55 protein-coding genes (2 of these 55 cut by a window edge) are annotated in these 55,791 nt (G+C 72.8%); 30 read left to right on the top strand and 25 right to left on the bottom strand.

The annotated features are described in order from the left end of the window. From J4557_RS05775 to J4557_RS05730, 10 genes are all read left to right on the top strand, one after another. Positions 1-1,991, top strand: the 3' portion of a protein-coding gene (locus J4557_RS05775; protein ID WP_208265348.1) for a [protein-PII] uridylyltransferase. 406 nt of this gene lie to the left of the window's left edge; only the last 1,991 of its 2,397 coding nucleotides appear in the window; its start codon lies off the left edge, out of view; it ends in the stop codon at positions 1,989-1,991. 147 nt (positions 1,992-2,138) lie between these two features. Next, on the top strand, positions 2,139-3,728 hold the full coding sequence (ffh, locus tag J4557_RS05770; protein ID WP_208265346.1) for a signal recognition particle protein: 1,590 nt from the start codon (positions 2,139-2,141) through the stop codon (positions 3,726-3,728). Positions 3,729-4,403: 675 nt separating this feature from the next. Continuing rightward, complete coding sequence (gene rpsP, locus J4557_RS05765) at positions 4,404-4,853, top strand: 30S ribosomal protein S16 (RefSeq protein ID WP_190859737.1); 450 nt, start codon at positions 4,404-4,406, stop codon at positions 4,851-4,853. Position 4,854: 1 nt separating this feature from the next. Continuing rightward, the gene (locus tag J4557_RS05760) at positions 4,855-5,097 is read left to right on the top strand and encodes an RNA-binding protein (RefSeq protein WP_021598307.1); all 243 of its coding nucleotides are present in this window, start codon (positions 4,855-4,857) and stop codon (positions 5,095-5,097) included. A 134-nt stretch (positions 5,098-5,231) separates the two neighbouring features. After that, a complete protein-coding gene (gene rimM / locus J4557_RS05755) occupies positions 5,232-5,744 on the top strand; it encodes a ribosome maturation factor RimM (protein WP_208265344.1) in 513 nt (170 codons plus the stop codon). Then, positions 5,741-6,523: a tRNA (guanosine(37)-N1)-methyltransferase TrmD gene (gene trmD, locus J4557_RS05750; RefSeq protein ID WP_208265342.1), complete on the top strand. Its 783-nt coding sequence runs from the start codon at positions 5,741-5,743 to the stop codon at positions 6,521-6,523. The genes rimM and trmD overlap by 4 nt, the downstream gene beginning before the upstream one ends. 114 nt (positions 6,524-6,637) lie before the next feature. Continuing rightward, the gene (gene rplS / locus J4557_RS05745) at positions 6,638-6,988 is read left to right on the top strand and encodes a 50S ribosomal protein L19 (protein WP_151591224.1); all 351 of its coding nucleotides are present in this window, start codon (positions 6,638-6,640) and stop codon (positions 6,986-6,988) included. Positions 6,989-7,156: 168 nt separating this feature from the next. Next, positions 7,157-8,089, top strand: a complete 933-nt coding sequence (lepB, locus tag J4557_RS05740; RefSeq protein ID WP_307799446.1) for a signal peptidase I — start codon at positions 7,157-7,159, stop codon at positions 8,087-8,089. Between the two features lie 225 nt (positions 8,090-8,314). Continuing rightward, complete coding sequence (locus tag J4557_RS05735) at positions 8,315-9,043, top strand: ribonuclease HII (RefSeq protein ID WP_208265338.1); 729 nt, start codon at positions 8,315-8,317, stop codon at positions 9,041-9,043. Continuing rightward, the gene (locus J4557_RS05730) at positions 9,040-9,354 is read left to right on the top strand and encodes a DUF2469 domain-containing protein (RefSeq protein ID WP_151539670.1); all 315 of its coding nucleotides are present in this window, start codon (positions 9,040-9,042) and stop codon (positions 9,352-9,354) included. Before J4557_RS05735 ends, J4557_RS05730 begins: the two co-directional genes overlap by 4 nt. Positions 9,355-9,640: 286 nt before the next feature. Here the strand turns inward: J4557_RS05730 and dprA are convergent, their stop codons facing one another. The 3 genes from dprA to J4557_RS05715 are packed head-to-tail and all read right to left on the bottom strand — an operon-like array spanning position 9,641 to position 12,699. Beyond that, entirely contained in the window at positions 9,641-10,795 is a 1,155-nt protein-coding gene (dprA, locus tag J4557_RS05725; protein WP_243775318.1) for a DNA-processing protein DprA, read from the bottom strand. Next, complete coding sequence (locus J4557_RS05720) at positions 10,792-12,345, bottom strand: YifB family Mg chelatase-like AAA ATPase (protein ID WP_208265336.1); 1,554 nt, start codon at positions 12,343-12,345, stop codon at positions 10,792-10,794. The genes dprA and J4557_RS05720 overlap by 4 nt, the downstream gene beginning before the upstream one ends. Further along, positions 12,346-12,699, bottom strand: coding sequence for a YraN family protein (locus tag J4557_RS05715; RefSeq protein WP_243775317.1), 354 nt, complete (start codon positions 12,697-12,699; stop codon positions 12,346-12,348). It lies immediately after the preceding gene. A gap of 154 nt (positions 12,700-12,853) precedes the next feature. Here J4557_RS05715 and J4557_RS05710 point away from each other — a divergent pair, with 154 nt between their 5' ends. Then, positions 12,854-13,759, top strand: a complete 906-nt coding sequence (locus J4557_RS05710) for a tyrosine recombinase XerC (RefSeq protein ID WP_307799443.1) — start codon at positions 12,854-12,856, stop codon at positions 13,757-13,759. A gap of 40 nt (positions 13,760-13,799) precedes the next feature. Here J4557_RS05710 and J4557_RS05705 read toward each other — a convergent pair whose 3' ends face one another. Beyond that, positions 13,800-14,546, bottom strand: coding sequence for a murein hydrolase activator EnvC family protein (locus J4557_RS05705; RefSeq protein WP_208265330.1), 747 nt, complete (start codon positions 14,544-14,546; stop codon positions 13,800-13,802). 398 nt (positions 14,547-14,944) lie between these two features. On the opposite strand from J4557_RS05705, the gene rpsB reads away from it, so the two are divergent. From rpsB to J4557_RS05680, 5 genes are all read left to right on the top strand, one after another. Then, entirely contained in the window at positions 14,945-15,955 is a 1,011-nt protein-coding gene (gene rpsB, locus J4557_RS05700) for a 30S ribosomal protein S2 (protein ID WP_208265328.1), read from the top strand. An 83-nt stretch (positions 15,956-16,038) separates the two neighbouring features. Next, entirely contained in the window at positions 16,039-16,875 is an 837-nt protein-coding gene (gene tsf / locus J4557_RS05695; RefSeq protein ID WP_208265327.1) for a translation elongation factor Ts, read from the top strand. Between the two features lie 134 nt (positions 16,876-17,009). Then, entirely contained in the window at positions 17,010-17,711 is a 702-nt protein-coding gene (gene pyrH, locus J4557_RS05690) for a UMP kinase (protein ID WP_307799442.1), read from the top strand. A 51-nt stretch (positions 17,712-17,762) separates the two neighbouring features. After that, positions 17,763-18,320, top strand: coding sequence for a ribosome recycling factor (frr, locus tag J4557_RS05685; protein ID WP_208265325.1), 558 nt, complete (start codon positions 17,763-17,765; stop codon positions 18,318-18,320). Between the two features lie 254 nt (positions 18,321-18,574). Next, positions 18,575-19,360, top strand: a complete 786-nt coding sequence (locus J4557_RS05680) for a phosphatidate cytidylyltransferase (protein WP_208265324.1) — start codon at positions 18,575-18,577, stop codon at positions 19,358-19,360. 58 nt (positions 19,361-19,418) lie between these two features. Here the strand turns inward: J4557_RS05680 and J4557_RS05675 are convergent, their stop codons facing one another. Continuing rightward, positions 19,419-20,564, bottom strand: a complete 1,146-nt coding sequence (locus J4557_RS05675; protein ID WP_208265322.1) for a suppressor of fused domain protein — start codon at positions 20,562-20,564, stop codon at positions 19,419-19,421. Between the two features lie 135 nt (positions 20,565-20,699). Here J4557_RS05675 and rlmN point away from each other — a divergent pair, with 135 nt between their 5' ends. The 3 genes from rlmN (at position 20,700) to J4557_RS05660 (ending at position 23,321) form a co-directional block, all read left to right on the top strand. Then, entirely contained in the window at positions 20,700-21,848 is a 1,149-nt protein-coding gene (gene rlmN, locus J4557_RS05670) for a dual-specificity RNA methyltransferase RlmN (protein WP_208265320.1), read from the top strand. Positions 21,849-21,916: 68 nt separating this feature from the next. Next, positions 21,917-22,417: a DivIVA domain-containing protein gene (locus J4557_RS05665; RefSeq protein WP_208265319.1), complete on the top strand. Its 501-nt coding sequence runs from the start codon at positions 21,917-21,919 to the stop codon at positions 22,415-22,417. A gap of 79 nt (positions 22,418-22,496) precedes the next feature. Next, the gene (locus J4557_RS05660) at positions 22,497-23,321 is read left to right on the top strand and encodes a DUF1963 domain-containing protein (protein ID WP_208265317.1); all 825 of its coding nucleotides are present in this window, start codon (positions 22,497-22,499) and stop codon (positions 23,319-23,321) included. Positions 23,322-23,375: 54 nt separating this feature from the next. Here the strand turns inward: J4557_RS05660 and J4557_RS05655 are convergent, their stop codons facing one another. Then, positions 23,376-24,065 (bottom strand): hypothetical protein, encoded by a 690-nt coding sequence (locus J4557_RS05655; protein ID WP_208265315.1) that lies wholly within the window; start codon positions 24,063-24,065, stop codon positions 23,376-23,378. 151 nt (positions 24,066-24,216) lie between these two features. Further along, on the bottom strand, positions 24,217-24,942 hold the full coding sequence (locus tag J4557_RS05650) for an ATP-binding cassette domain-containing protein (RefSeq protein WP_208265313.1): 726 nt from the start codon (positions 24,940-24,942) through the stop codon (positions 24,217-24,219). An 86-nt stretch (positions 24,943-25,028) separates the two neighbouring features. Here J4557_RS05650 and J4557_RS05645 point away from each other — a divergent pair, with 86 nt between their 5' ends. Then, positions 25,029-25,469, top strand: coding sequence for an HIT family protein (locus J4557_RS05645; RefSeq protein WP_307799440.1), 441 nt, complete (start codon positions 25,029-25,031; stop codon positions 25,467-25,469). A 1,275-nt stretch (positions 25,470-26,744) separates the two neighbouring features. On the opposite strand, the gene J4557_RS05640 is transcribed toward J4557_RS05645, so the two are convergent. Both J4557_RS05640 and J4557_RS05635 read right to left on the bottom strand, forming a co-directional pair. Next, positions 26,745-27,011 (bottom strand): type II toxin-antitoxin system TacA family antitoxin, encoded by a 267-nt coding sequence (locus tag J4557_RS05640; protein WP_208265309.1) that lies wholly within the window; start codon positions 27,009-27,011, stop codon positions 26,745-26,747. 115 nt (positions 27,012-27,126) lie between these two features. Further along, positions 27,127-27,618 carry an Lrp/AsnC family transcriptional regulator gene (locus tag J4557_RS05635; RefSeq protein ID WP_208265307.1) on the bottom strand — a complete coding sequence of 164 codons (492 nt, stop codon included), beginning with the start codon at positions 27,616-27,618 and terminating at the stop codon, positions 27,127-27,129. A 164-nt stretch (positions 27,619-27,782) separates the two neighbouring features. Here J4557_RS05635 and J4557_RS05630 point away from each other — a divergent pair, with 164 nt between their 5' ends. The 6 genes from J4557_RS05630 to J4557_RS05605 all read left to right on the top strand — a co-directional run bounded on the left by J4557_RS05630 (position 27,783) and on the right by J4557_RS05605 (position 34,895). Then, on the top strand, positions 27,783-29,216 hold the full coding sequence (locus J4557_RS05630) for a gamma-aminobutyraldehyde dehydrogenase (protein ID WP_208265305.1): 1,434 nt from the start codon (positions 27,783-27,785) through the stop codon (positions 29,214-29,216). A gap of 116 nt (positions 29,217-29,332) precedes the next feature. Next, complete coding sequence (locus J4557_RS05625; protein ID WP_208265303.1) at positions 29,333-30,484, top strand: ABC transporter ATP-binding protein; 1,152 nt, start codon at positions 29,333-29,335, stop codon at positions 30,482-30,484. Then, positions 30,481-31,725, top strand: a complete 1,245-nt coding sequence (locus J4557_RS05620; protein WP_307799438.1) for a polyamine ABC transporter substrate-binding protein — start codon at positions 30,481-30,483, stop codon at positions 31,723-31,725. The genes J4557_RS05625 and J4557_RS05620 overlap by 4 nt, the downstream gene beginning before the upstream one ends. Continuing rightward, positions 31,725-32,594, top strand: coding sequence for an ABC transporter permease (locus J4557_RS05615; RefSeq protein ID WP_208265301.1), 870 nt, complete (start codon positions 31,725-31,727; stop codon positions 32,592-32,594). Before J4557_RS05620 ends, J4557_RS05615 begins: the two co-directional genes overlap by 1 nt. Continuing rightward, positions 32,591-33,418, top strand: a complete 828-nt coding sequence (locus J4557_RS05610; RefSeq protein ID WP_208265299.1) for an ABC transporter permease — start codon at positions 32,591-32,593, stop codon at positions 33,416-33,418. Before J4557_RS05615 ends, J4557_RS05610 begins: the two co-directional genes overlap by 4 nt. Positions 33,419-33,491: 73 nt before the next feature. Continuing rightward, positions 33,492-34,895: an NAD(P)/FAD-dependent oxidoreductase gene (locus tag J4557_RS05605; protein ID WP_208265488.1), complete on the top strand. Its 1,404-nt coding sequence runs from the start codon at positions 33,492-33,494 to the stop codon at positions 34,893-34,895. Positions 34,896-34,918: 23 nt separating this feature from the next. On the opposite strand, the gene J4557_RS05600 is transcribed toward J4557_RS05605, so the two are convergent. After that, on the bottom strand, positions 34,919-35,440 hold the full coding sequence (locus tag J4557_RS05600) for a PH domain-containing protein (RefSeq protein WP_307799435.1): 522 nt from the start codon (positions 35,438-35,440) through the stop codon (positions 34,919-34,921). Between the two features lie 145 nt (positions 35,441-35,585). On the opposite strand from J4557_RS05600, the gene J4557_RS05595 reads away from it, so the two are divergent. Then, on the top strand, positions 35,586-36,290 hold the full coding sequence (locus J4557_RS05595) for a hypothetical protein (RefSeq protein WP_208265296.1): 705 nt from the start codon (positions 35,586-35,588) through the stop codon (positions 36,288-36,290). Here J4557_RS05595 and J4557_RS05590 read toward each other — a convergent pair. The 8 genes from J4557_RS05590 to J4557_RS05555 form a co-directional block, all read right to left on the bottom strand. After that, positions 36,251-37,459, bottom strand: coding sequence for a hypothetical protein (locus tag J4557_RS05590; protein ID WP_208265294.1), 1,209 nt, complete (start codon positions 37,457-37,459; stop codon positions 36,251-36,253). The genes J4557_RS05595 and J4557_RS05590 overlap by 40 nt on opposite strands. Positions 37,460-37,625: 166 nt before the next feature. Continuing rightward, positions 37,626-38,510, bottom strand: a complete 885-nt coding sequence (locus J4557_RS05585; protein WP_243775316.1) for a glutamate ABC transporter substrate-binding protein — start codon at positions 38,508-38,510, stop codon at positions 37,626-37,628. A gap of 11 nt (positions 38,511-38,521) precedes the next feature. Then, on the bottom strand, positions 38,522-40,066 hold the full coding sequence (locus J4557_RS05580) for a GlnX family signal transduction membrane protein (RefSeq protein ID WP_243775315.1): 1,545 nt from the start codon (positions 40,064-40,066) through the stop codon (positions 38,522-38,524). Beyond that, positions 40,063-40,791 (bottom strand): FHA domain-containing protein, encoded by a 729-nt coding sequence (locus tag J4557_RS05575; protein ID WP_208265292.1) that lies wholly within the window; start codon positions 40,789-40,791, stop codon positions 40,063-40,065. Before J4557_RS05575 ends, J4557_RS05580 begins: the two co-directional genes overlap by 4 nt. A gap of 2 nt (positions 40,792-40,793) precedes the next feature. Beyond that, a complete protein-coding gene (locus tag J4557_RS05570) occupies positions 40,794-42,149 on the bottom strand; it encodes a vWA domain-containing protein (protein ID WP_208265290.1) in 1,356 nt (451 codons plus the stop codon). Further along, the gene (locus J4557_RS05565) at positions 42,146-43,465 is read right to left on the bottom strand and encodes a protein phosphatase 2C domain-containing protein (protein ID WP_208265288.1); all 1,320 of its coding nucleotides are present in this window, start codon (positions 43,463-43,465) and stop codon (positions 42,146-42,148) included. Before J4557_RS05565 ends, J4557_RS05570 begins: the two co-directional genes overlap by 4 nt. Beyond that, on the bottom strand, positions 43,462-45,483 hold the full coding sequence (locus tag J4557_RS05560; protein WP_425544033.1) for a serine/threonine-protein kinase: 2,022 nt from the start codon (positions 45,481-45,483) through the stop codon (positions 43,462-43,464). The genes J4557_RS05565 and J4557_RS05560 overlap by 4 nt, the downstream gene beginning before the upstream one ends. Positions 45,484-45,938: 455 nt before the next feature. Beyond that, positions 45,939-47,189: a hypothetical protein gene (locus J4557_RS05555; RefSeq protein ID WP_208265287.1), complete on the bottom strand. Its 1,251-nt coding sequence runs from the start codon at positions 47,187-47,189 to the stop codon at positions 45,939-45,941. Positions 47,190-47,387: 198 nt separating this feature from the next. Here J4557_RS05555 and J4557_RS05550 point away from each other — a divergent pair, with 198 nt between their 5' ends. Further along, complete coding sequence (locus tag J4557_RS05550; RefSeq protein WP_190859819.1) at positions 47,388-47,903, top strand: helix-turn-helix transcriptional regulator; 516 nt, start codon at positions 47,388-47,390, stop codon at positions 47,901-47,903. A 336-nt stretch (positions 47,904-48,239) separates the two neighbouring features. On the opposite strand, the gene J4557_RS05545 is transcribed toward J4557_RS05550, so the two are convergent. The 6 genes from J4557_RS05545 to J4557_RS05520 all read right to left on the bottom strand — a co-directional run bounded on the left by J4557_RS05545 (position 48,240) and on the right by J4557_RS05520 (position 53,253). Further along, a complete protein-coding gene (locus J4557_RS05545; protein WP_208265285.1) occupies positions 48,240-48,983 on the bottom strand; it encodes a copper homeostasis protein CutC in 744 nt (247 codons plus the stop codon). After that, a complete protein-coding gene (locus tag J4557_RS05540) occupies positions 48,980-49,924 on the bottom strand; it encodes an asparaginase (protein WP_208265283.1) in 945 nt (314 codons plus the stop codon). The genes J4557_RS05545 and J4557_RS05540 overlap by 4 nt, the downstream gene beginning before the upstream one ends. Positions 49,925-49,935: 11 nt before the next feature. Beyond that, positions 49,936-50,820, bottom strand: a complete 885-nt coding sequence (locus J4557_RS05535; RefSeq protein ID WP_208265281.1) for an amino acid ABC transporter permease — start codon at positions 50,818-50,820, stop codon at positions 49,936-49,938. Further along, positions 50,817-51,461, bottom strand: coding sequence for an amino acid ABC transporter permease (locus J4557_RS05530; protein ID WP_208265280.1), 645 nt, complete (start codon positions 51,459-51,461; stop codon positions 50,817-50,819). Before J4557_RS05530 ends, J4557_RS05535 begins: the two co-directional genes overlap by 4 nt. A gap of 54 nt (positions 51,462-51,515) precedes the next feature. After that, positions 51,516-52,451, bottom strand: a complete 936-nt coding sequence (locus J4557_RS05525; protein ID WP_208265278.1) for a glutamate ABC transporter substrate-binding protein — start codon at positions 52,449-52,451, stop codon at positions 51,516-51,518. Between the two features lie 73 nt (positions 52,452-52,524). Continuing rightward, positions 52,525-53,253 carry an amino acid ABC transporter ATP-binding protein gene (locus J4557_RS05520; RefSeq protein ID WP_208265276.1) on the bottom strand — a complete coding sequence of 243 codons (729 nt, stop codon included), beginning with the start codon at positions 53,251-53,253 and terminating at the stop codon, positions 52,525-52,527. Between the two features lie 194 nt (positions 53,254-53,447). Between J4557_RS05520 and J4557_RS05515 the strand changes: the two genes are divergently transcribed. Beyond that, positions 53,448-54,623 carry an ROK family protein gene (locus tag J4557_RS05515; protein ID WP_208265274.1) on the top strand — a complete coding sequence of 392 codons (1,176 nt, stop codon included), beginning with the start codon at positions 53,448-53,450 and terminating at the stop codon, positions 54,621-54,623. Between the two features lie 65 nt (positions 54,624-54,688). Then, positions 54,689-55,105: an NUDIX hydrolase gene (locus tag J4557_RS05510; protein ID WP_208265272.1), complete on the top strand. Its 417-nt coding sequence runs from the start codon at positions 54,689-54,691 to the stop codon at positions 55,103-55,105. A 127-nt stretch (positions 55,106-55,232) separates the two neighbouring features. Here the strand turns inward: J4557_RS05510 and J4557_RS05505 are convergent, their stop codons facing one another. Next, positions 55,233-55,791: the 3' portion of a M1 family metallopeptidase gene (locus tag J4557_RS05505; protein WP_208265270.1), read on the bottom strand. Its footprint extends 920 nt past the window's final position; the window shows 559 of its 1,479 coding nt (coding positions 921-1,479); its start codon lies beyond the right edge, outside the window; its stop codon occupies positions 55,233-55,235.

The raw sequence follows: 55,791 nt of genomic DNA, 5'->3' as shown, positions 1-55,791 counted from the left end.
TCCGCACCGTCGCGGAGGCCAGGACCGTCGCGCGCGCCGACCTGAAGGCGGCGCTCGGGCTGCTGTCGGCCCGCCGCGTCGCCGGCGACCACACCCTCGTGGACGAGCTGCGCGCCGCCGTCCTCGCCGACTGGCGCGCCGACGCCCGCGTCCGGCTCCCGGAGCTGGCCGCGCTGTGCCGGGAGCGCTGGGAGAAGCAGGGCGAACTGGCGTTCCTCCTCGAACCCGACCTCAAGGAGGCCCACGGCGGCCTGCGCGACGTCCACGTCATGCGCGCCGTCGCCGCGTCGTGGATCGCCTCCGCGCCCGACGGGCGGGTCATGGCCGCGCACGACCTGCTCCTCGACATCCGGCACGCCCTGCACGAGTCCACCGGACGCTCCACCGACCGGCTCGTCCTCCAGGAGCAGGAGGCCGTCGCCCGCGCCGTCGGCCTGCCGGACGCCAACATCCTGCTCAGCGCGATCGCCGAGGCCGGCCGCACGGTCACCTACGCGGCCGACCACCTGTGGCGCCGCGTCGCGCGCGCCACGGGGCCGCGCCGCGCCCCCGTCGAGCGCCGGCCCGTGGGGGACGGCGCCGTCGAGCACGACGGCGAGGTCGTCCTGGCCCGCACCGCCGACCTGAGCGACCCCGCGCTGGTGCTGCGCGTCGCGTCCGCCGCCGCCCAGGCGGGCCTCCCGCTCGCCCCCGCGACCGTCGCGCGCCTCGCCGCCGACGCCGCCCTCCCGGACGCCCCGTGGCCCCCGGAGGCCCGCGGCGCGCTGGTCTCGCTGCTCGGCGCCGGCCCCGCCGCCATCGGCGTCTGGGAGGCCCTCGACCAGGCCGGCCTGATCGTCCGGCTGCTGCCCGACTGGGAGCGCGTCCGCAACCGGCCGCAGCGCAACCCCGTGCACCGCTTCACCGTCGACCGGCACCTCGTCGAGACCGCCGCCGGCGCCGCCGCCCTCACCCGCGAGGTCGCCCGGCCCGACCTGCTGCTGGTCGGCGCGCTGCTGCACGACATCGGCAAGGGCTGGCCCGGCGACCACTCCACGAGCGGCGCCGTCGTCGCGCACGACCTCGGCGCGGCGCTCGGCTTCCCCGACGGCGACGTCCGGGTCCTGGAGACGGTCGTCCGGCACCACCTCCTGCTGCCCGAGACCGCCACCCGCCGCGACCTCGACGACCCCGTCACCATCGGCACCGTCACCGCCGCCGTCTCCGCCGTCCCCGGCCGCGAGCGCGAGATCCTCGAACTCCTCGCCGCCCTCGCCGTCGCCGACGGCGCCGCCACCGGCCCCGCCGCGTGGGGAGCCTGGAAGGCCCGGCTCGTCGCCGAGCTCGCCCGCCGCGCCGCCGCCGCTTTGTCCGGCGGCACCCCGCCGCCCCCGCCCGTCCTCGGACCCGACCGCCTCGCCCTCGCCCGCCACGACGGCGCCGCCGTCCGCGTCACCGGCTCCCGCATCACCGTCGCCGCCCCCGACCGCCCCGGACTGCTCTGGCGCGCCGCCGGCGTCCTCGCCCTGCACCGCCTCGCCGTCCGCACCGCGCACACCGTCTCGTCCCCGGCCACCGACACCGGAACCGCCGTCCTCGACTTCACCGCCGTCCCCGAGTACGGCGCCCCGCCCGACCCTGCCGCGCTCGAAGCCGACCTGCGCCGCATGCTCGCCGACCGGCTCGACGTCGCCGACCGGCTCGACCGCCGCGCCCGCTCCGTCCGGATCCGGCCTGGCGCCGCCGTCCCGCCCCCGCGCGTCATGATCGTGGACGACGCGTCCGACACCGCCACCGTCGTCGAGGTCCGCGCGCACGACCGGCCCGGCCTGCTGTGGCGGATCGGCCAGGCCCTCGGCGCCTGCGGCCTGCACATCCGCGCCGCCCAGGTCGACACGCTGGGCGCCGAGGCCGTCGACGTCTTCTACGTCGTGGACGGGAACGGCGCCCCGATCACCGACCCGGCCGCGCTCGCGGCGGTCCGCTCCCAGGTCCTGTCCGCCCTCGCCTGAGGCGGGCTTCGCCGCCGCCTGAAGCGGGCTTCGCCGCCGCATCTCCCACTGCCCGCCGTTCCGTCTGCGGCGACCGGGCGGGGACCGGCCGGTGACCCTATACGCTGATAGGCGATCCCAGAAGCTTTCCAAGGACGGTCCAGACACGTGTTCGAGACGCTCTCCGACCGGTTGACGTCGGTCTTCTCGTCGCTGCGCAGCAAGGGCCGGCTCTCCGAGGCCGACATCAACGCGACGGCCCGCGAGATCCGCATCGCGCTGCTCGAGGCAGACGTCGCGCTGCCCGTGGTCAAGGACTTCATCGCGCAGGTCAAGGAGCGGGCCAGCGGCGCGGAGGTCTCGCAGGCGCTGAACCCGGCGCAGCAGGTCGTCAAGATCGTCAACGAGGAGCTCATCAACATCCTCGGCGGCGAGACCCGCCGGATCCGGTTCGCCAAGACGCCGCCGACCGTGATCATGCTCGCCGGCCTCCAGGGCGCGGGCAAGACCACCCTCGCCGGCAAGCTCGCCCGGTGGCTGAAGGCCGAGGGCCACACCCCGATGCTCGTCGCCGCCGACCTGCAGCGCCCGAACGCCGTCCAGCAGCTCCAGGTCGTCGGCGAGCGCGCCGGCGTGGCGGTCTTCGCGCCCGAGCCGGGCAGCGGCGTCGGCGACCCCGTCGACGTCGCGCGCCGCTCCATCGACCAGGCCCGCCACGCCCAGCACGACATCGTCGTCATCGACACCGCCGGCCGCCTCGGCATCGACGCCGAGATGATGCAGCAGGCCATCGACATCCGCGACGCCGTCAAGCCCGACGACGTGCTGTTCGTCGTCGACGCCATGGTCGGCCAGGACGCCGTCAACACCGCCCAGGCGTTCATGGACGGCGTCGGCTTCGACGGGGTCGTGCTCACCAAGCTCGACGGCGACGCCCGCGGCGGCGCCGCGCTGTCGGTCCGGCACATCACCGGCCGCCCGATCATGTTCGCCTCGACGGGCGAGAAGCTGGAGGACTTCAGCGTCTTCCACCCGGACCGGATGGCCGGCCGGATCCTCGACATGGGCGACATCCTCACCCTGATCGAGCAGGCCGAGCAGGCGTTCGACGCCGAGCAGGCCGAGCGGATGAGCACCAAGTTCGCCTCGGGCGAGGACTTCACCCTCGAGGACTTCCTCGAGCAGATGATGATGATCCGCAAGCTCGGCCCCATCGGCAACCTGCTCGGGATGATGCCCGGCATGGGGCAGGTCCGGGACCAGATCAGCCAGATCGACGACAAGGACCTGGACCGGATCGCCGCGATCATCCGCTCCATGACCCCGCAGGAGCGCGCCCAGCCGAAGATCATCAACGGCTCCCGGCGGGCCCGCATCGCCAAGGGCTCCGGCGTCGGCGTCGGCGAGGTCAACAGCCTCGTCACCCGCTTCTTCGACGCCCAGAAGATGATGCGGCAGATGGCCGGCGGCATGGGCCTGCCCGGCATGCCCGGAGGCCGCCGCAAGGCTGCCAAGGCCGCGAAGGCCGCCAAGAACAAGAAGGGCAAGCAGCGCAGCGGCGACCCGCGCAAGCGCGCCGGCGGCAACCGCCCTCAGGAGCAGCAGCCAGCGGCCGACGGCATGCCGAAGGGGCTGCCGCCCGGCCTCGGCGGCCCCGGCGCCCCCGGCGGCGGCCTGCCCCCGGGCCTCGGTGGCCAGTTGCCCCCCGGTTTCCAGATGCCGGACCTCGGCAAGCTCCAGAACCGCAAGAACAAGTGACCGCTCCCGGCGCACCGCCCTGACGGCGGTGCGCCGGCCAGCGAGCGCCCTCCCGCAAACCCCACGCGGCACAAGCCTCCGGCAACAGGCACCCCCGCGCCGCGGGTCCCGGGCCCGTCCAGCAGAAGGCCCCGCCCCGCCCCGCAGGCGAGAGAACTGTCCGGCGGGAACCCCCGCGCCGCGGGTCGCGGGTCCGTCCGGCGGAAGGCACAGCCTCGCCCTGCGGGCGACATGTCCGGCGGGGGCACCACCCCCCGCGCTGCTGGTCGCCGGCGCGTGGGGCGGAGGGCATCGCTTCGCGCCGCGGGCGTCACAACTGTCCGGCGGGAGCCCACCCCCGCGCTGCGGGTCGCGGGTCCGTCTAGTGGGAAGCACCGCCTTGCGCCGTGGGCGTTCTCCTGCGGACGTCCTCGGGCGGGCAACGCGACCGTCCGGTGGGGAGCGCCGCCTGCCTGGTGGGGCCTTCGAGGCGGCGCCGCACGGCAGGGCAACACGGCGTCCGTCGATTGCGCGTTCACGGCGACGATCTGGCAGAATGACAGGCTGGAAACCCGGACCCGCGAGGCGCCCTCTCTCGTCCTGCGCGGCCGGAGTCCATCGGGCGGCGGTGAGCCGGTGTTCCCCACCTGGCACGGGCCGCCCACCCTGTAATGAAGTCTGGAGTACACCACACCCGTGGCAGTCAAGATCAAGCTCAAGCGTCTGGGGAAGATCCGGAACCCGCAGTACCGGATCGTCGTCGCCGACGCCCGCACCAAGCGTGACGGGCGGGCCATCGAGGAGATCGGGCTCTACCAGCCCAAGCAGGAGCCGTCGCTCATCCAGATCGACTCCGAGCGCGCGCAGTACTGGCTCGGCGTCGGCGCGCAGCCGACCGAGCCCGTGCTCAACCTGCTGAAGATCACCGGCGACTGGCAGAAGTTCAAGGGCGAGCCCGGCGCCGAGGGCACCCTCAAGGTCGCCGAGCCCAAGGCCGACCGGAAGGCCGCCTTCGAGGCCGCCGTCAAGGAGTCGATGGGCGACGACGCCGCCGAGGCCACCGCCGCCCGCGGCAAGAAGAAGGCCGAGCCGAAGAAGTCCGAGGCGAAGGCCACCGAGACCGACGAAGCCAAGAGCGAGGGCTGACGTGCTCGAAGAAGCGCTCGAGCACCTGGTCCGCGGGATCGTGGAGAACCCGGACGACGTCCGGGTCCGCGCCCGCCGGATCAGGGGCGGCCGGGTCCTGGAGGTGCGCGTGCACCCCGAGGACCTCGGCAAGGTCATCGGCCGCAGCGGTCGTACCGCCAAGGCCCTGCGCACCGTCATCAGCGCCCTGTCCGGGGGCCGGTACGTGCGCGTGGACCTGCTCGACGTCAACGAGGTCCGCTGAGTGAGCCCCTGGCATCGCGCATGCCGGGGCACGCTCGCCCCGGCGGTGGCCGCCTCGGCCGCCGCCGGAAGCGGTTCGCCGGCGGGCCTCTCGCCCGCCGGCCCTCGCGGCCTCGCCCTCCGGGGGCGGGGCCGATGAGCGACCCGCTGGTCGTCGGGCGCATCGGCCGCCCGCACGGCATCCGCGGCGAGGTCACCGTCGACGTCCGCACCGACGACCCGGAAGGCCGGTTCGCCGCCGGCACCCGGATCGAGACCGATCCCGCGTCCATCGGCCCCCTCACCGTGGAACGGGCCCGGTGGCACTCGGGACGCCTGCTCCTGCGCTTCGCCGGAATCGACGACCGCGACGCCGCGGAGACCCTCCGCGGCACCTGGCTGGTCGTCGACTCCGGTGACATCCCCCCCTCCGCCGACCCCGACGAGTACCACGACCAGGAACTGATCGGGCTTGCCGTCGTCACCACCGGCGGCGCCGACGTCGGCGAGGTCGCCGGCGTCCTGCACCACGGCCAGGACCTGCTGGTCGTGCGCGGCCCCGACGGCGAGACCCTCGTCCCCTTCGTGGCCGCGCTCGTCCCCGAGGTCGACGTCGCCGGCGGCCGGCTCGTGATCGACCCGCCCCCCGGCCTGCTCGACGGATCATGAAACTCGACATCGTCACGATCTTCCCGGAGTACTTCGCGCCCCTGGAGATCTCCCTGCTCGGCAAGGCCCGCCGCACCGGGCTGCTCGACGTGCACGTGCACGACCTGCGCGGCTGGACCCACGACCGCCACCGCACCGTGGACGACACCCCCTACGGCGGCGGCCCCGGCATGGTCATGAAGCCCGAACCGTGGGGCGAGGCCCTCGACGCCCTCGCGCCGCCCGGCGCCGCCCCCCGCATGATCATCCCGACGCCCAGCGGCCGCCCGTTCACCCAGGCGCTCGCCGCCGAATACGCCGCCGAACCGTGGCTGCTGTTCGCCTGCGGCCGCTACGAGGGCATCGACTCCCGCGTCGCCGAGGAGGCCCGCACCCGGATGCCGGTGGACGAGGTCAGCCTCGGCGACTTCGTCCTCGCCGGCGGCGAGGTCGCCGTCCTGGTCATGGTCGAGGCGGTCGGACGCCTCCTGCCCGGCGTCCTCGGCAACGCCGACTCCGTCGCCGACGACTCCTTCGCCCCCGGCGCGATGGAGTCGCTGCTCGAAGGCCCCGTCTACACCAAGCCGCCGGTCTGGCGGGACCGCCCCGTCCCCGACGTCCTGCTGTCCGGCCACCACGGCGCGATCGCCCGCTGGCGCCGCGACGAGGCGCTGCGCCGCACCGCCCGGCACCGCCCCGAGCTGCTGCCCCGGCTCGCCGCCGGCGCCCTCGACGAGCATGATCGCCGGGTGCTGCGGGAGGCCGGTTTTCCGGTTGACGCCGAAGATATGGCAGACTAAAGCGTCCGTGCGCTCGTACGCGCGGTACGAAGACCACTCTCCGCGGCACGACGCCCCCACCGATGTCCCATGGGGCCTCTCGACGCCCGCGTTCGACCAAGAGGAACCGCTGCGATGCACACCCTGATCCAGGAGATCGAGAAGGCCGCCATGCGCGCCGACGTCCCGGACTTCCGTCCGGGCGACACGCTGAAGGTGCACGTGCGCGTCACCGAAGGCAACCGGAGCCGTATCCAGGTCTTCCAGGGCGTGGTGATCCGGCGGCAGGGCGGCGGCGCCCGCGAGACCTTCACCGTGCGGAAGGTCAGCTACAGCGTCGGCGTCGAGCGGACGTTCCCGCTCAACAGCCCCTCGATCGACAAGATCGAGATCGTGACCCGCGGTGACGTCCGCCGCGCCAAGCTGTACTACCTGCGCAACCTGCGCGGCAAGGCGGCGCGCATCAAGGAGAAGCGCGACTTCTGAGCCCGCTGATCGCCGACGCCCCGGGAACCCGCTGCGGTCTCCGGGGCGTTGCCCGTTTCGGGTGGATACGCGGTTGAGGTGCACGGCGACACGCCCAGCCGACCGGTGCTCGGGGCGGGTCGCCGCTAGGCTTTGTCCCTGATGACTGACGAGGACGATCGGAGAGACGTGCGTTCCGAAGCCGAGGGCGCGGTGCCCGATGAAGAGGAGACCGTGACCTCCGCCGAGGAGAAGACGGCCGACGCCTCCGACGGCCCCGCCGACGACGGGAAGGGCGGGAACGACGAGAAGGACTCCGCCGACGACGACGGCGAGAAGAAAAAGAAGAAGCCGGGCTCGTTCTGGAAGGAACTGCCCGTCCTGATCGTCGTCGCGGTCGTCCTGGCCCTCGTCATCAAGGCCTTCGCCGTCCAGGCGTTCTACATCCCGTCCGGCTCCATGGAGAACACCCTCCAGATCGGCGACCGGGTCCTCGTCAACAAGATCGTCTACCACACCCGCGACATCCACCGCGGCGACGTCGTCGTCTTCAACGGCCTCGACTCCTGGGACCCCGAGACCCACATCTCGAAGCCGACCAACCCGTTCTCGAAGGCGCTGCGCGCCGTCGGCACCGCCTTCGGCGTGGCGCCCAACGAGAAGGACTACATCAAGCGCGTCATCGGCGTCCCCGGCGACCACGTCCACTGCTGCGACGCCCAGGGCCGCGTCACCGTCAACGGCGTCCCCCTGAACGAGAAGTCCTACCTCTACACCGACCCGGTGACCCACGAGCAGAACAAGCCGTCCAACGAGCCGTTCGACGCCTACGTGAAGCCGGGTCAGCTCTGGGTCATGGGCGACCACCGGGAGCTCTCGTACGACTCCCGCTCCCACCGCGGCGACCCGGGCGGCGGCACCATCCCCACCGACCGCGTCATCGGCCGTGCCTTCGTGATCGTCTGGCCGCTGAACCGCATCGACACCCTGCCGATCCCCGACACCTTCAAGCAGGCCGGCTTCAAGACCGCCTCCATGGCGGCCCCCGCCACGCCCATGGCGCTGGGAGTCCTCGGCACCCTTCCGATCGCCTACCTGCGCCGCAGACGCCGACGCCCGTAGCCGCCGGCACGCGCCCCGACACGACGCTCGGCTGCACGGCGGCGACCTGCGGGGGCGTGCTCGCCTTGCCGGAAGCCGCGCTGGTGGCCCGTCCTGCGCCCCTTCGATCTCGGCGCGCCCGCAACCGCCTTGTGGCCGGTCACGGGAGCGGGGTGATCGGGGACATGCCCGGAACAGTGGCATTCGGTGAGCGGCGGGGTCTTCGGGCGACGTACGCTGCGGAGCATGAAGGGTCGTCCACTTCGCTTCACGCCGCGCCGTGACGCGGGGATGCACGCCTACGAGCGCGCCCTGGAGCACGCCGGGTTCAGTCCCGTGGCGGGCGTCGACGAGGCGGGCCGCGGGGCCTGCGCCGGCCCGCTGGTCGTCGGCGCCGTGATCCTCCAGGGCGGCCGGGGCCGGCGGATCGAGGGCCTCACCGATTCCAAGCTGCTGACGGCGGCGCGCCGCGAGGAACTGTACGCCGAGATCACCGCGCGGGCGCGCGCGTGGAGCGCGATCATCGTGCCCTGCCACGACATCGACAGGATCGGCCTGCACCGCTGCAACGTCACCGGCATGCGGCGGGCACTGGCGGCCCTGGACACCCGTCCCGCCTACGTCCTCAGCGACGGGTTCCCGGTGCCGGGCCTGGAGGCCCCGGGCCTGGCGATGATCAAGGGCGACCAGGTCGCCGCGTGCGTGGCCGCCGCCTCCATCGTCGCGAAGGTCACCCGAGACCGCATCATGGTGGATCTCCATGAGCGCTACCCCGAGTACGGCTTCGACGTTCACAAGGGATACGTGACGCGCGCGCACGGCGCGGCGCTGGCCGAGCACGGGCCCTGTCCGGAGCATCGGTTCTCCTACGTCAATGTCGGGCGTGCCTTGCGTAACAATGGGGAGATGGCCTTGGGGGAGGAGACCGAAGGGGAGGTCCCCGGCGAGGGCCGTACGGAAGGGGCACGGGCGTGAGCGCCGAGGATCTCGAGAAGTACGAGACCGAGATGGAGCTGCAGCTCTATCGCGAGTACCGCGACGTCGTCGGGCTTTTCACCTACGTCGTCGAGACCGAGCGGAGGTTCTACCTCACCAACTCGGTCGACCTGCAGGTGCGCGGCGCCGACAACGGCGAGACCTATTTCGAGGTCACGATGCAGGACGCCTGGGTCTGGGACATGTACCGCCCCGCACGTTTCGTCAAGAACGTGCGTGTCGTCACCTTCAAGGACGTCAACGTCGAGGAACTCGCGAAGAGCGACTTCGAACTTCCCTCCGATCAGTGACCCGCGCGCCCCACCCGCACGCCCCTGCTCCTCCGCGCATCCGCAGACCTCTCGGTGCGCAGGCGGCTCCAGGGGCGCCTCGATGGCCTTGGAAGGTAGGGCTCGGGCGCTGGGGGGCTTGTTCTGCTGTGAGGTTCGATTCCGTGCCGCCAGGGCCACCATCGACCCGCACGGGGCTCGGGGTGCTGTGCGGCTCGGGGTGCTCGGGGCTTGAGGTGCTGGGGGCTTGAGGCGCTGGGGGGTTCGGGACCAGGGGGCATGTCGTCTCCTTGGCGGAACGTGTGCGTCAGCGGGGGGATCTGGCGGACTTGGTGAGGCGCCAGCCGCTCGGAGCCCGCTCTATGAAGCCGGACGCCGCCAGCAGGCCGAGCTTGGCATTGATGGCGGCCAGGGGCATGCCCGCCTTCGCGGCCAGGGCCGCCGGGCCGGTCGCGCCCCGCGCCGGAAAGGCCTCCAGAACGGCGCGGGTGACCGGTTCCAGGCGGTCGCGGGGGAGCACGGGCGTCTGCGGAGGCGGCGCCAGGTCGACGCCCAGCCGCCCTACGGCCTCGATGATCTCCTCGGTGCGGCTCACGAGGACGGTGTCCTCCTGGCGGAGGAGCTGATGGCAGCCGACCGATGAGCGGGACGTGACCGGTCCCGGCATGGCCATCAGCACGCGCCCGAGCTTGCGGGCCCACGCCGCGGTGTTGAGGGCGCCGCTGCGGGCCTCCGCCTCGACGATCACCGAACCCCGGGAGAGTGCGGCGATCACCCGGTTGCGGACGAGGAAGCGCAGCCGGTGCGGATGGGTGCCGGGCGGCGACTCGCTCACCAGCAGGGATCGGCGTGCCATCTCCGCGAACAGGCCCTCGTTTGAGGCCGGGTAGGGCACGTCCACGCCGTTGGCCAGGACCGCGACCGTGCGGCCGTCGGCGGCCAGGGAGCCGCGGTGGGCGGCGGCGTCGATGCCGAGTGCTCCGCCGGAGACCACCGTCCAGCCGTCGTCGGCGAGTTCGGACGCGAAGTCGGAGGCCATCCGCTGCCCGTACGGGGACGAGGCGCGTGAGCCGACCATGGCGACCGATCTCAGGCAGGCGTGGCGCAGGTCCTCGGGGCCGCGGAGCCAGAGCGCGTAGGGCCGTTCACCGCCGAGGTCGTCGAGGGTGGTGGGCCATTCCGGCTCTCCGGGGCAGACCAGGCGGCCGCCGAACTGCGCGCAGACGGCCAGGTCGCGGTCGGGTTCGGCGGCGGCCAGGCGGATGCGCCAGTGCTCCAGCCGCTGGATCTCCTTCGGCGCGGTGGGGAAGTCGGCGGGGACGGCCCCGGAACGGATCACGTCGAGCGCCCCTTCGGCGCCGCAGCGGCCGACGATGCGGTTGAGGAACGCGTCGCCGGGTTCGGCGACGGCGGTGAGCGCGGCGCGGGCCGCCCGCTCCGGTGTCATGGCGATCGAGGTCATGACCGCCCCGCGTGCCAGAGCGCCAGGGCGCCGCCGATGTCGTCCGCGTCGGGCTCGTCGTGACCGGCGAGGTCGGCGATCGTCCACGCGACGCGCAGGACACGGTCGAGGCCGCGCGCGCTGAGCGTTCCGCGCTGCAGCGCCTCGTCCACCATCCGCATGGCCTCCGGGGCGGGCGTGAAGCGGCGCCGCAGCTCCGGCCCGGGGATCTCCGAGTTCGTCCGCCACGGGGTTCCGGTCAGGCGTTTCAGCGTCCGCTCCCTGGCGAGCATGACCCGGTCCGCCACCACCTTGCTCGCTTCGGCGAACTCCAGGTCGTAGCGGAGTTCGGCCCTGGTGGCGGGAGCCAGCTCCAGTTTGAGGTCGATGCGGTCGAGGAGCGGCCCAGTGACGCGGGTGCTGTACTTGCGGCGCACTCCGGGGGCGCAGGAGCAGTCGACCTGCTTGGCGGCGGCGCAGGGGCACGGGTTGGCCGCGAGGACGAGGGTGAAGCGGGCGGGGAACCGGGAGGTGCCCTCGGCCCGGCTGATGCGCACCTCGCCCTCTTCGAGGGGCTGGCGGAGGGCGTCGAGGGTCCCCGCCATGAATTCGGGCGCCTCGTCCAGGAACAGGATGCCCCTGTGGGCGAGCGAGACGGCGCCCGGTTGCAGCACGCGGCCCGATCCGCCGCCGACCATGGACGCCCGGCTGGCCGTGTGGTGCGGCGCGTGGAACGGGGGCTGGGTGATCAGGGGCTGCCCGGGAGGGAGCGTCCCCGCGACGGAGTGGATCGCGGTGACCTCCAGCGCGGAGTCGGGCTCCAGCGGCGGCATCAGCGTCGGCAGCCGTTGCGCCAGCATGGTCTTCCCGCAGCCCGGCGGCCCGGTGAAGTACAGGTGGTGCCCGCCGGCGGCGCTGATCTCCAGCGCCCGCCGCGCCTCCGCCTGGCCGCGGACGTCGGCCAGGTCGAGATCGGCCGGAACGTCGAGCCGCCGGATCGCCGACCCGTCGACCGCAACCGACGCGTCGTCGGGCTCCGCCTCCTCGATGGGCGGCGGTTCGTCCCGCAGGATGCAGAGCAGGCCGCGCAGCGTCGCCGCGGAGACCACCTCCACGCCCGGGACGAGCTCGGCCTCGGCGGCGTTCGCCCGCGGGACCACGACGGTGCGGCACCCGTAGTTGGCGGCGGCCAGGACCGCGGGCAGCACGCCGTGGATGGGCCGGAGCCGGCCGTCCAGGCCGAGTTCGCCGATCATCACCAGTCCGGCGCAGGACCGCGCCGGTACGACCTCCGCGGCGGCGAGCAGGGCCACGGCTATGGCGAGGTCGAAGATCGACCCCTTCTTGGGCATGCTCGCCGGGAACAGGGAGACGGTGACGTGCCGGTTGGGCCAGTCCTCGCCGGAGTTGAAGATCGCCGCGCGGACGCGGTCGCGGGCCTCGCTGAGCGCGGTGTCGGGCAGCCCGACCAGGTGCAGGCCGGGAACCCCGCTGGTGAGGGCGGCCTCGACGTCCACGACGAAGCCGTCCACCCCCACCAGGGACACCGAGCGGGTCTTGGCGAGCGTCATTCAGCACACCTCCTTCAGATGATCGATCGAGAAGCCGTCGCCCTTGACGACCAGGCCGAGCACGTCCACCCGGACCTGCGCGCCGCCGACGCCGTGCGCGGCGGCCCACCGCCAGGCCAGCCGCCGCAACCGGGAGGACTTGGCGGCCGTGATGGCCTCGAGCGGGTCGCCGTACAGGCCTGAGCGGCGGGTCTTCACCTCGCAGACGACGTGGGCGCGGCCGTCGTGCGCCACGATGTCGAGCTCGCCTTCCGGGCAGCGCCAGTTGCGGTCCAGCACCGTCCAGCCGAGCCCGGTCAGGTAGGCGGCCGCCGCGTCCTCGCCGCGCCGGCCCAGTTCGATGTGGGCGGTCAAGTGCCTCACCTCCGGCCTCCGACGCTGCCGGAGGCCGGCTCCGCACAGCATTAGAACCGGGTTCTGTGGATAACCGCGGTGACATTCGCGGCGATCCGGTGGAAAGCGGCGGTGGGTGCTTGCTCGGGGCCGCCCGGTGCCGCAGCGTGGCCTCGTGGATCTGAACGAGGCCGTGGACGAGTTCGGGCGGCACCTGCACGCGGAGCGCGGCGTCTCACCGCACACGCTGCGCGCCTACCTCGGCGACCTGGCGGACCTGTGCGCGTACGCGTCGGACGTCGGGGTGACGGACCCGGCGGGCCTGGACGTGTCGCTGCTGCGCGCCTGGCTCGCCCGCCAGCACGCCCTCGGGCGGGCGCGCGCCACGCTCGCCCGCCGGACGGCGGCGGTCCGGGCCTTCACCCACCACCTCCACCGGCGCGGGCTGCTGGAGAGCGATCCCGGCCTGCTGCTGGGCACGCCGAAGAAGCGCCGCGACCTCCCCGGTGTGCTCACCCAGGACGATGCGGCACGCCTTCTCGACACGCTGGACGCCGAAGGGCCGATGGGGTTGCGGGATCTGGCCGTGCTGGAGGTCCTCTACGGGACGGGTGTGCGCGTCAGTGAACTCTGCGGCCTCGACGTCGACGACCTGGACACCGGCCGCCGGACCATACGCGTTCTGGGCAAGGGGAACCGCGAGCGCACCGTCCCGGTGGGGGAACCGGCCGTCCGGGCCGTCGATGACTGGCTCAGGGCCGGACGCCCGGCCGTGGCGACCGAGGACAGCGGCCCGGCCCTCTTCCTCGGCGCTCGCGGAGGGCGCCTCCACCCCACCAGCGCCCGCCGCATCGTCCATTCACGGATCTCCGATGCCGGCACGATGCCCGACCTCAGCCCCCACGGACTCCGCCACACCGCTGCCACCCACCTGCTGGAGGGCGGCGCCGACCTCCGCAGCGTCCAGGAGATCCTCGGCCACGCGTCCCTGCAGACCACCCAGCTCTACACCCACGTCTCGGCCGAGCGGCTCAAGCAGGTCCACCGCCAAGCCCACCCACGCGCCGCCCGAGAGGACTAGGCGGCGCCTCCGCGGCTCTCTCCGGCTGTTCGGTGGGCTCCTAGGTGCGTTCCTGGCGGCGTTGAGGGACGCGGCGCAGGCGCCGCTCGTGGGCGAGGTCGATGACCCCGGGCGGCGGACGGCGGGAGCGGACGCGTGCGCGGGTGCGGCGCCAGGCGAAGGACAGCGAGTAGGCGAGGACCAGTCCCGTGACGGCCCCGCCGGTGGCCGTCGTCGCGTCGCGGAGCGTCATGCCCGGAGGGGTGGGCTGTTCGGACGGGGGATGCCGCTCGTGTTCCTTCGCCGGTGCCCTCCGTGGCGATGCCGCCTGCGGCGGTGCGGCCTGCGGCCACTGGGGGAGCAGCCGTACCTCCCGCCTGATCAGGCTCAGCGGGTCCAGGTAAACGCGACCCTTGCGCAGGCCCCAGTGCAGGCATGGCGTCGGACAGTGGAGAGGGGCGTCCTCCAGGACGCCGAGGCGGGCTCCCAGGGCCACCTGCAGCCCGGCCTTGACACTGGGCCGGACAGGCAGGTAGGTCGTGCGCAGCGGCCCGTGGTCGACGGCGACGACGCCCCGTCCCGCCAGGTGCCCGGCGTAGGAGACTCGTCCGGCTCCGGCGGCGTACACGGGCTCGCCGGGCCGTGCCGAAAGGTCGACCCCGCGGTGGCCAGGGCCCCACGGGACGGCGGGCGGGGAGAAAGCGCGCAGGACCCGTGGAGCGGGCGGCCCTAAGGGCCATCGCCAGGCGTTCACCCCCGGAGAGCACGCGGTGATCACGCAGGTGAGAAGCAGTGTGAGCAAGGTCATGCCTCGGAGCCTGCCGCCCCGCGAGCCCGGTCGTCGAGGAGGTGCGCCAACTGTGGATAACCGCCCGGTCCGTTGATTCACGGGGGCGTCCGGGCCCTGATAATCTGTATGTGTGCCCGGAAGGACACCGGCCAGGGCCAGGCCGTCGCCGATCCGCCGTCAGGCGGGGAGGTGGGAAGCCGCTCCCGTGAGCGGAGAGGTCACGGATCCGGGGAACGTTTCCGGATCACAGCCGCCAAGGGGCGTCCCGGCGGCTGATTTCACGCGTCCGCATGCCACCGAAGACATGGTGGGGCGCCGCCCCTCGGTCCGTCGCCACGGCGACGGTGGGGCGACGCCCGGGCGCAGGGCGACAACCAAATGCGGCCCGGAAGGGCCAGAGAAGGAGAACACGGGCAATGGCACCCGTCGTCACCATGCGGCAGCTCCTGGAGAGCGGCGTCCACTTCGGCCACCAGACCCGCCGGTGGAACCCGAAGATGAAGCGCTTCATCCTCACCGAGCGCAACGGCATCTACATCATCGACCTGCAGCAGTCGCTGTCCTACATCGACCGCGCCTTCGAGTTCGTCAAGGCCACGGTCGCGCACGGCGGCACGATCCTGTTCGTCGGCACCAAGAAGCAGGCTCAGGAGTCCATCGCCGAGCAGGCCACCCGCGTCGGCATGCCCTACGTCAACCAGCGCTGGCTGGGCGGCATGCTGACCAACTTCTCCACCGTCCACAAGCGGCTCACCCGGCTCAAGGAGCTGGAGGAGATCAACTACGACGACGTGGCCGGCTCCGGCATGACCAAGAAGGAGCTGCTCGGCCTGCGCCGCGAGAAGGACAAGCTGGAGCGCACCCTCGGCGGTATCCGCGACATGGCGAAGGTTCCGAGCGCCATCTGGATCGTGGACACCAAGAAGGAGCACATCGCGGTCAACGAGGCCAAGAAGCTCGGCATCCCGGTCGTGGCCATCCTCGACACCAACTGCGACCCCGACGAGGTCGACTACCCGGTCCCGGGCAACGACGACGCCATCCGCAGCGTCAGCCTGCTGACCCGCGTCGTCGCCGACTCGGTGGCCGACGGCCTCCTCGCGCGCGCGGGCGCCGCGTCCGGCGCCGACGAGAAGCCGGCCGAGGGCGCCGCCTCCGGTGCCGCCGAGCCGCTGGCCGAGTGGGAGCGCGACCTGCTGGAGAACAAGCAGGCCGAGGGTGAGGCCGCCGCCGCTCCGGCGGAGGCGGAGACCGCCGAGGCGCCGGCCGACGCCGCGCCGGCCGACGCCGCGCCGGCCGAGGCTGCGCCCGCCGACGCCGCGCCCGCCGACGCTGCGCCGGCCGAGGCCGCGCCGGCCGACGAGGCCGCGGCCGAGGCGCCCGCCGAGACTCCGGCGGAGGCCCCCGCCGAGGGCCAGCAGGCTTGATCCCCCGGTCCCGGCGGCGTCGTGACGACGCCGCCGGGACCGTCGCGGGTCCACGACCAACGACGAGAGAAGCGAAGAGAGCGATGGCCAACTTCACCGCCGCTGACGTCAAGCGGCTCCGCGACCTGACCGGCTCCGGCATGATGGCCGTAAAGAACGCCCTGACCGAGGCGGACGGCGACTTCGAGAAGGCCACGGAGCTGCTGCGCCTCAAGGGCGCCAAGGACGTCGGCAAGCGCGCCGAGCGCACCGCGGCCAACGGCCTGGTCGCCGAGCACTTCAACGGCTCGGGCGACGGCGCGCTGCTGGAGCTCAACTGCGAGACCGACTTCGTCGCCAAGAACGAGCAGTTCATCGAGCTGGCGAACCGGCTGGTCGAGTTCGCGGCGGGCAGCGGCGCGGCGGACGCGGCGTCCCTGCTCGGTGCCGAGATCGAGGCCGGCAAGACCGTCCAGGCCCTGATCGAGGAGAACAGCGCCAAGATCGGCGAGAAGCTGGAGCTGCGCCGCTTCGCCCACTTCCAGGGCGCCTACGTGGCCAGCTACCTGCACAAGTCCGACCCGTCCCTGCCGCCGACCACCGGCGTGCTGGTCGAGCTGGACAAGGAGAACGCCGAGGTCGCCAAGGACGTCGCGCAGCAGATCGCGGCGATGTCGCCCAAGTACCTCGACCGCGCCGAGATCCCCGCCGACGTGATCGAGAAGGAGCGGGCGCTCGCCGAGCAGCTCACCCGCGACGAGGGCAAGCCCGAGCAGGCCATCCCGAAGATCGTCGAGGGCCGAGTGAACGCCTACTTCCGCGACTTCGTGCTGCTCGAGCAGGCGTTCGTGAAGGACGGCAAGAAGACCATCGCGAAGGTCCTGGACGAGGCCGGCGTGAAGGTCGTGCGCTTCGCCCGGTTCAAGGTCGGGCAGGCGTAAGGGCACTCTGGAGACAGGGACCCGAGATTCAGCGACGCAACGAGGAGGCCGCCGACGTGCCGGAGAAGACGACCACCAGTGCGACGGCGGCCCCGTCGTCCGGGCAGCACGCGCCGCGCGCGGGCTGGAAGCGGGTGCTGCTGAAGCTCTCGGGCGAGGCGTTCGCAGGGCGCGATCCTCTGGGCATCGACCCGGAGGTCGTGCAGCACGTGGCGGAGGCCATCTCCGAGGCCGTGAAGGACGGCGTGCAGGTCGCGGTCGTGTGCGGCGGCGGCAACATGTTCCGCGGCGCGGTCATGGCCGAGCGCGGCATGGACCGCGGCCGCGCCGACTACATGGGGATGATCGGTACGGTCATCAACTGCCTGGCGCTGCAGGACTTCCTCGAGAAGCTCGGCCTCGACACCCGCGTGCAGACGGCCATCACCATGAGCCAGGTGGCCGAGCCGTACATCCCGCGGCGTGCCATCCGGCACCTGGAGAAGGGGCGGGTCGTCATCTTCGGTGCGGGGCTCGGGCAGCCGTTCTTCTCCACCGACACGACCGCCGCCCAGCGCGCGCTGGAGATCGGTGCCGAGGCGGTTCTGAAGGCCACTCAGGTCGACGGCGTCTACGACGCCGATCCTCGCAAGAGTCCAGAGGCGGTCAAGTTCGACCGTTTGGATTACGGTGAGGTTCTACAGCGGGGTCTGAAGGTCATGGACGCCACGGCCATCAGCCTCTGCATGGACAACGCGCTTCCCATCGTGGTCTTCGACCTCATGGGGCAGGGCAACATCGTCCGGGCCGTCCGGGGTGAGAAGATCGGCACGCTGGTCAGCCCGGCACAGGGCTGACCGCGGCCCGGAACGCGGTGCCAGGGCCGACCAGATGACATGGGAGTCACAGTGATCGACGAGACCCTCCTCGAAGCCGAGGAGAAGATGGAGAAGGCGGTCGCGGTCGCCAAGGAGGACTTCCAGGCCATCCGCACCGGCCGGGTCACCCCCGCCATGTTCAACAAGATCACCGCGGAGTACTACGGCACCCCGACGCCGGTCAACCAGCTGGCGTCGTTCACGCTGCCGGAGCCGCGGATGGTCATCGTGCAGGTGTTCGACAAGTCGTCCATGCAGGCGGTGGAGAGGGCGATCCGCGACAGTGACCTCGGCGTGAACCCCACCAACGACGGCAACGTCATCCGGGTGGTCTTCCCCGAGCTGTCGGAGGAGCGCCGCAAGGACTTCATCAAGGTCGCCGGCACCAAGGCCGAGGACAGCAAGATCTCCATCCGCAACATCCGGCGGCGCGCCAAGGACACCCTCGACAAGCTCGCCAAGGACGGTGAGGTCGGCGAGGACGAGGTGCGGCGTGCGGAGAAGGAGCTCGACGACACCACGCACAAGTACGTGGCGCAGATCGACGAGCTGCTCGAGCACAAGAAGGCCGAACTGCTCGAAGTCTGATGGGACTCGACGACGCCGGGGAGCCCACGGGCTCCCCGGATGAGCCGGAGGTCGACATGCCCGGCCCACCCCCGGGAGAAGCTCTGGACTCGCCCTCCGGCGAGGCGCCGGACGCCCCCGCAGGCCCCGCCGCCGAGGACGCGGCGCCCTCCGGTGCGACGTCCGTGACGGGCGCGCGCGCTGAATCCGGAGGGGATCCGCCACCGGACCCGCCCGGTGGCGGGCGCCAGAGCAAGACCGGCAGGAACCTGCCGATGGCCATCGGGGTGGGCGTCGCCCTCGGGGCACTGGTACTGCTGTCGCTCTACACGGTGAAGCCCATCTTCCTTGCCGTGATGGTGGTCTTCCTCTTCCTCGGTATGAGGGAGCTGACGGACGCCCTCAAGTCGCGCGGCATCCGGGTGCCGTTCATCCCGGTGGCGACGGGCATGGTGGCCACTCCGGTGGTCTCCTATGTGTGGGGGTCCACCGCGGTGGTCGCAGCGGTGTCCCTCACCGTGCTCAGCATGATGCTGATCCGGATGATGGAGGGCTCGGACGGCTACGTCCGGGACGTCACCGCCGGCTCGTTCGTCGCGGGATACCTGGTGCTGATGGGCGGGATCGTCGCGCTCCTGATGCGGCCCGGCGACGGCGACGACCGCACCGTCATCTTCATCGCGACGACGGTGGCCAGCGACATCGGCGGCTACTTCGCCGGAACGTTCCTCGGCAAGCACAAGCTCGCCCCCACGATCAGTCCGAAGAAGACGTGGGAGGGTGTCACCGGCTCCGCGATCACCTGCATGATCGTCGGCGGTTGGCTGGTGTGGTGGCTGTTGGACGGCGGGCAGCCCTGGCAGGGCGCGCTGGTCGGCCTCGCCGCCGTGGTGACCGCGACCGGCGGCGACCTCATCGAGTCGATGATCAAGCGGGATCTCGGCATCAAGGACATGGGCACGATGCTGCCGGGCCATGGCGGGGTGATGGACCGCCTCGACTCGCTGGTCGCGACGGCCCCCGTGGTGTGGCTGCTGCTGGAGCTGTTCATCCCCAGCTAGACCTCTCCGCGCCCCTGGGGGCGGCCGTTCTCCGGCTGAGAGGTTGGGCGTCTCCGGCCTAGGAGACGACCCAGGAGCGTCCCTGCTGCGCCAGGCGCCGGATGAGCGCGTCCGAGCCCTCGCTCTTGGCGTACCGGTGCTCCTCACCCGAGATGGGGACGAGCCACAGCCACCGGACGGGGTCGCCTTGCAAGGTCAGCCCGGTGAGGGCGGGCGCCTCCGGACCGGCCAGCCGCGAGGGGTCCTCCAGGAGGAGCACGCCTTCCCACGCGCTGTCGCCGCTTCCGAGGGGGAACGTGCGGGGCTCGTGGTACCACTTGACCACGTCCCCAGGGGCGAACCAGGTCACCGATCGCCACGGGTACTGGGCGAGCCACGGGAAGATGCTTCCCGCGCGCTGGCTGGGGAGCGTGCTCGCCACAGCGAGTTCTATGCGGGCGTACGGGGCGACGTCGTCCTCGTACAGCTCCACGGTGGGCATCCGCTGGCGGCTCATCCCGACCGTGCTGAGCACGGTGAAACCGCGGTCGCCCCGTGCGGGCCGCTCCGTCACGCCCACGGTGGGGGATGGGCTGACCTTGCCTCCCGCGAGTTGCCGTCCCACGTCGTGCCAGTAGTGGCCGCCTGGACCGAGCCGCTGCAGCAGGTGGCCTAGGACCGACTGCTGGAACTCCGCCCACGAGCCGTCGGCGCGGCACATCTTCCAGTGCTCGCGCGCGCGCTCGATACGGGGGCCGAACTCCGCGATCTCCTCTTCCATGGGGAAGGCGAACGGGCTCTGCTCCGTCGCGTCCCGCGCGTAGCCGGGGATGCCGCGGCCCATGTCCGACCATCCCGGGATCACGAACAGAGGGTCGCCCGCCTCCAGTACGGCGACACCGTCGCCCTCCTCGAACCACACCACTTCGAGGGCGGAGACGTCGATGGCCTCGCGTCCCTGCGGATGAGCGACATGGGATTCGGGGAGCAGCGGTGCGCCGCCCGCGTCGAGCCGCGGCCGGTCCAGCGACGACGGGGCCTTGCGGTGGTTGGCGACCCAGACGGCGCCGATCACCGAGTCCCGCGCGTCCCGCAGGTAGGCCGAGGTGACCTCGCCGTCGGACTCGACGACGAGCCTCCGGCTGCCGTACGGGCTGGCCTCGGCGTGGACGATCGTGGCGGAGGGGGTCCTGGGCGAAGCGGTGCCCCTGCGCAAAACCGACATGATCAGACCTTAGTCGCACAGAAGGTCGTGTGCAGCGATGTCGTGCCGGTCGCCGCAGGTCCTCGTCCGCGCGCAGGAAAAGCGCGCCCGCGCGCGGACGAGGCATCGGCAGGTGTTTGCGACACTGGAAGGACCATGTCTGCCACCACCGAGCCCGCCACCGCGGGCGCCGCGCCCAAGAAGACCCCGGCGAAGCTCGTCTTCGCCGCGCCGCGGCGCGGCAAGCCGCCGCGGCACCTGGCCGACCTCACGCAGGCCGAGCGCCGCGAGGCGGTCGCGGAGCTGGGCGAGAAGCCGTTCCGGGCCGACCAGCTGTCGCGGCACTACTTCGCCCGGCTCGTCGACGACCCGGCGAAGATGACCGACCTGCCGGCCGCCGTGCGCGACCGGCTGGTGTCCGAGCTGCTGCCCTCGCTGCTGACTCCGGTCCGCGAACTGGACTGCGACGGCGGCAGGACGCTGAAGACGGTCTGGAAGGCGTTCGACGGCGTCCTGTTCGAGTCGGTCCTGATGCGGTACCCCGACCGGGCCACGATGTGCGTCTCGTCCCAGGCGGGCTGCGGCATGAACTGCCCGTTCTGCGCCACGGGGCAGGCCGGGCTGACGCGTAACCTCTCCACGGCCGAGATAGTGGAGCAGGTCGCGGCGGGCGCGCGCGCGATGGCGCGTGGGCGCGTCCCGGGCGGCCCGGGCCGCGTCTCCAACATCGTCTTCATGGGCATGGGGGAGCCGCTCGCGAACTACAAGGCCGTCATCGGCGCGGTCCGCCGCATCACCGATCCGGCACCGGCCGGTCTGGGCATCTCCCAGCGTTCCGTCACCGTGTCCACTGTGGGCCTCGTACCGGCGATCGAGAAGCTGGCCGCCGAGGACATGTCCGTGCGGCTCGCGGTGTCCCTGCACGCCCCCGACGACGAGCTGCGCGACGACCTCGTCCCGATCAACAACCGGTGGAAGGTCGCCGAGGTCCTGGACGCCGCGTGGGCCTACGTCGAGCGCAGCGGGCGCCGCGTCTCGATCGAGTACGCCCTCATCAAGGACGTCAACGACCAGGCTTGGCGGGCCGATCTTCTCGGCAGGCTCTTGCGCGGCCACCTCGTACACGTCAATCTGATCCCGTTGAATCCGACGCCGGGGTCCAAGTGGACCGCCTCGCGGCCGGAGGACGAGCGCGAGTTCGTCCGCCGCCTGGAGGCCCACGGGGTTCCGGTCACGGTGCGCGACACTCGGGGCAGGGAGATCGACGGGGCCTGCGGACAGCTGGCCGCGGCGACCAAGGACTGAGCGCGTCGGCGGCGCCCCCCCGGGCCCCGCGGGCGCGGGGACGAGGGCTGAGGAGCACGGTGGCGCTGATGAGCACGCGGCTGCCGGTGGCGTTGCGAGGCTACGACCGGACACAGGTGGACGGCCTTCTCGAACGGATCTCAGGCGCGCTGAACGGCGGGCCGCCGATGTCCGCCGACGAGGTGCGCACGGCGCGCTTCGACGTCGTCCTGCGCGGATACGACCGCCGCGCGGTGGACGACCTGGTGCGCGAGTGCATCAGGGAGCTGGAGACGAAGGCGCCGATCGCCGAGCGTCCCGGCCGGCCCCGGGCGAACCCCGCATGGCTGATCAACTGGATCCAGAACGCCCGGTTCGCCGGCTCGGGCGTGCGCCCCGGCTACGACGTCCGGGACGTCGACGCGTTCCTCGACCGCGTCATCTCCGGGCTGCGCGGCGCGGCCCCGCCGGTGTCGGCGCGCGACGTCCGCGAGAGCGCCTTCCGCGTCGTCCGCCTGGGCCCCGGCTACGACGAGCAGGAGGTCGACCGCTTCCTCACCCAGCTCGCCGGTGCCCTCGAAGGCCGCTGAGAACGATCACGGTCGCGGAGTTATCCACATTTTCGCCGCGGGGTGGTGACCGCCGCCGGAGCCCAGCAGGCTTCGGGGCATGGACGACTTCGACGCGCAGCGCCGGCGGCTGAGGACCTTCCTCGGCCTCCTGTTCACCCCCGAGATCATCTCGGTCCTGCTGTCCCTGGCGCGGCCCGCGGTGCGGCTCGGAGCCGGCGCCGGCGTGCCGGTCCGGCTGGGCGGTGTCCCGCTGCTGCCCGGCGCCGCCGCCTGGCCCGCCTGGCGGGGCCGTCCGCTCGACTTCCTCGGCGCCGTCGACTTCACCGAACTCGCCGTCTTCGGGGCGATCCCGGGCCTTCCGCGGGGCGGCAGGGCCGCCTTCTACTACGCGAGCGAGATCCCGCGGCCATGGGGCGACGCGTCCGGGCAGCGGGACGGCTGGCGGGTGTTCACCGGCGACCTGCATCCCGCCGAGCCGCCGCCCGGCGCCCTGTCCTATCCACCGACCGAACTCGGCGCCGCCCCGTTCCTGTCCCTGCCCTCGCCGCAGGAGATGGTCGTGCAGCGGCTGGAGCGCGTCCATCGCGGCTTCCTTGCCGAGTACGAGCAGCTGCACGCGGTCTGGTCCCGGCACGTCACGTCCGAGGCGCCCGCGCATCAGCTGGGAGGCTGGCCCGACCTCGTCCAGCGGCCGATCGGCCCCGACTGCCTGTACGCCTCCACGGGCCGTCCGCTCGACGGCCTCGACGCGCCGGAGCTGTCGGAGGACGAGCTGACAGCCGCCGACGGCTGGCGCCTCCTGCTCCAGCTCGACTCCGACCACCGCCTCGGCTGGTACTGGGGAGACCCCGGCCGCGTCTACTTCTGCTCCCGCCGGAGCGACCCGTTGGAGCGAGCGTGGCTGACCGTCCAAGCGACCTGACGTCTGGAGGGACCATGCGCATCCTGGACCCTCGTAACCGCCCGTGGTGGACGATCAGTGACGCAGCCGGGCGACGAACACGTAGGCGGCGCAGACCACGGCCGACCAGAGGGCCAGGTGCAGGACCAGGCCGGGGAAGTCCGCGACGAAGCGGCCCGGGCCGTCGTGCGCCACCCGCAACCACTCGATCATCGGGACCGAGAGGAAGGACAACCGGCCGAGACCCAGCAGGAGGACCGCGGTGACCCCGCCGAGCAACGCCAGCAGCGACACCCCCGGGTCGGGGATGAACGCCCGGCTCGTCCAGGCGCCGAGCAGCGTGCCCGCGAGCGCGACCGGCACGCTCAGCGTGCACCCCGCGAGGATCGCCCGTCCCGGCGCACCTGCCTCGAGCCCTTGGAAGACGGGAATGGCCAGCACGATGACGCCCAAGAAAAGGTTCACGGCGTACGCGGCGATCAAGCCCGCCCATGTGGGCGTCCAACGGTGCCGTGCCGCGGTCGCCGACAGCGCGCGCTGCTCGTCGGGCTGCGTGTCCAGCAGGGCCCGCGCCGTCCACGCCCAGATCGGGAACATGAACGCCGCCACATCGCCGAACGTGCCGACGGACAGCTTGACCCGCTCCGGGCCGCCCGGGCCCTGGAAGAGCACGAGCACCATGACCAGCGCCACGACGATCACTGGATGCAGGACGCGCAGCGAACGCACGTACCCCTCGACCTGGAACCGCGCGAGCGCGATCACCGTTCCCACCTCGCACGTTCGTTCCGGCCCCGGCCCGCCGCCCAGCGCCGACCAGGGCACCACGCTTCTTCGCGAACGATGTGCGGCCTCTCGGAGGCGCCTTGCCGGCCGCCGCCCCGACACGCTTCGCCCCCTGCGCGGGACATGACGATCAACGGTCTGGCCTCCGCACGGTGTAGCCGTCGGCGCGGAGCTTGGTCTCCACGGTGTCGGCGTCGGACTCGGGCACCAGGACCTCGAGAGCCGTCAGCCTCGGCGCGTCCGGCTCCTCACCGGCGGCCAGGCTTGTCACCGTGCCGCCCGCGACCTGGAGCCGGTCGATGCCCGGCAGTGATTCGATGCAGCGCTGGTGGTCGCTGATGACCACGGTGGCGCCGTCGGCGGCGAGGCCGGCGATCAGCCCCGGCAGGGTGTCGCGGGTTGCCGCGTCCAACCCGGCGAACGGTTCGTCGAGGATGAGGAGTCCCGGGTCGTCCATGAGCGCCTGGGCGAGACCGACCTTCTGCGCACTGCCCTTGGACAGCTCCGGCAGCCGCACGTCGAGGAGGTGATCGAAGGCCAGACGCTCGGCCCACGCCCCGATCGCGTCGTCGGGCACCCGCCTGACAGCGGCCATATGGCCGAGGTACGAGCGGACGGTGAACGGCTGGTCCACCGGGAAACGCTCGGGCGCGTACCCGACGCGGCTCGGCCTTTCCCGGACCGAGCCCCTGCCGGGCGCGCGCAGGCCGGCGATGAGGCGGAGAAGGGTGGACTTTCCCGCGCCGTTCCGTCCCGTGACCTCGGTGACGCTGCCGGGTGGGAGAGAGAGCGTGACGTCCCTCAGCACCCAAGGGGCCCTCCGGTGGTAGCGGAAGGCGACGTCGTCGAGCCGCATAGGAAACGAAGGGTAGCGGCGAAAACCTAAGGGGGCCGTTAGGGAGGAGGCTGCGAGCGCAGGCGGAGGGCGGCAGAATGCCGCGCATGGCTGACTCGGCGTCCGGCAAGCCCTGCGTCTTCTGCGAGATCGTGAAGGGGGAGCGTCCCGCGCACATCGTCCTCGACGCCCCGGACGCGCTCGCGTTCCTCGACACCAGGCCGCTCTTCAAGGGGCACACGCTGCTGGTGCCGCGGGCGCACGTCGAGACGCTGCCGGACCTGCCCGCCGACCTCGTCGGCCCGTACTTCCAGCACGCACAGCGGCTCGCAGCGGCCATGGAGTCGGTGCTCGGCGCGGCCGGCTCCTTCGTCGCACTGAACAACCGCATCAGCCAGAGCGTCCCCCACCTGCACGTTCACGTCGTTCCCCGCAACCACAAGGACGGGCTGAGGGGCTTCTTCTGGCCCCGGCACAAGTACGACTCCGACGCCGAAGCCGCCGACTACGCCGCTCGCCTGTCCACAGCCCTCACCGACCAGACCTGAACCCGCCCCACCGCCTCGTCCGGAAAGGCGACCCGCCGGACCGGCGATGCGCAGCCAACCCGCTCACCTGGCCGACCCCGCGCACCCGTCGAGACGGCGCACCCGTCGAGACGGCGCACCCGTCGAGACGGCGAACCCGCGTGCGCTGGAGCCGCCGGTTCCGCCCACCCAAGGATCTCACCGAGCCAGTGGTCTACCGGAGCCGGTGACTTCGCCGACCACTGAGCCCACCGAGCGGGTGCCCCTGCCGAAGCAAGGGGGTTGGCGAGCGGTGACTCTGCCGTGGCAGGAAGCCTGCTGAGCCGGTGCGTCTGCCGAGCTGGGGGAGCTTGTTGAGCTGGGGGTCTGCCGTGGCAGGAAGCCTGCTGAGCCCGGTGGGCCTGCTGAGCTGGGGGGCTTGTTGAGCTGGGGGGTCTTGCCGAGCTGGGGGCCTGGCAAGCGGGTGAGTCTGCCGTGGCAGGAAGCCTGGTGAGCCGGTGCGTCTGCCGAGCTGGAGGTCTGCCAGTTGGGTGTCTGTCGAGCGGTGAGCCTGCTGAGCCGGGGGCCTGTCGAGCGGGTGGGTCCTGTCGAGGGGGTGGACCTGCCGAGCGGTGAGCCTGCCGTGGCAGGTGGCCTGCTGAGTTGAGGGCGTGTCGAGCGGGTGAGGCTGCTGAGCCGGGGGCTTGTCGAGCGGGTGAGTCGGACGTTGGCAAGGAGTCTGTCGAGCGGGGGAGTCTGCCGTAACAGGGAGCCTGCTGAACCGGGGGCTGTCGACCTGGGGGCTGCCGGGCGGTGAACCTGCCGAGGCAGGTGGCCAGCTGAGCGGGGGCCTATTGAGCGGGTGAGTCGGCTGAGTTGGGGTTGCCGAGTGGGTGAGTCGGTCGTTGGCAGGGAGGCTGTCGAGCGGGGGAGTCTGCTGTGGCAGGGAGCTTGCGGAGCCGGTGGGCGGTCGGCCGGGGGCTTGCTGAATGGGTGAGTCTGCTGTGGCGAGGGCCTGCTGAGCGGGGGTTGCTGTGGCAGGGGGCTGCGGGGTCGGTTCTTTCGCGTAGCGGGTCCGCTTGGCGGGTTGGTGGTTCTGGTGGCGCGGTGATCGGGTTTGGGGCGGAGCCGGTGGTTCGAGGCAGGGGCTTCGCTGCGTTGGTGGTTGCGGCGGGGCGGCGATCTGGTGTGGAGCCGGGGTGGTGATTTCGGCGAAGCGGGGGGCTCTGCCGGACCAGGGATTCCGAGGTGGTGGCCTTGGAGTCAGGGCGATGGGGGAGTGGTGCCCCCGCCAGGGGTGGCGGGGGCGGGTGGGAGTCAGGTCAAGGCTAGGAGGAGGGCTATGTAGGGTTCGGTCGCCCTGGGGTCCGGGGGCGGGTCGGGGGCGGCGGCGCGGAGGGCGGCGGCGTGCTCGTAGAGGTCGCGTTCCGCGCGGTCGAGGACGGTGGACAGGACGTAGTCGGCGACGCTCCAGCCGATCAGATCGGCGGCCTTGCGGATGGCGAGGAGCTGCTCGGCGGACGCGCTCAGGGCTATGTGGTCGGTTCCGGGGGCGGGAACGTCCGGGCGGACCGACTCAGACATGGCCGGTCTCCTTCCTTACGGCATCTCAAAGTACGCCGCGAGGGGTTGCCGGGACATCCTCAATCGGGACGAGAATCGACGGATGGCGGGCGAAGGCGGACGGCGGCGCGCGGCCTCAGCGGGTCCCCCACGAGTAGGTCTGTTTCCGCAGCTTGAGGTAGACGAAGCTTTCGGTGGAGACGACGCCCGGGACGGCGCGGATCCGGCCGAGCAGCTCCAGGAGGCGCTCGTCGTCCTCGCAGACCAGTTCGAGCAGGATGTCGAACGAGCCGGCGGCGATGACGACGTAGTCGATCTCGTCGAGGGCGGCGAGCTCGTCGGCGATCGTCTCCAGGTCGCCCTCGCAGTTCACGCCGATCATCATCTGCCGGGAGAAGCCGAGCATCAGCGGGTCGGTCACGCCGACGATCTGCATGACGCCGGTGTCGAGGAGCTTCTGCACGCGCTGGCGGACCGCGGCCTCGGAGAGGCCGACGGCCTTGCCGATGGCGGCGTAGGAGCGGCGGCCGTCCTGCTGGAGCTGCTCGATGATCCGCTTGGCGGTCTCGTCGAGAGGCACGGGAGACCGGGCGGACCCCCGGCGGGCGGGAGGGCGCTCCTCCGTCATCGTTCGTACTCCTAGCTGCGGCATCGAGAGTGTGAGGCGGTCGGTCCAAGTGAATCAGTCGTGAAACTGGATCGTAACAACGGAATCACTTGTATTGGGCTGGAACCTCTGTCAGGGTCAGGCCAACGGGACAGTTCGGGCGGCGGCGCCCAGGAAGGATCGAGATGAGCGGCGAACGGCTGCGCAACTTTATCGGTGGCGAGTACACCGACGCCAAGGACGGGCGGACGCTGGAGGTGGTCGACCCCAGCACCGGCGAAGCGTACGCGGAGGCGCCGGTGTCCGGCGCCGAGGACGTCGACGCCGCGTTCCGCGCCGCCGCGGAGGCGTTCCCCGCCTGGCGGGACGCGACGCCCGGCGAGCGCAGCCTGGCGATGCTGCGGTTCGCCGACGCGGTCGAGGCCCGGGGACGCGAGCTGGTCGAGGCGGAGAGCCGCGACACCGGCAAGCCCGTGCAGCTCACCATGGAGGAGGAGCTGCCGCCGATGGTGGACAACCTCCGGTTCTTCGCGGGCGCGTCCCGAGTCCTGGAGGGCAAGGCCACCGGCGAGTACCTGGCGGACCACACCTCGTCCATCCGGCGGGAGCCGATCGGGGTCTGCGCGCAGGTGACGCCGTGGAACTACCCGATGATGATGGCGGTCTGGAAGATCGGGCCGGCGCTGGCGACGGGCAACACCGTGGTGCTCAAGCCGTCCGAGACGACCCCGGTCAGCACGCTGATGCTGGCGGAGATCGCCGCGGAGTTCCTCCCGCCCGGCGTGTTCAACGTGATCTGCGGTGACCGCGGGACCGGCCGCGCGCTGGTGGAGCACCCGACCCCGCAGATGGTGTCGATCACCGGCAGTGTGCGGGCGGGCATGGAGGTCGCCGCGTCCGCCGCGAAGGACCTCAAGAAGGTCCACCTGGAGCTCGGCGGGAAGGCGCCCGTCGTGGTGTTCGACGACGCGGACGTGGAGTCGGCGGCGCAGGGCATCGCGGAGGCCGGCTACTTCAACGCCGGGCAGGACTGCACCGCGGCGACGCGGGTGCTGGTCGCGGACCGGCTGCACGACGAGTTCACCGCGGCGCTCACCGAGGCGGCGCGCGGCACCGTCGTGGGCCCGCCGAGCAACACCGACGCCTTCTACGGCCCGGTGAACAGCGCCGCGCAACTGGAGCGCGTCCAGGGCTTCATCGACCGGGTTCCGGGGCACGCGGAGGTGCTGACCGGCGGAACGCGGTCCGGGGACACCGGCTTCTTCTTCGAGCCCACGGTCGTCGGCGGGCTCCGCCAGGACGACGAGATCGTGCAGAACGAGGTGTTCGGCCCGGTCATCACCGTCCAGCGCTTCTCCGACGAGGCGCAGGCGATCGAGTGGGCCAACGGCGTGCGCTACGGGCTCGCGGCCAGCGTGTGGACGCAGAACCACGGGCGCGCGATGCGCATGAGCAAGGCACTGGACTTCGGGGCGGTGTGGGTGAACACCCACATCCCGTTCGTCTCGGAGATGCCGCACGGGGGCTTCAAGCACTCCGGCTACGGCAAGGACATGTCGATGTACGGAATCGAGGACTACACCCGCGTCAAGCACGTCATGCACTACATCGGCGCCTGAGGGACGTACCGCGGCGGTCCGCGGGCCGGTGCCCGTCACCTGGACGGGCACCGGCCGGCGCGGGGGCGCCGCCGTGGTGGTCGGGCGCCACGAGCTCGTGAAGGAAACCCCTGCCCATGACCGAAACCCAGCCCGCCCCGGCGCGCGACGACCCGGATCGCGCAGTTCCCGCCATCGAGCTCACGGGAGTCGAGAAGACCTACCATGCGTACGGTGAGGCCGTCGCCGCGGTCCGCGGCGTGGACCTGACGATCGCGCAGGGGGAGTTCTTCTCCCTGCTCGGCCCGTCCGGCTGCGGCAAGACCACCACCATGCGCATGATCGCCGGCTTCGAGGAGCCGACGGCAGGCGAGGTCTACCTGCACGGACGCAGCGTCACCGGCGTGCCCGCCAACCGCCGTGACGTCAACATGGTGTTCCAGTCGTACGCGCTGTTCCCGCACATGAACGTCTTCGACAACGTGGCGTTCGGGTTGCGCCGGCGCGGCGTCGCGAAGGCCGAGACCAAAGCGCGGGTCGGCGAGATGCTGGAGATCGTCGACCTGACGGGGCGGGAGCGGCGCCGTCCCGGGGAGCTGTCGGGCGGACAGCAGCAGCGGGTCGCGCTGGCCCGCGCGCTGGTGAACCGGCCGCGCGCGCTGCTGCTGGACGAGCCGCTCGGCGCCCTGGACCTGAAGCTGCGGCAGGCGATGCAGGTCGAGCTGAAGCGCATCCAGCGGGAGGTCGGCATCACGTTCGTGTACGTGACGCACGACCAGGGCGAGGCGCTGACGATGTCGGACCGGATCGCGGTGATGAACGACGGGCTGATCGACCAGCTCGGCACGCCGCGGGAGATCTACGAGCATCCGGCGACGCGGTTCGTGGCCGGGTTCATCGGGACGTCCAACCTGCTCGGCGGCGAGGTCACCGAGGTGTCGGGGGGCGGCGCGATGATCTCCTACGGGCCGGACGGGCGGATCGAGGTGCCGGTGCGGGACGGGCTGGCGGTCGCGGCGGGGGAGCGGCTGGAGCTGACGGTGCGGCCGGAGAAGATCGGCATCGGGCGGGACAAGCCGGCCGACGACCTGTGCCGCGTGCGCGGCACGGTCACGGAGGTCGTCTACCTGGGGACCTCGACGAACTACAACATCATCACCTCCACCGGCGCCGACGTGGTCGTGTTCCTGCAGAACGCCACGAACGCCGACGACATCGCCGTTCGCGGGGACGGCGTCTGGCTGTCGTGGGACCCGCGCCACTCGTACGCCATAGGAGCCCCCCAGTGACGAACATCGACCCCGCGTTCCTGCGCGGACTGACCCGCCCGCGCCTGGCACGGTCCACCGCGTCCCGCCGGGACGTCCTGCGGCTGATGGGCGCGGCGGGCGCGGGCCTCGCCCTGTCGGCCTGCGGCGTGAAGGGGCAGGGCGGCAAGGAGAAGGTCACCCAGACCGACGTGCAGAAGTACTGGTCGGGCAAGGCCAGGACCGGCAAGCTCAGCTGGGCGAACTGGCCGGGCTACATGGAGGACGACCACTCGACCATCAAGGCCTTCGAGAAGGCCACCGGTATCAAGGTGGACTACAAGGAGGTCATCCAGGAGATGGGGCCCTGGTTCGGCAAGATCCAGGCCCCGCTGGCGGCGGGCCAGTCCATCGGGTTCGACCTGATGGTGATGACGAACGGGATCCAGCTGGAGCAGGCGCGGCAACTCGGCTACCTCGCGCCCCTGGACCAGTCGCGGCTGAAGAACTTCCAGGCCAACGCCGGTGCGACGTTCAAAAACCCGTCGTACGACCCGGGCAACGCGTTCACGATCCCCTACGAGTCGGGCATCACCGGGATCGCGTACAACACCAAGTACGTCAAGGAGGAGATCACCAGCATCGCGCAGCTGTTCGACCCGAAGTACAAGGGACGGGTCGGCATGATGGGCGACTCGCAGGAGCTCGGGAACTTCGGGATGTTCCTGCTCGGCATCGACCCGGAGAAGTCGACGCAGGCCGACTGGGAGAAGGCGGCGGCGAAGCTCCGCGAGCAGCGCGACAAGGGGATCGTCCGCAAGTACTACAACCAGGACTACGTCGACGCCGTCAGCAAGGGCGACGTGTGGATGACGATGGCGTGGTCGGGTGACGTGTACAGCATGACCAGTCCGGACGTGCGGTTCGCCATCCCGAAGGAGGGCGGCACCATCTGGACGGACAACATGTGCATCCCGAAGACCGCGGGCAGCCCGGTGGACGCGATCACGCTGATGGACTGGCTGTACGTCCCGGAGAACAACGCGCCGCTGACCGAGTTCGTCAACTACATCACGCCCGTGCCAGGCGTGAAGCAGGTCGTCGCGGCGGACGCGGCGAAGGCGACGGGCGGCGAGAAGAAGGACCTGGAGCGGCTCAGCACGAGCCCGCTGGTGTTCCCGTCTGAGGCGGACATGCAGCGGCTGCGGCGCTACCGGCGGCTCACGCAGGCGGAGGAGACGCAGTACCAGAAGATCTTCGAGCCGATCGCCAAGGGTTCGTGATGGCCCGGCGGCCGCGGGGCGGCGCGCTCGCGCCGTACCTGATGATCCTGCCGAGCGGGCTGTGGATGCTGGCGTTCTTCATCGTCCCGATCGTGCTGATGGTGTCGCTGTCGCTGCAGACGGGGAACCTCATCGACGGCTTCCGGCAGACGTTCCACTGGCAGAACTACACCGACGGCCTCAGCACCTACGGCGACAAGGTGGTGCGGTCGCTGTGGTACGGCCTGATCGCGACCGTTCTGTGCATCGCGCTCGCGTATCCGGCCGCGTACTGGATCGCCTTCCGCGGCGGGCGCCACAAGTCGACGTACCTGTTCCTGCTGCTGCTTCCGTACTTCGTGTCGTTCGTCCTGCGGACGGTGTCGTGGAAGCTGATGCTGACCGACAACGGGCCGATCCTCGGTCCGCTGCGGAACCACGGCCTCCTGCCGAACGGTTTCCACGTGCTGGACACGGGCGTCGCCGTGGTGTCGGGGCTGACGTACAACTTCCTGCCGTTCATGGTGCTGCCGATCTACGTGGCGCTGGAGCGGATCGACGAGCGCGTCGTCGAGGCGGCGTACGACCTGTACGCGAGCCGCGCGCAGGCGTTCGCCCGGGTGGTGCTGCCGCTGTCGCTGCCCGGCGTGTTCGCCGGCGTCATCATGACGTTCGTGCCGGTGTCGTCGGACTACGTCAACGCCGAGGTGCTGGGCGGCCCGCAGAACACGATGATCGGCAACGTGATCCAGACGGAGTACTTCGACAACAGCGCCTACCCGGTCGCGTCGGCGCTGTCGTTCTCGCTGATGGCGATCCTGCTGGTCGGCATCTTCGTGTACGCGCGCTCGCTCGGCACGCAGGACGTTCTGGAGGCGGCGGGACGATGACGACGATCGCACCCACCGCGGCGCCGCGCCCCGCGCCGCCGCGCCGCCGCCGCCGGATCGCCGGCCTGCACCTCTACACGCTGCTGCTGATCGCGTGGCTGATCCTGCCGATCGCCATCATGATCATGTTCGGCTTCAACGACACGCACAGCAAGCAGAACTTCCAGTGGCAGGGCTTCACGCTCAAGTGGTACGTCCACCTGTTCGACAAGGAGGACCTGACCACCGCGGTCATCAACTCCCTGACGATCGCGCTGCTCAGCACCGCCATCACCACGGTGATCGGGACGTTCGCCGGGATCGCGCTCGGCCGGCACCGGTTCCGCGGCAAGGGCGTGACGAACCTGGTGCTGTTCATGGCGATCTCCTGCCCGGAGATCGTGATGGGCGCGTCGCTGCTGTCCATGTTCGTCACGTTCAACCTGCCGCGCGGCTACCTGACGATCCTGCTCGCGCACGTGATGTTCTCGATCGCGTTCGTGGCGGTGACGGTGCGGGCGCGCGTGGTCGGCCTGGACCCGGCGGTCGAGGAGGCGGCGCAGGACCTCGGGGCCGGCCCGTGGACGCGGTTCCGGCTGGTCACGCTGCCGATGATCATGCCGGGCGTGGTGGCGGGCGCGCTGCTGGCGTTCGTGCTGTCCATCGACGACTTCGTGATCACGAACTTCACCAGCGGCTCCACCATCACGTTCCCGCTGTGGATCTACGGCTCGACCCGGACCGGGACGCCGCCGCAGGTCAACGTCATGGGCACGATCATCTTCGCGGTCGGCGTGCTGATCGCGGTGGTGTCGGCGCGGCGCAGCATCCGCGCGGCCCGCTGAGGGCGGGAACGTGCCCGACTCCACGGACGGTTCCGCGAGCGTGCCGGGCGACGCGGCGAAGGCGCCCGGCGACATCGGGAAGGCGCTCGCGGACGCCGAGCCCGTGCCGTACTGGCTCGCCGACGTGGCGCGCCCGGAGCCGGAGCCGCCGCCGGCGGGCGAGCAGTCCTGCGACCTCGCCGTGGTCGGCGGCGGCTACGGCGGCCTGTGGACGGCCCTCCTCGCCAAGGAGCGCGACCCGTCCCTGGACGTGGTCGTGCTGGAGGCGGGACGGGTGGGGTCCGCCGCGTCGGGACGCAACGGCGGGTTCTGCGCGGCGAGCCTCACCCACGGCCTGGAGAACGGCCAGGGACGCTGGCCGGACGACATGCACGAGCTCGAACGGCTCGGATGGGACAACCTGCGCGCCATCGGCGCGACCCTCGCCCGGTACGGCATCGACGCCGAGTGGGAGCCGACCGGGGAGATGACGGTCGCGACGCGGGAGTGGCAGGTCCCGGCGCTGGAACGGGAGGCGGAGAAGGCGTACGAGCTGGGCTGGGAACCGATCCTGCTCGGCCCGGACGCCGTCCGCCGGGAGGTCGCGTCGCCCACGTACCTCGCCGGGCTGTGGGACCGCGACGCGGTCGCCATGGTCCATCCCGCGAAGCTCGCGTTCGGGCTGGCGGAAGCGTGCCGGTCCCTCGGCGTCCGCATCCACGAGAACGCGCGGGTGACCGGGGTGCGCTCGGACGCCCGCAGGCTGCGGCTGAGCGGCGCGCACGGTTCGGTGACGGCCCGGCGCGTCGCCCTCGCCACGGGCGCTTTCCCGCCCCTGCTGCGGCGCATGCGCGGCTTCCTCGTCCCCGTGTACGACTACGCCCTGGTGACCGAGCCGCTGTCCCCGGCGCAGCGCGAGGCGATCGGCTGGAAGCACCGGCAGGGGCTCGGCGACGCCGGCAACCAGTTCCACTATTACCGGCTCACCGCCGACGACCGGATCCTCTGGGGCGGATACGACGCCGTCTACCACTACGGCAACGGAATGCGGCGCGACCTGGAGAACCGCCCCGCCACCTTCGCCGCGCTGGCACGGCATTTCTTCGACACGTTCCCGCAGCTGGAGGGCGTCCGCTTCACGCACGCGTGGGGCGGCGTCATCGACACGTGCAGCCGTTTCTGCGCCTTCTACGGAACGGCCTTCGACCGCAGGCTCGCCTACGCGGCGGGCTATACCGGCCTCGGTGTGGGAGCCACGCGTTTCGGCGCGGACGTCATGCTCGATCTGCTCCGCGTGGGCCTCGCCCCGGGCGAGGAGACCGAGCGGACCCGGCTGGCGATGGTGCGCTCCAAGCCCGTCCCGTTCCCGCCCGAGCCGCTCAGGTACGGCGTCATCGAGCTGACCCGCCGCGAGCTCGCCCGCGCCGACCGCAACGACGGCCGCCGCGGCCTCTGGCTCCGCACCCTGGACCGCCTCGGCCTCGGCTTCGACTCCTGACGGGCCGCGCCGGGCGGCGAGGGTCAGTCCGGAGCCGCGTCGACGGTGCCGAAGACGAACGACGAGACCTCGAGGTAGAGCTGCTCGGGATACGGCACGAAGCGGACCCTCCGGAGCCCCTGCTTCTGCCCCGCGGACTCGATGACGAACTCGCCGTAGCCGAGCGCCCGGCCCGTGTAGGAGCGCTTCAGCTCGATGTTGTCGACCTTCGCCATCGGCATCATCGCGATGTCCCGGTTGAGGACGCCTCGGATCACCATGATGCGGTGCTCGGTGACCAGGAAGAACTGCAGGGACCAGGCCGCGAGGTTCCAGAGCAGGTAGCCGAGGCTGACCAGCCACAGGAGCCAGATCCACGCCAGGCCGATGGTCACCTGGACGGCCGCGCACAGGATGAGGGCGGCGACCGTGGAGACGATCGGCAGCAGGAGGAGGGCGGGGTGCCGGCGCACGGCGATGACCCGTCCCTCGTAGGACATCAAGTACCTGTCGACCATCCGCGTCGTCGTGTCGTCGCGGTGGACCACCATGTCCTGCAGATTCACTGCGGTTTCCCATCGTGTCCGGTGGTCCAACGGTAGCCCAACGCGCGCGGGCCGTGCAGGTACCGCGGGGGTGATCAGGACGGGTCGCCCGGGAACGGCGCATCGGCCTTGTGTCGCGCCGGGCGCGCGGCTGATGATGTTCGGCATGGACGGCGTTGGGGAGCCCGGTAGGCAGCCGCAGGAGGGCCCTGCGGGCGCTCAGGAACCGCCGGGGGAGTTCGCCCACGACGTCATGGGCCGCCCGATCTGGCGGCTGCTGCTGCGCGGCCTCGGCGTGTACCTGCCGGGCTGGCGGACGCCCGAGACGGTGCTGCGGGTGCCGGGCGGCGCGGTCGGGTTCGGCCCGCCCGCGTTCCTGGACGGCGACGCCGGGTTCGGACTCCAGCTCCCGGACCGGCGGAAGGGCCTGGAGCCCGACCGGGAGATCTACGTGCGGGGCCGGGAGAACCCGAGCTTCGGCATCGTCGTGGCGGGTCCGGCGGCGGCGATCGGCAGCCGGGTCGTGGACGCGGAGGTGCTGATGCGGTTCGCGCGGCGGCTGACCTTCGAGGAGCTGTTCGACACCGGCGACGCCGACTCGGTGCCGTACGCGGTGCGCGGCGCGCGCGCGGTGGAGAACGTCGTGTTCCTCGACCGCGCCGCAGGCGTCGGACTGTGCGCAGAGGTCGAACCGGTGACGCGCGCGCTGCACTGCCCGCTGTACGTGCGGATCGGCGGCCCCGCTGAGCGGACCGTCCACGCCTATGCCCCGAACCCCGGCCACGTCCCGAACGGCGCCCAGAGCGCAGACGGGCCCGGCACGAGCCCGGCCTACGGCGCGGACGACCAGGCGGTGAGATCCCACAGCTGATGGGACGGCAGCCGCCGCAGCCGTTCGGTGGCGGACGAGGGGTCCCAGAACACCTCGTCGCTCTCCAGCTCCAGCGACTGCGCGGCGGTCAGCACCGCGCACAGCAGCTCGTCCCGCGTGCGGACGGCCATCAGCGGCCCGATCTGCGCCACCGCGCCCGAGCACTCCGAAAGGGTGCGCAGGAGGGCCTTGAGCGCCTCCTCGTCCTCCGGGGCTCGCGCTGGCTCCACGCCGGGCGGCAGGCCCGGCTCGACGCGGGCCAGGCCGCCGCGCCGGTCCCCGCCGTTGGTGGTGAGGCCGTTCTTCGGCGGCTCGGTGCCGGCCGAGATGAGCAGCGCGCTGAACGCGCCGGCGAGGTCCTCGGCGGCCTGCCCGCCGAGGAAGTAGCGGCGCCGTTCGGGGGAGCCCGGCGCCGTCCCGTCGGTACCCTCGGCCGTGCGGAACCGGACGTTCAGCCGGCTGGCCCGCACGCACCGCTCGTACATCTCGGTGAGGATGTCGTCGAGCTGCCCGTCGCGCGTCCACAGCCGGCCCGTGGCGGTCACGGACGTCCCGCCGGGATGGTCGCGGGGGCGTCCGGTCAGCGCGGCCGTGACGGTGTCGTCGAGCTCGCCCTCGGTGAACTGGAGCAACTCGGTGACGACGTCCTCGACGTCCTCCAGCGTGCGGGTGAGGGTGCGCTGCAGCTCCAGGATCTCCTCGCCGCCGCGCTCCAGCTCGGCGAGCCGGTCCAGCGCGCCCTCCACCTTGCCCTCGACGGCGGCGGCGCCGGCGCCGGTCACCGACCGCACCGACGTCTCGATCTCGGTGAGCTTGCGGCGCAGCGCGGCGAGCGTGATGCGCTGCTGCTCCAGGTCGTGCAGCCGGCCGGCCTGCACGCGCAGGTGCTCGTCGGCCTGGTGGACGCGCCCGGCCAGCTCCTCGACCTGCTCGTGGTTGTGGCGCAGCCGGCCGTCCAGCGCGGGCAGCACGTCCTGCTTGACCCGCGACAGCTCGGCGGTGAGCTGCTCGCCGACCGTGACCAGCACGTTGTTCTGCTTGGTGACCTGCTCGTTCAGCTCGTCGACACGGCGGGTGAACGCGTTGGCCTGGTTGCGGGACTGCCGTCCCGCGTAGAGTTCCAGCGCCCCGACCACGAGGCACAGCACCACCAGGACGACCGTCGTCATGGCACTCCTCGGGCGGGGCGGTTCCTACCGGAATGGGTTTTGATCGCGACCATAACTTACGATCACGCGCGCCGACCGGAACTTACGTAACCGACTGATCTCAGTGACCCTTCGGTCTCATCGGCCCTTCACGCCTCGCCCTTCCTCGCGAAGCGCGTCCGCGCGGTCACGACTCGTCACAGCCCTCGAATTGGGGCACGGTGGTGGTGACTTTCAGGCCCGCGGGATCGAACCATTTGTGCAGCAGCCGCGGCATGGTTCCGTTCTGGTACATCTTGGTGAGCACCTTGTTCACCCTCTCGCAGCCGTCCACGTCGTCCTTGCGCAGCCCGATGCCGTACGGCTCGTCGGAGAACGGCGCGTTGACGATCGTCACCTTGTGGCCCTCCCGGACGGCCTTCGCCGCCAGGCCCGCCAGGATCAGGTCGTCGGTCGAGACGGCGTCGAGGCGGCCCGAGGTCAGGCCGTCCAGGCACGCGGCGTAGCCCTCGTGCTCCCCGACGTCCGCGGGAAGCGCCGCCACGCCCAGCTCGTCGTGGACGCGCGGGTACGACACCGACCCGGCGACCCGGCACAGCCGCTTGCCCGCGAGGCCGTGGACGTTCTTCACGGCGGACGCGTCGGACGCGCGGACGAGGATGTCCTGGTGCGCGACGTAGTACGGGCCCGCGAACGCCACGTCCAGCTTCCGCTCGGGCGTGATGGAGTAGCTCGCGACGACGAGGTCGACCTTGCCCTTCTCGATCAGGCTCTCGCGGGTCTTGGACGTCACCGGCACGAAGCGCAGGTGCGAGCCGGTGACGCCGAGCCGCCGGGCGACCTCCGTGGCGACGTCGATGTCGAAGCCCGCGTAGGTGCCGCCGCTGCGCGACCCGACACCGGGCTGGTCGGTGTTGACGCCGATCGTGAGCTCGCTCTTGTGGACGATCGACGTCTCGCCGGCGTCGGCGATCCCGCAGGCCGCCGCCGACAGCGCGGCCGCTCCGGCGGTCAGCAGCGCCGCCGCCGCACGCAGGGCGTTCCCGTTCCGGCGGATCCCCATGGTCCCCATCCCGCGCCTTCTCATCTCTGCCACCGGTACTCCGCCAGGCGGGGCCGCACGCCGACGAGCGCGAGCGCGACGATGGCGATGCCCGCGACCGGCAGGATCGCGTACCAGCCGCCCGTGCCGTCCTCGCCGTCCTTGACGGCCTGCTGGAACGCCCCCCAGTGGATGCCGATCAGGGTCTGCATGTCCTTGTCGTACCGGGTGAAGTCGGCGGTAGCCGCGCCGCGCGCCGCCGATGCCTGCGCCCTCTGCCCGCCGTCGACCAGCGCGCGCATCCGGTGGTCGTTCTCCTGGACCCTCTGGTAGTCGGCCAGCACCCGCTTCAGCGCGTCCTCGGTGTCCACGGGCCTGGCGAGGTCGTCGACCCGGTTGGCCTCCGTGCCGAGGAAACCGAGGAACGGCGCGCGTCCCTGGTCGACCCGCAGCCCCTTCTGCACGGCGGCGTTGTACTCGTCGAGGTTCCCGGCCTTCAGGTAGAGGACGGTCTGCGACTTCTTCAGGTAGACCTGCTCGTAGGAGTCGGCGCGGGCCGGGTCGAGCAGGAAGCGCGTCTCGTCGGCGTTCGCGCTGTTGCTGATGGCGCGCGCCCGCGACAGCGACAGGATCGGGTCGAAGCCCTGCTCCTTCGCCCTGCGCAGGTCGTCGCCCTGCCCGGCGAGCATCGCGGCGCAGGCGGCGACGAGGACGAGCGCGCCGAGCGTGGCGACGGCCAGCGCCGGGTTCAGCAGCCGCCGGAAGCGGCGGGCCAGGTACGCCTGGAGCCCGAGCAGGACGCCCAGCAGGACGATCCCGGTGACGATGACCCACAGCGCGCCCGACCGGACGTCGGAGCGCTTCTCCTCGTAGGTGTGCCGGACGAGCGTGCCGTTGTCGAGCGTCAGGTTGTACGCCTTGGGCAGCAGGTCGAGCTTCATCATGTCGGTCGCCTGCCGGTACAGGTCCAAGACCTTCTTCGGCGGCTGGCCGGAGGTGCGCCCCGACTGCTGGTCGAGCAGCAGCGCCTGCGAGGCGAGCCGCTCGTAGCGGCCGATGCCGTCCAGCAGGTCGCGGGCGGTGTCGTCCTCGGTGGTCTCGTCGGCGAGCTTCGCGGCCTTCAGCAGCGCGACGCCCGCCCGCTGCCGGTCCTGGTCGTAGCGGGCGAGGGCCTGGTCGCGGCCGCCGCCGGCGGCGGGCCCCGCGAGCAGCGCGTTGGCCAGCTGGGCGTCCATGTCCGACAGCTGGAAGTACATGTCGCCGGTCGCGACGACCTGCGGGCCCGCGTCCTTCCCGATCACCTTCACGCCGTCGCGGGCGTCGGCGATCGCCGCCCACGCCGCCACGAGCAGCGCCACGAGGACCACGGCGACCGCCGCGGTCAGCACCCGGATCCGGCCCGCGACGGTGCGGGGGAGCGCCCGCGCGATGCCCGACGGCTCGCCGGGGGCCGCGCGTCGGAGCCGCCGCTCCGACGGGCGCTCCGGCGGCGGCGCCGTGCCGCCGGCGGCCGGGGCGCCGTTTCCGGCGACACGGCCGGACGGTCCGCCCGGCGGTCCCGCCGGCGCCTGCTGGACGGCCGTCATATCGCCTCGTCTCTGGTCAGCGTGATGGTGGTCCAGGCGCCGACGTGGATGCGGTCGCCCGCGGACACGGGGATCTCCTCGTTCAGCGGGATCGGATCGGTGGAGCCGTTCAGGCAGGTCCGGTTCCGCGAGCCGGGGTCGACGAGCGTCCAGGAGCCGTCCGGCTTGGCCAGCAGCACCGCGTGGACGTGCGAGACGCCCGGGTCCTCCGGCGGCTCGCGCAGGTCGATCTCCGGCGGGGACGGCTGCGCCGAGCTCCGCCGCCCGATCCGGATCTGCCGCCCGGCGAGCGGGATCCGCCGCTCCGGCGCGTACGGCGGGAATGCCAGCGACGCCGAGTCGGGGCCTTCCTCGGCGATGACCGCGTTGTAGTACTCGCGGTCGGCGGCCACCACGGCCGTCCAGCCCGTCGCGTTCGGCGGGAGCGGCGGCGGGGGCGGAGGGGGCGGGGGCGGCCCCGGAGGCCCCGGTGGCGGGGGAAGCGGCCGGTCGGACGTGGGCCTGCCGCCGCCGGTCGCGAAGTCGTAGCCGCAGATCTCGCAGAACCGGTCGGTGCCGGGCTCGCCGCAGTCGGGGCAGCGCCGCTCCCCGGACGGGCCGGACGGCGCCGCGGGCCCCCCGCCGGACGGGGAAGCGGGGGGCGTGGCGGGCGCGCCGATGAGCTCGCCGCAGTCGTCGCAGTAGTCCGCGGACCGCGAGGTGTGTCCGTTGGGGCAGATCGCCATGCTCAGCCCTCGCCCCGCCGCGTCGGCACGGTCTCGTCCTTGCGGGTCGTCGGGGTCTCGGCGCCGCGCGTCCGGACGGTCTTGGTGGAACGGGTGTCGAGCGTCATCTCGTCGGCCTTGTCGACGTCGCGCTTCAGCCGGACGGTCCCGGTGACCGGGTCGACGACGTCCACGACGCGGCGCAGCAGCGCGGTGATCTCCTCGTTGCCGGCCTGGTCGGCCAGCACGACCGCGCGGCCGAGCCGCGCGGTGGCGGTGTCGACGTCGCCCTTGCCGCGGGCCTCCAGGCCCTCCTGGATGGCCTGCGCCAGCTCGGCCTGCCCGGTGTAGTCGGCGACCCGCGGGTTGATCTTGGTGGAGAGGGCCTCGTCGTCGGTCCACTGCGCGAGGACGTTCCCGGTCGCCAGCACCTGCGCCTCCTCGCCGGGGGCGCCCGGCACGACCAGCTTCACCCAGGCGGCGCGGACCTCCTTGCCGACCTCGCCGGGCGGCACCTCGACGCAGACGTGGTAGTCGCGGCTCTCCGCGCCCCACGCGCCGAGCGGGTAGTCGCCGGCCTGCGGCGCCGACTCCACCCGCTTGCCGCTGAGGTCGTCCACCGACGGCATGACCTGCTTGACGAACTTCAGCGTCGCGGTCTTCGGCGTCCACACCCGCAGCGCCACGTCCGCGACGGCCTTGCCCATCGCCGCCTCCGTCATCGCCCGGAAGTCGGCGGCGAGGTCGTTGGTGTCGCGGATGAACTCGACGCTGCCGAGCAGCGCGGACGCGATCCGGCGCAGCTCGGCGACCTCCCAGTCGGTGCCGATGCCGCGGCAGTCGCAGACGAACCGGCCCGCGCAGCGCGCCAGCGCGGCGTTGAGCTGCTCGGGCGTCTCGTGCTGGTTCTTGCCGTCGGTCAGCAGGATCGCCTGCCGGATCGCGCCCGGCCGGGCGTCGAAGATCTGGTCGGCGAGCCGCAGCCACGACCCGATGGCGGTGCCGCCGGACGCCTTCAGCCGCTTCAGCTCCTGCTTGGCGCGCTGCCGGGCGCCGTCGGTGGCCTTGACCAGGCCCGGCTGCTGCGGGAAGACCATCGACGCGGAGTTGGAACCGGAGACGATGGCGAACTCGACGCCGTCGCGCAGCGTGTCCACCGCGGTCTGCGCGGCGGCGACCGCGGCGCGCAGCTTGCTGTCCGGGTACGACATCGAGCCGGACGTGTCGATGATGATCACCACGGCGGCGTCCACCGAGGACGGCGACGGCAGCGCCGGGCCGGTCGCCTCGACGGACACGATGGCGTGCACCTCGCGGCCGCCCGCGGGCAGGTACTTGTTCTGGTCGACCTTGATCGTGAATTGCGGCTGCTCGCTCATCGGTGCTGCTCCGTGCTCTCGGGGTGCGTGCGCGCGGGGACTGGGGGAGAGGGGAAGGGGATGACCGCGACGGTGATGTTGTCGCGCCCCCCGGCGTCGAGGGCGTGCCGCACGAGCGTCCGCGCGGCGCCGAGCGGGTCGGCGGCCGGGTCGGGCCGCTCGCCGGGGCCGCCGAGGAGGGCGGCCAGGTCGGCGGCCGCCGGGAAGTAGTTCCACAGGCCGTCGCTGCACACCAGCAGCGTGCCGGGGCCGGTCGGGCGGAACGTCGCGACGTGCGGCCGGACCTCGCCCGCGTCCGCGCCCAGCCAGGCGGTGATGACGTGCGCGTTCGGGTGCGCCTCCGCCTCGGCCTCGGTCAGCGCGCCCTGCGCCACCATGATCGCGGCCCACGAGTCGTCCTCGGTGAGCTGGCGGGACGCGCCCAGCTCGGCCATGTCGCCGGTGCTCGGCTCGGTGTCGCCGGTGTTCGGCTCGGTGTCGTCCGGGCCGAGGCCGTCGGGCCGCGTCGCGTCCGGTCGGGTCTCCTCCGTGTCGGCCGTCCCGTCCGGGCCGGCGGACAGCCAGTAGGCCCGGCTGTCGCCGACCCAGCCGACGGTCAGGGCCGCGCCGCGCGTCACCGCCGACACGTACGTGCACGACGGCGCCTCCGACGGGGACGCGGCGAGCGCCGCGACCGCGCCGGCCGCCTTCAGCGCGGCGGCGCGGGTCGCCTCCTCGGGGTCGTGGCCCGCGTCCAGCAGCGCCGCCAGCTCGGCGGCGGCGGTGTCGGCGGCCGCGCGGGACGCCTCGTCCGGACGCTGCGACGAGCCGACCCCGTCCGACACGACCGCCACGACGCCCGCGGCGTGCGCGGCGAGGGCGAGCGCGTCCTCGTTGCGGCTGTAGCGGCGGCCGCGGTCGCTGGCGCCCGCGGCGGCGAGCGGGCCGGACCCGTTCGCGTCCGGCCCGGCGGATCCGCCGGCCGCCGGAAGGCCGATCTCGACATGGTCGCGTTCGGCGGGCTGGCGCAGGCCGCACCGCTCGCAGTAGCCGTCCGCGTCGATCGCCGCGCCGCCGCACTCCGGGCACGGGCGGGCCTCGCCCGCCGCCCGGCGCCGGGCGAGCGAGGCGGAGCTCTGCCGGATCGTCGCGCCCTCCCGGGGCGCCGCGCCGCTCTCCCCGGGATCCGCGGGCGGCGGGTCGCCGAGCTTGTGCCCGCAGTTCTCGCAGAACACGTAGCCCGGGTAGACGATCTCGCCGCACACCGGGCAGGTCGGCTCGGCGGGCTTGGCCGCGGCCGTGCCGTCGACGGGGGCGGCGGTCGGGTCGTCGGTCACAGCAGCGTCCTCGGGCGTACGGCGTTGGCGGAGTCGATGAGCAGGCGGGACTCGGCGCGGTCGCGGGAGCGGCGCGCCAGTTCCCGGTACGTGCGCTCCAGCCGGCGCCGCAGCGGGGTCTCGGCGAGCGGCGCGCCCATGAGCGCGCCGCCCTGGGCGCCGCCGGGGGCGCCGTTGCCGGAACCGGCGGGCAGCCAGTCGAGCGCGGCCTCCAGGATCTCGGTGGCGAGCCGGTCGTGCCGCTCGTCGTCCAGGTCGAGGCCCTCCAGCCGCTCGCCCGCCGCGACCAGCTCGGCCGCCGTCAGGTCCGCGGGCGCGCGGCCGCGGACCGCCGTCGCGACGGCCGCGACCTGCGCGGGGACGTACCGGATGGAGATCTTCGGCACCGCGTCCAGGGCCTGCACCGCCGCGGCGCGGCGGCCCGCGGCCAGGTGCACCCGGGCCAGCCCGAACGCCGCCGTGAGGTAGCCGTGGTCGGTCCGCCACACCAGCTCGAACAGCCGGACGGCCTCGTCCGGCGCGGAGTGCTCGCGGCAGTAGGCGAGGCCCAGCTTCGGCGCCGCCTCGCCGGGCAGCAGCCCGTAGAGCCGGTCGAAGCTCCGCTCGGCCTCGGCGATCCGGCCGGCGGCGAGGAGCGACACGGCGTGGAACCAGTCCACCCGCCAGTCGCCGGGAAGGCTCTGCGCGAGCCCGTCCAGCAGCGCCGACGCCTCGTCGGCCCGCCCCGTCTCGATCTTGACGCGGGCGAGCGCCAGCATCACCTCGGGCGTGCGCTCCGGCGCGCCCTCCAGCACCGGGCCGAGCTGCTCGTCGTCCAGCGCGGTCAGCCCGGCCAGGAACGCGGCGGCCGGATCGGCGCCGTCGACCAGCGGCACCGGCAGCGAAGACGCCGCGATCTCCGGCGGGACGGGCGGCAGCGCGGACTCGGCCGCCAGGTCGCCCGCCATCCACGGGTCGAAGCGCTCCGGCCCGAACAGCGCGGACGGCGCGGGACGCGGCGCGCCCTCCTCGGCGGCCAGCACCTCCCGCAGCACGCCGGTGAGCTGCTCCGCCATCTCGGCCGCGTCCTGGAACCGCTCCGCGGGGTCCTTGTGCGTCGCCCGGCGCAGGAACCGGTCGTAGGACTCGAACCTCTGGAGCAGCGACACCTCCTCGCGCGGCGGCAGGCTCTCCGCGTACGCCCGGGTGTAGCCCTTGAACGGGAAGCTCAGCACGGCCAGCGCGCGCCCGACCGTGTAGAGGTCGGAGCTGATCGACGGGCCGACGTCGGCGATCTCCGGCGCCTGGTAGCCGATCGTGCCGTAGATGGCGCCGTCCGGGTCGTCCAGCCGCCGGACGCCGCCGAGGTCGATGAGCTTCAGCTCCTCCTCGGACTGGATGACGTTGTCGGGCTTGAAGTCGCAGTAGACCAGGCCCTTGGCGTGCAGGTAGTCGAACGCGCGCAGCACCTCGAGGCCGTAGGCGATGGCCTGCGTGAGCGGCAGGTGCTTCTCGCCGGTGGGCTGCGGCTGCTCCAGCAGGATGTCCTTGAGTGACTGGCCGCCGACGTACTGCATGACGATGTAGCCGTCGCCGTCGTGCTCGACGAAGTTGTAGATCTTGACGATGTTCGGGTGCTCGACCTCGGCGAGGTAGGCGCGCTCCGCCGCGGCGGCGGCCATGGCGTCGGCGTCGCCGGTGTCCAGCAGGCCCTTGAGCACCACCCACCGGTTGCTGACGTTCTTGTCCTGCGCGAGGTAGATCCAGCCGAGCCCGCCGTGCGCGATGCAGCCGAGCACGCTGTACTGCCCGCCGACCAGGTCGCCGGGGCTGAGCTTCGGGGTGAAGGAGAACCCGGTGCCGCACTTCGGGCAGAACCCCTCGGTGCGGCCCGGCCGGTCGGGGCGACCGCGACCGACGGGCTCGCCGCAGTTGGAGCAGAACCGCTTGCCCTCCGCGACCTGCGGGTCGCTCATCACCGCCGAGGACGGGTCCCGGTACGGGACGCGCGGCACCTCGACGAGGCCGGCGCCGAGCATCCCGCGCCGTCCGGACGACCGCGACGAGCCGGTGCGGGTGCTGCCGGTCCGGGTCGTGCCGCTCGTGCCGCTCGTGCCGCTCGTGCCGGTGGAGGCGGACGGCTGGTCCGGGGGCGAGCCGCACTCGTCGCAGTAGCCGTCGACGATCGTGCCGGAGCAGCCCGGCTGGCGGCACTTGTCGTCCGGCGGGGCCGGCGCGCCGGACGACCCGGACGGCGCCTGCGCGGCGGCGGCCGGGGCGGCGGCCGAGCCGCACTCGTCGCAGTAGCCGTCCACGATCGTGCCGGAGCAGCCGGGCTGGGTGCAGGCGTTCCCCGCCCCGGGCCCCGATGCGGGTGAACCGGACGCGGGTGAACCGGAGGCGGGCGACGCGTTCGGCGAGGCGGGCGGCATGCCGCATATGACGCAGTAACCGTCCTCGATGGTTCCGCCGCAGCCCGGCGCGGTGCACTGGCTCAACGTTCCGCTCCCTTCGCCCGCGAGGTGATGGCCTGCTGGTAGCCCGACAGCGTCACGGTCGCCTCGCGCAGGTCGCACGGCGAGGTCCAGAGCAGCTCGCGGGCCCGCTCGTAGATCGCGGCGAGTTCGGCGTCCTCGGACCCGCCGAGGCGGGCGGCCTTCGCCCGGTACGCCTCCAGCCGTCCGCGCAGTTCCTCGCGCCGGTCCAGCAGCCCCCGGATCACCTCGACGTCCCGGCGGGCCTGGTCCAGCGCGGCGTGCATCGCCCGGTCCAGGTCCGTGACCCGGTCGGCGAGGTCGTTCCAGCCGCCGCCGCGGGCCGCCGTGCCGTGCGGCGGCCGGCCGACGGCCGCGAGCCGGTCGGCCAGCGTGGCGGACATGTCCGGCAGGTCGGGCAGCACCGGCGAGGCGATCTTCGCGAGCACCTCGTCGCGGACGCGGCGCGCCTCCGCCTCCGTGCCGCGCAGCGCGTCGAGCACGGCCGCGATCCCGGCGATCCGGTCGGCGAACCCCTCGCGCAGCCGCACCGCCTCCTCGAGGCCGCGTCGCACGTCCGCCAGCGCGGTGCGCAGCGCGTCCAGCCGTCCGGTGTCGGCGCGCCCGCCCGTCGCCAGCGCCAGCGGATCGGCGCGCACGAGCGCGGCCGCCGTGCGCAGCTCGGCGGTCAGCCGGTCCAGGTCGGGGTCCGTGCCGCCCAGCGAGGCCAGCAGGTCGGCGGCGGCGCGCTGCTCGGCCTCCACCTCGGCGAGCCGGGACAGCAGCGCCGACCAGACGGCGTCGAGCGCGGCGACGGTCTTGGCGACGTCCTCGTACAGCGGCGTCATGCGCGCGACGACCGCCTGCAGCGTCAGCCTCTCGCCGGACGGGACGGCCAGCAGCGTCCGGCGCTCCAGCGGGACCTCCTCGGCCGGCAGCTCGACCGACGGCCCGGCCAGCAGCCGGGTCAGCTCGGCGAGCCGCGCCCGGTCCGGCCGCGGGTGGAGGGCGCGCAGCCGCTCGGCCTCGCCGAGCGCGCGCCCGTAGTGGTCGAACAGCGCCCAGATCTCCGCCATCCGCGACCGCACCTCGGCCTGCACGCGCCGCGTCTCCCCGTCCACCGCCGCGCCGTCCAGCAACTGGTACCCCGGGTGCCCCTCCAGTTCGAGCAGGGCCGTGCTGATGCGGTCCCTCTCCTCGCGCAGGTGCGCCAGCGCCCGGTCGGCCCCGTCCCGGTCCAGCGGGGGCCGGGCCGCCCACGCGTCGTTCACCGCCCGTCCGCGATCATGTGTTCGCCCCCGATTCCCCCGAATAGAGCACGTTTTGGGCCACAGTGTTCACCATGCAGCGTGGGCATCTCAAGCGAGCCCGCGATCGGAGCGCGCCGCGCCTCCCGCCCTGCGTCAGGTGACGCTTTCCGGGCGTTCCCGCCACTGCGAAATGTCAGTGTTCGAACGTATGATCGAACCATGGCGAACGTTGCGACGCACCTTCGGACCACCCCCGCGCACGACGCGGCCGGCACCGTGCTCACCGCCGCCGAGATCGCGGCCCTCGCGCTCTCCCTCGCGCACCTCGGCGCCGGCCCGCAGGCCGCCACCGCCCGCCGCGCCCTGCGGTCCCTCCTCGACAACGCCGGCCACGACGACGTGGTCGCCGCGACCCTGGCCACCCTCACCGCGCCCCTGGACGCCTCCACCGCCGACCGCGCGCGCGTCATCGCCGCGGCCATCACCGAGCACCGCGTCGTCCGGCTCTGCTACGGCGACGCCGGCGCGAACGTGACGATCCGCGAGGTGGAGCCCGTCACCTGCCTCGTCCACCGCGACCACTGGTACCTCGTCGGCTGGTGCCGCATGCGGCGCGGCGTCCGCGCCTTCCGCTTCGACCGCATCCTGGCCGTCGAGTCCACCGGCCTGCCCTCGCGCCCCCGCCGCGCCGACCGCTACCTGCCCTTCCAGCGCCGGACGGCGCACGCGGCCTGACGGGGGACCGGGCCGGCGCCGCCCCTGCCGCGGGGCGCCGCCCTGCCGCAGGACGCGGCGCCGGCCCCGCACGGCCCGCCCGACGAGGCGGCCGGTCGTGCGGGCCGGCCGGCCCGCCGCCGTCCCCGAGGGGCTGCCGCTGGTCGCCACCGTCTCCCAGCTCGCGGCGTCGCGGCGGCTGGGCGTGCTGGTGCGCTCCACGCGGGCGCTGGAGGCGCTCGGCCGGGTCGACACGCTCTGCTTCGACAAGACCGGCACCCTCACCGAGGGGCACCTGCGCGTCGTCCGCGCATCCGGCCCAGCCCCGAACCGTCCGGACGGGCCGGACGCGCGGGGTCAGTGGGCGGCGTCCATCACCGCGGCGATGCCGGCGCCGGTCGTGACGAGCCGCTGGTACTCCGGCCGCCGCAGCTCGCCGCCCATGAACGGGTACGGGTTGCGGTGGACGGCCGGGCTCGGCGCTTCGCTGAGCGCGGCGAAGTGGATCTCCCGGGCGCCGGTCTCCGCGACGACGCGGGCGACGTTGCGGTCGTTGATGCCGCCGCCCGGCATCACCACGATGCGGTCGCCGGCGCGCCGGACCAGCTCGGCGATGAGCGGCGCGCCCTCCAGCGCGCTGGCGTCCTGGCCGGAGGTCAGGACGCGGGCGACGCCGAGCTCGACGAGGGTCTCCAGCGCGGCGAACGGGTCGGCGGTCATGTCGAAGGCCCGGTGGAAGGTGACGGGCAGGCCGCCGGCGGCCGCGATGAGCCGCTCGGTGACCGGGCGGTCGACCGCGCCGTCCGGGGTGAGCGCGCCGATCACCACGCCGTGGACGCCGGCGTCGCGGGCGAGCGCGACGTCGTGCTCCATCGCCGCGATCTCGTGCTCGTCGAAGATGAAGTCGCCGCCGCGGGGCCGGATGATGACGTGCACACGGATCGACGACACGGCCGCGAGCGCGGCCCGCACCGTTCCCAGCGTGGGGGTGAGCCCTCCGTCGAACAGCGCCGTGCACAGCTCCACGCGCTGGGCGCCCGCCTTCTCGGCGGCGATGGCGCCGGCGACGCTGTCGATGCAGATCTCGTGGGTGAGGCTCACTGGTGTCCTTCCAGGGTGATGCGGATCTCGCCGACGGGACGCCCGCCGCCGAGGACGGGAACGGCGCCCAGCGCGGCGGCCGGGGCGGTGTCGGCGCCGAGCGCGGCGAGGGCGCGCAGCGCGATGGCGGTGGTGGCGCGGGGACTGCCGTCGATGACCTTCACCGCGACGGCGAAACCGTCCGCGGTCGCGGCGACGAACACGCCCTCCGCGCCGCCCTTGGCGACGCAGCCGGGCAGCAGCCGCATGAACTCGGTATTGGCGTGCCCGGTCCCGCCGACGTACTCGGGGTGGGCGCGCATGGCGTCGGCGACGGCGCGGTACGGGCCGTCCGCGCGGACGAGGGTGACCATCGCGCGGGCGAGCCCGGTGAGGGTGAGGCCGAACAGCGGCGCGCCGCAGCCGTCCACGGCGACGGGCGACGGCGTCTCGCCGGCCGCCTCGCCCATGACCCGCGCGACCCGGCGTTGCAGCGGGTGATCGGGGTCGAGGTAGGTGTCGAGCGGCCAGCCGTTGGCGGCGCAGGCGGCGAGCATCGCGGCGTGCTTGCCCGAGCAGTTCATCCGCTCGCGCGAGGCGCCCTCGCCCGCGCTGATCAGCGCGGCCTTCGCCGGCTCGTCCTCGGGCCAGGACGGCGGGCAGCGCAGCGCGTCCGCGCCGAGGCCGGCGTCCGCGAGGATCGCCTCGACCGCCTTGACATGGAAGTCCTCGCCGGTGTGGCTGCCGGCGGCGATGGCGAGGCGCTCGCCCGCCAGCGGCGCGCCCGCCGCCAGGCACGCCGCGGCCTGGAACGGCTTGGTCGTCGAGCGCGGCAGGACGGTCTCGTCCACGTTGCCGCGCGCGTAGGCGACGGTGCCGTCGGGGGCGACCCCGGCGACGCTGCCGTAGTGGCGGCTCTCGGTGAAGCCGTTGCGGACGACCTCGGCCAGCACGTCGTACATCGGGTTCCTCGTCAGGGTCGGGCCGCGCCGGGCGCGGCGTCGGCGGTGGTGGGGGCGGCCGCCGGGACGGCTTGGCGGACGGCGCGGGACGGCCGGGTCCGCTGCCGGGCCTCCAGCGTCCGCGCGAGCTTGGCCAGCGACGCGTTGATCACCAGGTAGACCAGCGCGATCACCAGGTAGGTCTGGATGAGCAGGTGGTTGTAGTTCGCCAGCACCTTGCCGCTGTAGAGAAGCTCGGAGTAGCTGACGACGTAGCCGAGCGAGGTGTCCTTCAGCAGCCCGGCGGACTGGCTGACCAGCGACGGCAGCACCCGCCGGGCCGCCTGCGGCAGCACGATCAGCCGCATCGCCCGGCCGCGGGTCAGGCCGACCGCGAGGCCCGCCTCCAGCTGGCCGCGCTCCACCGACCGGATCCCGGCGCGGAAGATCTCGGCGAACGCGGCGGCGTTGGACACCGACAGCGGGACGACGAGCTTCCAGAACAGCGGCAGGTCGGCGCCGTAGCGGGGGAGCGCGAACAGGACGACGTACACCAGCAGCAGGGCCGGGATCGTCCGGACGATCTCGACGTAGGCGGCGGACGGGACGCGCAGCCACCGGGACGGCGAGATCCGCCCGAGCGCCAGGGCGATCCCGGCCGCCGCGGCGAGCGCGATCGACACGGCGGCGGCCTGCACGGTGGACCGCAGGCCCTCCAGCAGGTACCGCCACATCGGCCACGTCCCGTACGGGCGCCACCGGTCGGCGGCGAGCTGGCCGTTGTCGGCGAACTGCCGCAGCGCGAGCGCGACGAGCACGGCGCCGAGCAGGACGGCCAGCGCGGTGGCGATGCGGATGCGGCCGCGGGCGCGCGGACCCGGCTCGTCGAACAGCAGCCGCGAGGACGGTGCGCTCATCGCAGGATCGCCAGCTTCCGGTCGAGGGCGCCGGTCGCGAGCCCGACGACCGCGGACAGCGCCATGTACGCCAGGCCGGCCGTCACGAAGATCCAGATCGGCCGGGCCTCGGCCAGGTTGACCCGGTTCGCCGCGGAGGTCAGTTCCACCACGCCGACCGCGGCGGCCAGCGCGGTGTTCATCAGCGTCATGATCGCGATGTTGCCGAGCGGCTGCACGACCGTGCGCAGCGCCTGCGGCAGCACGACCAGGCGCAGCGACTGGACGAAGGTGAGCCCGAGCGCGCGGGCGGCCTCGCCCTGCCCCGCCGGCACCGCGTTGATCCCGGACCGGATCGCCTCGGCCGTGTACGCGCCCTGGTAGAGCGCGATCACGACGACCGAGGTGGTGAACAGCCCGGCGATCACTCCGATCTCCGGCAGCCCGAACACGGCGATGACGAGCCACACCAGCAGCGGGACGTTCTGCAGGACCTCGACGTAGGCCATCCCCGCGGCGCGCAGCACGCGCACCGGGGAGACCCGCATCGCGGCCACCGCGATCCCCGCGACCAGCGCGCCGGCCAGCGCCAGCAGCGTCAGCTCGACGGTCAGCAGCAGGCCGTGGCCGAGCTCGGAGAGATGGTCGGTGATGACGTTCATGGCAGGACGAGGCCCCCTCTCACGCGCGGATCCCTCTCATTCGCGGGCCACCGCTCACTGCGAGCCCGGCGCCGACCCGAGCGCGGGCGGCTGCGGCGCGTCGCCCTGCACGACCGTCCCGATCGAGTTCTTCCAGACCTTCGCCCACAGCCCGGACGCCTCGATCTTCTGCAGCCAGTCGTTGACGAACTGCTTCATCTGCGCGTCGCCGTGCTTGAGGCCGATGCCGTACGGGTCGCTGGTGAACGGCCGGCCCTGGATCTTGACGGTGGGGTCCTGCTTGGCGGTGGCCAGCAGCACCGCCTCGTCCTGGACGTAGGCGTCGCCGCGGCCCTGCTTGAGCGCCTGCACGCACTCGGGGTCGCTGCCGAACGTGATGATCTTGGCGTCCGGGGCGGCCTTCTTGATGGCCGGGATCGCCGGGGTGTTGGCGCCCGCGATGACCGTCTTGCCCTTCAGGTCGGCGGGCGAGGCGATGCCGCTCTTGTCGCTCTTGGTGGCGATGACCAGGCCCGAGCTGTAGTACGGCCCGGCGAACGCGACCTGCTTGGCGCGTTCCGGCGTGATGCTGTACGTCTGCAGCACCACGTCCACGGTGCCGTTGGACAGCAGCGCCTCCCGGGTCTCCGACGCCGAGTTCACGATCTTCACGTTCGGCTTGCCGATGATGTACTTGGCGAGCAGCCGGCCGAAGTCGGCGTCGAGCCCCTCGACCTTCTTCGTGGCCGGGTTCTGCTGGGACAGCAGCGGCGCGTCCAGCGAGCCGCCGACGATGAGCTGCCCGCGCTTCCTGATCTTCTCCATGGTGGAGCCGGCCGGCAGGTCCGACGCGACCGGCGCAGCGGCGACCAGGTCGTCCTGCTTCCCGCCGCCGGCCCCGGGCACGGCCTTGCCGGAGTCGCCGCCGGAGCAGGCGGTCAGGCCCGCCAGCGACAGCGCGGCGACCGCGACCGGCACCGCCCACCGCAGCCCCGCAGGGGTACGCACCATGATCAACAACCTTTCTCGGGTGGCGCGCCATGGGCGGCGCGCCGGGGGGTGGAACCGGGCCGGGACGAGGCGGCTAGTGGCTGAGGACCTTGGCCAGGAAGTCCCGGGCCCGGTCGGTGGCGGGGGAGTCGAAGAACGCGGCCGGCGCCCCGGTCTCCACGACCTCGCCGTCCGCCATGAACACCACCCGGTCGGCGACCTGGCGGGCGAAGCCCATCTCGTGGGTGACGACGACCATCGTCATGCCGTCGCGGGCCAGGCCCGTCATGACGTCCAGGACCTCGCCGACCATCTCCGGGTCGAGCGCGGAGGTCGGCTCGTCGAACAGCATCGCCTTCGGCCGCATCGCCAGGGCGCGCGCGATCGCGGCGCGCTGCTGCTGGCCGCCCGACAGCTGCGCGGGCAGCTTGCCGGCCTGCGCGCCGATGCCGACCCGGTCGAGCAGCGCGCGGGCGTGCCGCTCGGCCTCGGCGCGCGACACCCCGCGCACCCGGGTGGGCGCGAGCGTCAGGTTCTCCAGGACGGTCTTGTGCTGGAAGAGGTTGAACGACTGGAACACCATGCCCACGTCCGCGCGGAGCCGGGCCAGCGCGCGGCCCTCGGCGGGCAGTTCCGCGCCGTCGATGCGGACCGCGCCCGCGTCCGGTGTCTCCAGCCGGTTGAGGCAGCGGCAGAGCGTGGACTTGCCCGACCCGGACGGGCCGATCACCACGACCACCTCGCCGCGGGCGACGTCCAGGTCCACATCGCGCAGCGCGGTGTGGTCGCCGAAACGCTTGTACAGGCCGCGTACCTCGATCATTCGGTCATCCTCGATCCAACTTCCTTCGAAATCGAAGTCGAAGAGGACATTAGAACTCCAAATCGACGTAAGTCAACGCATTGCTGTATCAAGTTCGCGCATGCTATCTATCTGGGGTGCGCAACAGCAGAGACGACGGACCGGCTCCCGGAGCGGACCGCCAGCGGAGTGGAGGGAACCGGTCCGTCAGGCCTTTGCGGGGGGGCGCGGGGGGTCGCCCCCCGCAAGAGACAGGACCGGCCGCGCTCGTACGGCTGGTCGCCACCGGCCAGGCCGAGTCGCGGGCCGAGCTCGCCCGGCTCTCCGGCCTCGCCGCCTCCAGCGTCTCGCTGCGCGTCGAGCAGCTCATCGAGGCCGGCCTGTTCGCCGAGGAGGGCGCCGGGGCCTCGCGCGGGGGCCGGCGGCCCCGGCGCCTGCGCCTCGCCCGCGAGGCCGGCGTCTTCCTGGTCGCCGACCTCGGCGCCCACCACGCCCGCCTCGCCGCCCTCGACCTCACCGGCACCCCGCGCGCCCTCGCCGACCTCGCCTGCGACATCTCCGTCGGGCCCGAGGCCACCCTCGCCGCCGTCATCGACAGCCTGCGCGCCCTCGCCGCCGAGCACGGCCTCGCGGACGTGCCCGTCCGCGGCGTCGGCATCGGGCTGCCCGGCCCGGTCGACCCGGCCACGGGCCAGGTCGTCTCACCGTCGCGGATGCCCGGCTGGAACGACTTCCCCGTCCGCGAGTTCGTCGACGCGCACGCCGGCATCCCCGCCCTCGTCGAGAACGACGCCAACCTGATGGCCGTCGGCGAGCACCGCCGGTCCTGGCCCGACCTCGACAACGTCATGGTCATCAAACTCGGCAGCGGCATCGGCTGCGGCGTCATCGTGGACGGCCGGCTGCACCGCGGCCGCGGCGCGGCCGGCGACATCAGCCACGTCCGCATCCGGTCCGAGGCGACCGTCGACTGCTCCTGCGGTCACCCCGACTGCCTGGAGGCGCACGCCAGCGGCGCCGCCCTCACGGCGTCCCTCGCCGCGCAGGGCATCACCGCGGAGTCCCCGGCCGAGATCGTCGACCTGGTCGCCGACGGCGTGCCGCAGGCCACCGCCGCGGTGCGCAACGCCGGGCGCCTCATCGGCGACGTCCTCACCGCGCTGGTCAACTTCTTCAACCCCGACGCCCTCGTCATCGGGGGCAGCCTGTCCAACGCCGAACCGCTCGTCGCGACGATCCGCGGCGCCATCTACGAGCGCTGCCTCCCCCTCGCCACCCGCAACCTGGAGATCGCCACGTCCCGCGCCGGCCGGGACGTCGGCATCCTCGGCGCCGGCCACCTCCTCCTCGACCACTCCGCCGAGTGGATCGACCGCACTCTGGACCGCTGACCGCCGCGGCCGCCACCGTGTTACGTTCCGGGCGTGCCGTCCCCGGCCCGGAAGAGGGATCTGCCATGGCGACCGCGCCCCCGACCTGGCCCGTGTCCGTCAAGGGCGTCGCCGTCGCCGGCGGCCGCGTGCTGCTGCTGGAGAACGAGCGCGCGGAGTGGGAACTGCCCGGAGGTCGCATCGAGCGCTCGGACGCCACCCCGGAGGCGACCCTGGAGCGGGAGATCGCCGAGGAGACCGGATGGAGCGTCGAGGCCGGCCCGCTGCTGGACGTGTGGATCTTCCAGCCGCTGCCCGCCACGCTGCCCGAGGCCCGCGTCGTCATCGTCACCTACGGGTGCACGGTGCTGACGCCGGACGTCGAGCCGGCGGTGAGTTCCGAGCACTCACGGCTCGGGCTGTTCACCGCCGGCGAGGTCGACGCGCTGCCCATGCCCGACGGTTACAAGCGGTCCGTCCGCAGCTGGTACGCACGGCTGTGAGCCGGGCCGGGACCCGGGGCCGGTTCCTCACCTCCCATGCTGATGCGCTTCGAACAGGCCAAGGCGCGGGGGATCCGGCGATGATCAGGCGGGTGGCGGGGCCGCTCGATCACCGGCGGGCGGTGGGTCAGTGGGACTCGAGGGTGCGGGTCTGGCGGATGGCCTTCCAGCTCTTGGGGGTGGACTTCAGTGTGACCTGCTGGGGCGGGGCCGCAGGGCGGCCGGGGGTGTAGAGCCAGGTCTGGAAGAGGCTCCCCAGGTCCTTGCCGGAGATCTTCTCGGCCAGGGCCTCGAACTGGGCCGTGGTGGCGTTGCCGTAGCGGTGCTGCGCCGCCCACGTCCGGAGGACGGTGAAGAACGCCGCGTCGCCGACCGTCGCGCGCAGGGCCTGGAGGGTCAGCGCGCCGCGGTCGTACACCGCGTCGTCGAACTGGTGCTCGCCGGGGCCCGGGTCACCGGCCTTGACCTGCCAGAACGGGTCGTCGGCCGGGTAGCTGTCGTAGGTCTTGCGGGCGACCTCGGCGGCGGTGCCCTGGCCGGTCTTCTCCGACCACATCCACTCGGCGTACGTGGCGAAGCCCTCGTTCAGCCAGATGTCGCGCCAGGTGGTGAGCGAGACGCTGTCGCCGAACCACTGGTGGGCGTTCTCGTGCACGATGAGGTACGGCCGGACGCCGGTGGAGAAG

Source organism: Actinomadura nitritigenes (genome assembly GCF_017573545.1).
Classification (GTDB): Bacteria; Actinomycetota; Actinomycetes; order Streptosporangiales; family Streptosporangiaceae; genus Spirillospora; species Spirillospora nitritigenes.
Note: the sequence above shows the minus strand (reverse complement) of the source record. Positions and strands in the feature narration are given on the sequence as shown.

What these genes read in the sequence shown, in the direction of transcription:
- rimM (WP_208265344.1), top strand. Translation starts at nt 5,232, where the DNA reads ATGAGCGACCCGCTGGTCGTCGGGCGCATCGGCCGCCCGCACGGCATC.
- trmD (WP_208265342.1), top strand. Translation starts at nt 5,741, where the DNA reads ATGAAACTCGACATCGTCACGATCTTCCCGGAGTACTTCGCGCCCCTG.
- rplS (WP_151591224.1), top strand. Translation starts at nt 6,638, where the DNA reads ATGCACACCCTGATCCAGGAGATCGAGAAGGCCGCCATGCGCGCCGAC.
- J4557_RS05735 (WP_208265338.1), top strand. Translation starts at nt 8,315, where the DNA reads ATGAAGGGTCGTCCACTTCGCTTCACGCCGCGCCGTGACGCGGGGATG.
- dprA (WP_243775318.1), bottom strand. Translation starts at nt 10,795, where the DNA reads ATGACCTCGATCGCCATGACACCGGAGCGGGCGGCCCGCGCCGCGCTC.
- J4557_RS05720 (WP_208265336.1), bottom strand. Translation starts at nt 12,345, where the DNA reads ATGACGCTCGCCAAGACCCGCTCGGTGTCCCTGGTGGGGGTGGACGGC.
- J4557_RS05705 (WP_208265330.1), bottom strand. Translation starts at nt 14,546, where the DNA reads ATGACCTTGCTCACACTGCTTCTCACCTGCGTGATCACCGCGTGCTCT.
- rpsB (WP_208265328.1), top strand. Translation starts at nt 14,945, where the DNA reads ATGGCACCCGTCGTCACCATGCGGCAGCTCCTGGAGAGCGGCGTCCAC.
- tsf (WP_208265327.1), top strand. Translation starts at nt 16,039, where the DNA reads ATGGCCAACTTCACCGCCGCTGACGTCAAGCGGCTCCGCGACCTGACC.
- J4557_RS05680 (WP_208265324.1), top strand. Translation starts at nt 18,575, where the DNA reads ATGGCCATCGGGGTGGGCGTCGCCCTCGGGGCACTGGTACTGCTGTCG.
- J4557_RS05675 (WP_208265322.1), bottom strand. Translation starts at nt 20,564, where the DNA reads ATGTCGGTTTTGCGCAGGGGCACCGCTTCGCCCAGGACCCCCTCCGCC.
- rlmN (WP_208265320.1), top strand. Translation starts at nt 20,700, where the DNA reads ATGTCTGCCACCACCGAGCCCGCCACCGCGGGCGCCGCGCCCAAGAAG.
- J4557_RS05665 (WP_208265319.1), top strand. Translation starts at nt 21,917, where the DNA reads ATGAGCACGCGGCTGCCGGTGGCGTTGCGAGGCTACGACCGGACACAG.
- J4557_RS05660 (WP_208265317.1), top strand. Translation starts at nt 22,497, where the DNA reads ATGGACGACTTCGACGCGCAGCGCCGGCGGCTGAGGACCTTCCTCGGC.
- J4557_RS05650 (WP_208265313.1), bottom strand. Translation starts at nt 24,942, where the DNA reads ATGCGGCTCGACGACGTCGCCTTCCGCTACCACCGGAGGGCCCCTTGG.
- J4557_RS05645 (WP_307799440.1), top strand. Translation starts at nt 25,029, where the DNA reads ATGGCTGACTCGGCGTCCGGCAAGCCCTGCGTCTTCTGCGAGATCGTG.
- J4557_RS05640 (WP_208265309.1), bottom strand. Translation starts at nt 27,011, where the DNA reads ATGTCTGAGTCGGTCCGCCCGGACGTTCCCGCCCCCGGAACCGACCAC.
- J4557_RS05635 (WP_208265307.1), bottom strand. Translation starts at nt 27,618, where the DNA reads ATGACGGAGGAGCGCCCTCCCGCCCGCCGGGGGTCCGCCCGGTCTCCC.
- J4557_RS05630 (WP_208265305.1), top strand. Translation starts at nt 27,783, where the DNA reads ATGAGCGGCGAACGGCTGCGCAACTTTATCGGTGGCGAGTACACCGAC.
- J4557_RS05625 (WP_208265303.1), top strand. Translation starts at nt 29,333, where the DNA reads ATGACCGAAACCCAGCCCGCCCCGGCGCGCGACGACCCGGATCGCGCA.
- J4557_RS05615 (WP_208265301.1), top strand. Translation starts at nt 31,725, where the DNA reads ATGGCCCGGCGGCCGCGGGGCGGCGCGCTCGCGCCGTACCTGATGATC.
- J4557_RS05610 (WP_208265299.1), top strand. Translation starts at nt 32,591, where the DNA reads ATGACGACGATCGCACCCACCGCGGCGCCGCGCCCCGCGCCGCCGCGC.
- J4557_RS05595 (WP_208265296.1), top strand. Translation starts at nt 35,586, where the DNA reads ATGGACGGCGTTGGGGAGCCCGGTAGGCAGCCGCAGGAGGGCCCTGCG.
- J4557_RS05590 (WP_208265294.1), bottom strand. Translation starts at nt 37,459, where the DNA reads ATGACGACGGTCGTCCTGGTGGTGCTGTGCCTCGTGGTCGGGGCGCTG.
- J4557_RS05585 (WP_243775316.1), bottom strand. Translation starts at nt 38,510, where the DNA reads ATGGGGACCATGGGGATCCGCCGGAACGGGAACGCCCTGCGTGCGGCG.
- J4557_RS05580 (WP_243775315.1), bottom strand. Translation starts at nt 40,066, where the DNA reads ATGACGGCCGTCCAGCAGGCGCCGGCGGGACCGCCGGGCGGACCGTCC.
- J4557_RS05575 (WP_208265292.1), bottom strand. Translation starts at nt 40,791, where the DNA reads ATGGCGATCTGCCCCAACGGACACACCTCGCGGTCCGCGGACTACTGC.
- J4557_RS05570 (WP_208265290.1), bottom strand. Translation starts at nt 42,149, where the DNA reads ATGAGCGAGCAGCCGCAATTCACGATCAAGGTCGACCAGAACAAGTAC.
- J4557_RS05560 (WP_425544033.1), bottom strand. Translation starts at nt 45,483, where the DNA reads ATGCTCGGCGCCGGCCTCGTCGAGGTGCCGCGCGTCCCGTACCGGGAC.
- J4557_RS05550 (WP_190859819.1), top strand. Translation starts at nt 47,388, where the DNA reads ATGGCGAACGTTGCGACGCACCTTCGGACCACCCCCGCGCACGACGCG.
- J4557_RS05540 (WP_208265283.1), bottom strand. Translation starts at nt 49,924, where the DNA reads ATGTACGACGTGCTGGCCGAGGTCGTCCGCAACGGCTTCACCGAGAGC.
- J4557_RS05535 (WP_208265281.1), bottom strand. Translation starts at nt 50,820, where the DNA reads ATGAGCGCACCGTCCTCGCGGCTGCTGTTCGACGAGCCGGGTCCGCGC.
- J4557_RS05530 (WP_208265280.1), bottom strand. Translation starts at nt 51,461, where the DNA reads ATGAACGTCATCACCGACCATCTCTCCGAGCTCGGCCACGGCCTGCTG.
- J4557_RS05525 (WP_208265278.1), bottom strand. Translation starts at nt 52,451, where the DNA reads ATGGTGCGTACCCCTGCGGGGCTGCGGTGGGCGGTGCCGGTCGCGGTC.
- J4557_RS05520 (WP_208265276.1), bottom strand. Translation starts at nt 53,253, where the DNA reads ATGATCGAGGTACGCGGCCTGTACAAGCGTTTCGGCGACCACACCGCG.
- J4557_RS05510 (WP_208265272.1), top strand. Translation starts at nt 54,689, where the DNA reads ATGGCGACCGCGCCCCCGACCTGGCCCGTGTCCGTCAAGGGCGTCGCC.